Below are 56193 nucleotides of genomic sequence, written 5' to 3'. Positions count from 1 at the left end.
TCTTGACCGCCACCGGTCTGTCCCGTGCCGCTGTCGCCGACCTGAACCGTGTCACCCAAGCGCTGGAGATGCTCGCTCCGCGCTGGAGCGTGTGGACGCTGATGTCCCTGTCCGATCAGCTGCTGCGTTACACAGAGATCAAGCCGCGTTTGGCGCTGCTGGCCGACGGCCAGCTCAGCCCCCGTTTGAAGGCCCTCACCGCGGACGGCCTGGTGGCACGCGAGGCGGTCAGCGCCCGCAATGTCTCCTACCGGCTGACCGATCGGGGCCAGGCCATCGCCCCGGCCCTGCGTGAGCTTGTCGCGTGGGGCGACGCCCGGCTGGAGAAGCGGAAGGTCCCCAGCAAGGCGTTGCCGGGGATGTTCGAGCCGGAGCGGATACCGGCCGCCCAGAACGCCGAGGACACCCTCGCGCTGATCACCACCCGGCACACCGCCGCGGTGATGTGGGGCCTGCGGGCCGCAGGTACCGCGACCGGCTCCGAACTCGCCCAGATTCTGCCGGGATCGCTGACCGCGGGGCGGCTGTACGCGCCGCTGGGCCAGCTGGTCGACGACGAGTTCGCCGAGCGGACCGGCAGCCGCGGCTACCGCCTCACCGACCACGGCCGCTCCCTCGCGCCCGTGTTCCGGGCGCTGTCGGCCTGGGCGGCAGGCCGCCCCGCCTCCTCGGCACGCAAGCACCCCATCTGGACGATGGAGGAACAGCAGGAGGAGGGACTGGTCCGCCCGGCGGCCCCCCGCCGGCCCGTTGCTCTGGCGGGGGTGACGATCCCCGCCCCCGGTCCCGCGCTGTCGACCGCCCCTGGACCCGGCGCTAAGTGGCGGTCAGGAGTCCTGTTCTCCCACGGCGGCCCCTCCGCGCCGCTGGCCGGTGCCGGTGCGACGGGCGGGCGTGGCCGATGAGCAAGCGACCCTCCTCCACCACCGATCTGGTCGTTGCCGCCGCCGAGCTGCTGGGGCGCCAGTGGACCACCCGCCTGACCGCCGAGCTGACCGACCACGGGCCCGTGCCGCTCGGCCTGGTTGCCGGCACCTTCTCGGACCTCACCCACGACCAGTACACGTACGGGTTGCGGGCGCTGCGCGACCGGGGCCTGGTCGCCTACGGCAAGGACTCCGGACGTGACTGCTACGTCCTCACCACTGCGGGCGAGGGGCTCGGCGATGTCCACGACGCGCTGTCCCGCTGGGCCCGCAAGCACCACTTCCCCGCCGAGGAGGGCGACTTCGTCACCCGGGTCGAGGCCGGTCTGCGGCTGCTGCGCGACCGGGACCTGCTCACCGTGCTGGCCACCGCCGGCCCGGACCGTGCCGTTGGCGTGGATGCGGAGGCTGAGCGGAGCCTGACCGAGAACGGCTTCATGTACGTGATGCGCGACGGCGAACCCGCCCTGACCGCCGCCGGGCAGGACCTGCGCGGCCCGCTCACCGCGCTGACATCCTGGGCACGCGCCCACGCCGGCCTGCTCCAGCGCCGCACCGACACCCGGCCAGGGCTGCGCACCACCATCCCCGGCCCCTCCCGGACACCGGCGGCCCGGCGGTCCGCTTGAGCGTTTCGGCTTCCCCGGACGGCCTGTGGCGGGGGGTGTACCTGCCGCGGGCGGCGGACGCCGGAGCGATGGCGACCGCCACGTTCACCCTGCCGCTGCTGGTCCTGGCCACCACCGACTCGGCCACCCTGACCGGCCTGGCGTTCGCGCTGGAATGGGTGCCCCGGCTCGCCTCCTTCCGGCGGGCCGGGGCCCTGGTCGCCCGCCACGGCGCCGGCCAGGTCATGAGGATGGCGGCTGCCATCCGCGCATTGGTCCTCCTGGCGGCGATCCTGGTGCTGGCCGGAGCGGCCAGCGGGGCGGCCACGACGGCGACGGTGATGGCTCTGGCCGTGCTGAACGGGGTGCTCTCGCAGTTCAGTTACGTCGCCGCCGAGACCGCGGGTGCCACCGCCAGCCAGGCAACCACCCGCCCGCACCGGGTGCAGGGCGTGCTGCTGGGCATCGACCAGGGAGCCATGCTCGCCGGACCCGCAGCCGGCGCAGCGCTCCTGCAATGGGCCGGACCCGGCTCGCTCCTCGGCGCGGTCGCCGCGATGTCCGCGACAGCCGCCGCTACCGTTCCGACCGGACTTGCGTCCCGAGGCCCGGGGTTCCGCGACGGCGCTGCGGCGCCCGCCGTGTCGGGCTGGGCGACGTTGAAGGCGCTGCCCGCACTTGCGTGGCTGATCGCCGGCCTCGCTGTCTCCAATCTCGCCACCGGCACGCTGGAGGCCGCCGCTCCGGTGATCGTCGTCAGGAACTGGGGGCATTCCAGTGCCTCGGTGGGCGCGGTGTGGTCAGTGGCCGCCGCCGCGACGCTGCTCGTGGTGGCGGCCAGCCGTCCGGCGATCGACCGTTGGGGGCTGTGGCCGGTCGGCGCGCTGTCCGCGGCCGTGGCGTCCGCCGCCTGCCTCGGTGTCGCCCAAGCCCATGGCTTCCCCGCCTACACGGTGCTGGTCGCGGTCCTGATGGCCTCCGAAGCTGGGATGACCGTGGTGCTGCGGACTCTGCGTTCCCAGCTCGTCCCCGAGCAGGCGTTCGCCCCGACCCTGGCCGTCACGATTCTCATTCTGCTCCTGCCGTTCCCGCTGGCCGGTGTTCTGGTCGCCTGCACCCCGCCCGCTGCCCTCGGCCAGCTCCTGACCGGCTTGGCTGTCCTCCAGGCCATCGCTCTGGCAGCGGCGTTCGCCAAAGCCCGCAAAGCTTTTACACCCCATCGGGCTGCCAGCTCACCGGGCTGACCTCAGCCGTCTTCCACCGCTCCCTCATCAGTTCCCGCCCGTCCTGCCCCTTCGACAGAAAGCATCTGTGACCGCAACTCCCCGTAACACCAGTGGATTCGCGCGGCAGCAGCGCACGGTCCGCGACGCCTCGTACGCCACCCCGCTCCACCTCCCTGCTCCTGTGCCGGAAATGGCGTCGGTGCCGACACCGCTGGAGGTCGCGCGCCGGCAGCGCCGCCAGGCTCCGGCACGGCGCGGTCAGCGTGCCGCGCTGGTCCACCAGCACCACGACCCAGCACCTGCCGCCCGGAGCATCTGCTGCCGCTGGTGTGGGGCCAGCGCCGGAGCCGCGCCGGTGAACCCGTCAACCTCTGGAGGTCTCCCGTAGCGCTGCACGCGACCGACTTTTTCACCCACACCCTTGACCTGCCCCTGGACGCCGCTGTCGTCATCGGTAACACCTTCTACGCCGCCCCTGCCGCGGCAGCTCCGCTGCGGCTGCGGATCCGCTTTTCACCGACCATCCGAGAGCGCGTGTACAGCGGTTTGCACCTGGCCGTGATCCACCCCGACCACGGCCCCATCGACAGCCACCACCTGGCCTTCGCCGACCACGGGACTTTCACCGCCCGCGACGAACGCCTGCGCGCCGAGGGCCACATCAACCTCAGACCCGGCACTATCCGCGACGGCTCATCAGAAGGTCCGCCGTGGGCCGAGGGTGACTTCACCGGCCTGCAGGAGGCGCTCAGCCACTACGTGCAGATGTGGTTCAACACCAGCATCCCGCCCTACACCCCGGGCCCAACCCGGCGAAGCCGGGTCCGCGGCGTGACCGCGCTGCCCACCCCGCCGGCCGGCCGGACACCCCGCCGGCCCCGATGAAGCAGCCGACGACTGCTGCCACCTATGCACCCCTCCGAGCGGTCGCGCTGACCAGCAGTCCGGCAGCCGTTCACACCAAGCTCCTTCGCCTGTTCATCCGACTCCGGGAGACCCCTTCTCCGTGCACCGCCCCCGCCACCTTGTGCTGCGCTCCGGCGCCCTCGCCCTCGCCCTGACCGCCACCGCCCTTTCGCTCCTCACCCAGCCCCCAGCCTCCGCCACCACCCCGGCACCCAGCCCGACCGCCCCACGCACGGCCGTGCCCCGCGTCGTGGTGCCCGGCGGCATCAGCCTGACCGTCACCGCTACCGACGGGACGCCCGTGGCCGGCGCCGCGTTCACCCTGACCGACCTGGCCGGGACGACCTCGGCCACCGGCACCACCGGCGCCGACGGCACCCTCGGCTTCCCCGAACTGCCCGCGGGCGTCTACCACCTGCGGCAGACCGCGACCGGCTCCGCTTCCGTCCAGCCCGGTCCCGACCGCGACGTCGTGGTTCCCGACGGCGTCACCGTGCCGGTCACGGTGACCGACCCGTTCACCCCGGCCGGTCTGAGCGTCCACCTGACCGACCGTGCCCGCAAGCCGGTCCCCGGCGCCTTCATCGCCGTCACCAGCAGCACCGGCAAGGCGTTCACGCTCACCACCGGCCCGTCGGGAAGCGCCCAGGTCAGCCTGCCGGTCACCGCCCGCACCGGCACCATCTACACCGTCACCGAACGCTCCGGCCCGCACGGCGCCCCCGCCCACGGCAAGCCCGTCACCGTCCGCGCCGAACCCGCCGGACTGATCGCCATCACCCTCACCGACACCACCCCGCCGCCCACCACACCACCGGCCACCCCGCCGACCAACGAACCCACAACACCATCGCCCTCCGCCCCGGTTGCCGCCCCCGTCTCCGGCGGCCAGCCCACCGCGAACCCTTCGGGATCCGCGGTCGGACCAGCGCCATCCACTTCCAGCACGCTGGCAGCTTCCGCCCCGCACGCCCAACTCGCCCACACCGGAGCCGACTCCACCACCTGGCTCGCCGGTACCGCCGGCCTGCTCATGATCATCGGAGCCGGGGCCCTGTCCGGCGTCCACTACCGGCGCTCCCACGGCAAGCCCGTAAAGCGAAAGGAATAACCAGGGATTCCGCCAGCGGCCCGGAAACGGCCCCGTAGCGGAAATTCCTTCGCGGATTCAGCGAGCATATATAGGCGGCGCCCATCAGGGCGCCGCCTTTTATTGTATCCGGAAACCCGTGAGTTCGCCGACGGCAGACAGAAAATACCCCACACGGACTGGAATAACACCTCCGGTCATGTCAAAATTGACGCATTCCCGTCAACCGCTACCCGGAGGAGAACAGGCCCGAGACCGCCCCACATAGCGGGAGGTGTACGGGTCGTGCCATGGATATCAGTTTCCCGAAGAAAAGCCTCCCCGCGCTCCTGGCGGAAGCGGGGGCACCAGGTGAATACAGCTACAGCCACGAAGCAGGCGCCATGCGTGTCGTGCTGCCCAGTGGCGAAACGATGATGCCGGGCGAAGCCGCGCAGCGGTTTCTGCCGCCGTGCGGCTCTTGCGGCCGAACATGGCCGTAGTGCCCCCACTGAACAGGACCGCACGCCCCCAACGCCCCCCGCTGAAAGGATCCGCATGAATACTGTCGGCGAACTGATCGAGCTCTTGCGCGCGTTCGACCCGGCCAGCGCCGTACGGCTGGCCATCAACCCCGACTTCCCCTTCTCCCACGGCATCGGCGGCATCACCGCCTCGGACGAGAACGGCCAACCGATGGTCTTCATCGCGGAGAACGGGCACCAGGAGCACCTGCCCGTGCCGGCCGCCCAGGCCCTGGGCTGGCAGCCGCTCACCCAGCCCCCCGCCCGCACCCGGCGCGGCCCGCTGCGCGTGGTCGACGAAGACAACTGAGCACGAACCCCGACACCCCGGAGCCGCCCCTGCCCGCATCCCGGCCGCCGAACGGCCCCGCCCGCTTCCTGGTCTCCCCGCGCTATCTCGCCGGCGACGACGGCACCCTCGCCGACCACGTCACCGACACCCTTACGCGGAACGGCTGGACGGGCTGGACCACTGCTCAGCAGACCCTCCTGCTCGCCGCCCCCGGCCAGCTCGTCAGCGCTGAGTGGGTGCTGCCCGACCAGCCCATGCTGCTGGGCGACCTGCCCGTGGCCTGGCGGGTATCGGCCCGGAGCGCCCCCGACCGGCGGCGGGTGTCCTGGAACGCCTACCTGACGTCCGGCCTGCCCGGGGAGGCCGTCGCCGACCTCGCGCTGGCCGCCGATGCCAGCCCCGACCCCACCGCCCGCTGGCACGCCCACGGCACGGTGGTCGACGAACTGCTGGGTGCCGGCTGGTCACCGGATGTGACCTATCCCGACAGCACCGTGTGGGATCCGCACCTGGTGGCCTGCCTGACCCTGCGCACCCTGCCCGAGGGCATCTGGGACGAGGACCCCACCCCGCACCTGCCGGGCTGGCAAGCCTGGGCCGAACCCCAAAGGGGCGCTGGCTACCTGTGGTGTGCCGCCTTCAGTCACTCCACCCCCCACGACCTCGTCGCCGCCTTCGCCGCCGCCCTCACCGACCCCCGCCCCGTGACCCGGCACGGCCCACCCGACCCGGCCACCCGCCCACTGACCACCGTAACCACCGTGTAAGGCCGAACTCGCAGCGAAACAGGGCGGGCCCCAACCGGAATCCGGTTGGGGCCCGCCCTCCTTCTGTCCTGGCACCCGCTGGGTCAGTTATCGGGTCCCTTGAGGTGGGAGCCCTCCACTGGCAGTTCGCTTTGGCAAGCCTCTTTGCGGAAGACCACGAGGGCCACACACAACGCGGAGCCACCGACCAGCAGGACCAGGACGGCCACCGGCACGGCGAATGCGGCGACCGCGCGGAGCACCGCTGCCACCGGTCCGAAGACGGCCTGGCGGATCGTCCCTTCTCTTCCCGTATGGATGTGATGGTGATCGGCCCACAGGCCGACACCGTAAATCAGCCCCGCGCTGATTCCGCCCGCAGTTGCCCGTCGTGAGGCGGTCGCTATGCGTCGGTCATAGTGATTCATGCGCGGCAGTTCTCCGGGTGAAGTTGGCTTGCGCTGGCATGTCATCTGCCTGAATCATTCGGGGAAAGTGATGCCGGAGAACGTTCCGTCAAAGCCTTCCTTCGTCACCCCTTCGTCCTTGGTCGAGAACGTTCCGCCGATGGGGCCGCAGATTCCGTCGTACCAGGTGCTGTTGAGGGCGGGCTCGTAGGTTTCGTGAGCGCTGCGGCAGCGCAGCCATATGTGCAGTCCCGAGCACAGCACCAGCCAGTCGCGGTCGACCCCGCATTGCGGGCAGGTGCGTACCGTGCCGTCGATTTCCAGTGAGCCGGCGAATCTCATCATCCGGCCCTTGTATTGGCGCTGTCCACGCGCCCGGAGACTGGGGGGAAGGAAGTCCTCACCGGTCTCGGAGGCCGGCTGTGCGGGTGCGGGATCCGGGGTGGCTTCGCGGAGCGGTGCGTCGAAGTCGTACGGGCTGAGGTGCAGGGCGGTGGCGGCGATCTGGTCGAACTTGCGTCGCATGGCTTCTGCTCTGCGGCGGCGGCGGCGGTTGAACATGGCCCTCCCCGGTGCTGTTCATGCGGTGTGAATTTAATTCTCTCGCAGGTCACGGCCGGTTTCTACTCAGGAATTCTTCAGACGGAGCGGCCTGGATCGCGCCCGGAACGCCGTTGCTGTGTAGGCGTGTTGGGGACTGCCGTACGGGTCGTCGTCTGACGTCGGGGTCCGGTGGGGTCGGCGGGAAGGCCCGCGGTACGCCGTATTCGCCAGATGAGGACATCGCTGACGGATTCCGCGCTGCCCAGCTCCCGTCGGGCGGCGGCCTGGGCGAGGAGGCGGGCCGGGTCCTTGCCGGCCTGCTCGGTGTCGGTGAGGGTGGCGGCCAGCGCGTACCAGCCGGGCTCGGCCAGGATCTGCTCGGCCAACTCCGGAAGCGCTTGGCGCACGGCGGCGGCCTGCCGGGCTCGGACCGGGGCGGGCAGTGAACGGCCGCGCCGAGAGGCGGCTTTAAGGGGCGGCCCGGCGGCGTTGCGGTAGGCGGCGCGCAGGTGGTCGGCGGCCTTGCGGGCGGCGGCGGCCTGCTGGGCGTGGCTCTTGCGGCCGTGCCAGTGGGCGGTCGCCATGACCAGGAAGAAGATCATATCGATGGCCATCGCTGTGCCGGCCCCGTCCTCGCCCCGCCCGAGAGCGGGTCCGGAGTAGACCAGCTCACGGGCCGCCCGCCGCAGCGCCCGCCCGTGCCGGCGCTCGGCACGGACATGGGAGCGTGACGCCCGCTCGAACGCTGCTGCTGCTTCGCGCAGTTCACGCCGGGTGTGGGCGGCCGAGGTCGCCGCGAGAGCGTCCAGGACCTCCCCTGCGGCCATGATCTGCGCTGCCGCCGCCCCGTCGCCGCCGTCGTCGATGACGAGGATCGCCGCCCAGGCGGCTTCCGCGGTCCGGCGGCGCGCCGGTGCCGGGCGGCACCCGGAGCGCCCGGTGGCCGATGCCGGCAGCAATTCTTCGGCGTCACCATCGGATGAGGTGCCCAGGCGCTGCCGGAGCCGGGGCAGCGACAGGTCCGGAGCGAGAGTCGAGCCGGAGTAGAACACCGGCTCGCCGTCGGCGTTCACATCGTCAGGCAGCGCGACGCTGTATCCGGCGAGGTCGCCCGAGGGCATTGCCTTGGTGTGGATCAGCAGGCCGGCCCGGCCAAGGCGGTCGAAGAACTCCGCCTCGTCCTGCGCTCCGGCGACCGCGCGGCGGACCGTTTCGCGCAGTTCCTCGCGGGCGGTGCGTTCGCGGCCGGTGCGTTCGGCTTTGTGGTGTTCGGCGCGGGTGGGGTGGCTGGCTGCGGTGCCGTCTCCGGGGTTGAGCTGCCGCAGGCCGTAGGCGACTTCGAGGAGTCGGGCTTCGGCTTGGGCGCGCTTGGCGTCGTTGTGGTGCCGGGCCTGGCGTCCGTCCTCGCGGACGCGGGTGGCGATGATGTGGATGTGGTCCTCGGCGTGTCGGACCGCCGCCCACCGGCAGCCAGCTCCATTGCCGGTGTCGATGCCGGTGGCGGCCACCATTCGGCGGGCGATGTCGGCCCAGTCGCCGTCGGAGAGGATGGGGTCTCCGGGGGCGTTGCGGATGGAGATGTGCCAGACGTGTTCGGCCGGCCGTCTGCTCCTGGGCAGGGCGTTGACGGGCTGGTCGAGGAGTTCCTTCAGTGACCGCAGGGTGGCCTGCGGGTCGCGGCCGGGGTCGCGGACCAGGCTGTCCCAGGCGGCGACCAGGTGCGGGTCGGTGTGCTCCTCGCTGCGGCCGGGCCCGTAGAGGTAGGCCAGCAGGCGGCCGGTGTTGGAGCCGTGGTCGTGTATCTGGGGGATCATTGGGAGACCGCCTTCACCCGGCCTCGGGCAGGAGGCGGCCGGTGGCCGTCTCCACCCGGGCTGCGGCACGCTGCACAGCGTCCAGGACGGCAAGTGCATGGGGGGCGTCGGCACCGGAGTTGAGCACCTTGGCAACCTGGTTCAGGTTGTTGCCGAGGTAGCCGAGCTGGCGCCGGACGGCGAACAGCTCGGCGATGATCTCGCGTTCGGTGGCGATCTCGGCGGCGGTGCGTTCAAGGTCGCGGGCGGCTTTCATCGCGGCGCGGGCGAGGAAGGTCGCGACGCTCATGCGGCACGCGGCGGCGGCTTGGAGCAGGAGCTGGTACTCGTCGTCGTTCATGCGGCAGCTCGGCTGGCGCAGGCGCTTGCGTTCGGCGTACTGGCGCTCACGTTGCTGCACGTGCGCGATGTCGGGGGCGGTGTGCGTGCAGTTCGCGGTGTGGCAGGTGTGCGGCTCCTCCACCACGGGATGCAGGCCGCCCTCGGCCGCATCCCCTCCGGCCGGCGCCCCTCGGTGCCGGCCGGCCCCCGCCCCCGCCCCCGCCCCCGCGTCGGGGGCGGGGTCCGCAAGAGCATTGCTCCCAACGGGAGCAATGCTCTTGCTATATCTTGCTCGCGCAGGGCGTGGCTCTCCGACCTGCGGATTCTCACTGGTCGGCTCGGGTTCTTCGGGGCTGGTCACCGGTTGCGGATCCTTCGGTTCTGGTGCTGGAGGTGGGCGGCCAGGTCGAGGACTGCGGATGGGCCGCTCAGTACCTCGACCGGGCCGTCCGGGTACAGCCGGACCAGCCACTGCCCGCTCGGCGTGGGGAGCGCGGCGTCCAGGAGGCCGTAGCGGACCAGGACGTCCGCCCAGACGCAGGCTTCGGCCCAGCTCGCGGTCCGGGCACGGGGGCGGGGAGGGATCAAGCGGTCAACTCCAGGATGTGGGGGCGGTGGTGGCCCGGCCAGGGGGCGGGCCACCACCGCGGGGAGGGGAATGTCAGGGGTGGTTCAGGCGCATTCGGGGCAGTTCGCGTAGTGCCGGCTCAGTGCGCGGCCCATGCCCTGCCGGGCGAGGGCGGCCATCGTGGCGGACTGCTTGGCCGAGGGCTCGCCGGCGTGCTTGGCGGCGTGCGCCTTGTGCATGCGGATATCGCGTTCGCCGTGGGCCTTGAGGAGGTCGAAGCGGTGGCAGGTCTTCATTCAGTGCCTCCGGCCGGGTCGGGGTAGGTGCGCCAGTGCTGGGTCGGCGTAGAGGCGCTGCTGCAGTTCGGCGAAGCGCCGGTTGCTGATCGGGATGCCGGCCTCGTTGAGATGCGGTCGAAGGAGCCGCCGGGTAAACCGGCCTTCGAACAAGGCCGCTTCCCGCGCGATCGAGAGCAGCTCCTCGAGCCCGGCTTCCTCGCCGGCCTCCTCGGCGCCACCGGTCGGTCCGGTGCCGGTCCGCTCCGTGGTCCGCGGGTGCGGCTGGTCCCCGCCGTCGGTCTCTGGTCCGGTCCGCCTCTCCGGCGCTGGTCCGCGGTCCCCGATGGCATCGTTATCCCCGGGCTCGCGGTCCGCACGGTGGTCCGGTCCGCTGGTCCCCTCGCCCGGTCCGCCGGGATGGTTCCCGCGGTGATCGTGGTCCGCGGGGTGGTCCGGTCCGCCGGCCCCCCGGGGAGGCCGGTCCCCGCTCGCGGTCCCCGGGTGGTCCGCTGGTCCGCGGTCCGCCTCCGCGCTCTGGTCCGCCCGCCCCTCCGTACGGTCCCCGGCCTCCGCAGGCGGTTCCGCGAACAGCGGCTCCCGGGTGGAGGCTTCGAGCTCTTGGTCGGCGACCGGTCCGTAAGAGGGCGGTTGAGCTGCGGAAACCTCTTCCGGATCGGGCGTCTTCGCCTCCGGTTTGCTGCTCAGCGCTGCCTCCGTTGCTGTCTGGTGCTCCGTGGTCGGCGCTTCGGCATGGTCCCGTGGCCGGTCGGCCAGGCCGGGGTCGTGGTCGGCGGGCTCGAAGCTGTGCTCGGCACCGGGAGTCGCGGTGCTGTGCAGGGCCGGTCCCGGATCGTCCGGTCCGCGGTGGTCCCCGCCCGGCTGGTCCGGAGCGTCGTGGTCCGGGGCTTCTTGGCCCGCGGCGTTGTGGTCCGCGCGGTCCCCGCGTGGTCCGCCGCTCCGCTCGAGCGGTCCGGGCTCCGCATGGTCCGCTGGTCCGCGCTGTGGTCCGCCCGTCTGGTCCGGTCCGCTGGTCCTGTGGTCCGGTCGGTCGGTGGGGTCCGGTCCGCGGTCCGCGGTCCGCTCGGCTTCCAGATCGCGGTCGTGGGTGTGGTCCGCGCGCACCGGATGGTGGAAGGAGTCGCGTGGTCCGGTCCGGATGGTGCCGTCGGGGTCTGCCCGGACCGTCACCAGCGTGGTGGGCCGGTCCGGTCCGGGCCGGTCCTTCTTCGTGTCGCGGGCGGGGTGATGGCGCGTGATGAGGATGTACAGGTGGACGGCTCCGGCCAGGGCGAGCGGGGCGATGGTGGACAGGACCGCGACGACGTGGTCGCCCAAGCGCAGTCCGCTCTCCTGTGTTTGCTGGTTGAGTCGGACGGCGTGCAGGGCGTTGGCCCAGATGCTGGCGGTGGTGGCGGTGGCGAACAGGGTCCAGGTATAGAGGCGGGCACGCAGCGGGGCGGTGGACATCACCAGCAGAGCTCGGATGCCGTAGGCGATGAACCCGTCGATGACCAGCGGGAAGAGGTAGGACAGCTGGGGGCGGACGTGGATGGCGACGGCCATCTGCTGCAGGGCGTCGTAGGACAGGGCGCACCCGGCGCCGCCCAGGGCGATGATCGCGGCCCGGTCCCACCAGCCCACCGGCGTCGACTCCGGGCCCGGCAACGGGGAGGGGGTGTGGTGAGGGTTGGTCACGCGGTCTGCCCGAGGTCGTCGGACTGCTCGGCGAGTTCGGCGTCGGTGGGCCCTTCGAGGGCGTCGAACTCCTCGGCACCGGTGGTCATGTCGTCCAGTTCCGTGTCGTCCTGGTCGTGGTGCTCGGGGGCGGACGGCGGGGTGCTGGGGATCATTCCGCCGGTGGCCTGGTGGAGTTCGTGGCGGGCTGTACCCATCAGGTCGCGGCAGTGCTTGACCTTGAAGCCCAGCACGCTGGCCAGGCGCCGAGGACTCCAGCCGCGCAGGACCGCTTCGCGGGCGACAGCGGCGCGCTCCCGGGTGGACAGCGGGATGTCGCGGCCGGCAACGACCGCGCGCACCCGCTTGTACTCCAGGCGGTGGGCGACCCTGGCATGCGAGTCCTCACGCTCGGCTTCGGTCCGGCCGCCCCAGATGCCGTCCTTGGTGCCGGTGTCGATCGCGGCGTTCAGGCAGGTCTCCAGGACGGGGCACCGTGCGCAGATCGTCTTGGCCTGGGCGACAGCGGCGAAGTTGCGGGCGGTGGGGAAGAAGATCCGGTCCGCGACCTTCGGCTTCAGGCCGTTGCAGGCGCCGTGGTGCTGCCAGGTGGTGTCGCCGATCCCCCGAAGGCCGGTGGCGGGGGCGTCGTGGGTGGTGATGTAGCGCAAGGTGAACTCTCCGTCGTGTGTGGCGGTCGGCGGGACGGCAGCGCAGGGGCGCAGGGCAGGCCCGGCCGGCGGGTGGAGCGAAGGGCGCCGTGGCACTGGGGCCGCGGGCGAAGGGATGGGGCCGGTGGTGGTCAGGCGGCGGCGAAGCGGCGGTCGTGCCCGGTGAACTCGACTGGGTCGCACATCCCCGACAGCCGGGACAGGACGCGGTCGCCGACCATGTCGCGCAGCACCCGGGCCTGCCGGTCCATCCATTCCTCGCGGACGGGAGGCAGGTTGGTGGTGATCAGCGTCGGAAGCCGGTTCTGGCAGCGCCAGTTCAGCAGCCGGAACGTCAGCTCCTCGGTCCACTCGCTGCCCTTGGCAGCGCCGAGGTCGTCCAGCAGCAGAAGCGGCACCCGCACGATCCGGCGGAGCTGGTACTCCACGTCGATGCCAGGGCGCGGGCGCATCTGGCCGTAGAGGTCGGCGGCTGTCGTGGCGTCCCACCGCGTCGCGCATCCGGCGGCGGTCAGGGCGCGGATCGCCCCGTACGCCTGGTGCGTCTTGCCGGTGCCGGTCGGGCCCCACAGCAGCAGCGAAGACCCGTGGGAGATCTCCCGCCGGCCCCGGCCGCCGAGGTCCCCGGCCGTGGCGGCTGCAGCGATCCGCTGCACCCAGGCGGTGACCTGCCGGTGATCGGCGACCGCTTGCCGGTAGTCGTAGGGGATACGTTTCTGCGCCGCCTGCTCGGCAGGCGACGGCTCGGGACGCTCAGGCTCGACGGGGCTGCTGGCCAGGGTGAGGCCGCGCTCGGCGAGCTTGGCGGTCATCCAGGCCGCGACGCGGTCACCACCCACGGGGCGGGGGTCTTCCAGGCGGGCGCGGGTCATCGCCGTCCTCCGATGCCGAAGCTGCTGGGCGCGGGCGCGTGGGGGTTCTGGTAGGGGACGTAGGCGGGGGTGGTGGTGCGGGCCCATGGGCCCCCGCCGGAGGCGCCCACCGCCTTCGGATCGGCGTTCACGACGTCGTTGACCAGGCTCGCCAGCACGCTGGGGTGCATGCCCTTGACCCGCATCCGCTCCAGCGCCGACCGGATCGGTCCGGGCTCGAAGCCCTCTCCGAGCAGGATCCGGATCTCCTTGCCCAAGTGCCCGAGCGTCTTGTTCGGAGGGCGGCGGTTGCAGGCGGAGATGTACTCACCCAGCAGGTCCTTGGCCGAGACCTCCACCAGGCAGGGGTCCGGCGCGGGCGCGCTGCGCCCCACAGGTACTGATCCAGGATCCAAGATCCTAGATCCAGGCGACGAGCCCTCGCGAGGATGCATCGAGGCTTCCGCGAATACCGTCTGACCTGCGCAATCTCCCGCACCGCCCGGAACGGTGCCCACGGGGGTGACGCCGCCGTCCTCCGAGTCGGGCAGGGTGTCCGGCCCCGGCGCAGATTCGGTGGAAACCGGGTGATCGAGGACTCGACGAACGTCTTCGGGAGTGCCTTCCGCTGTGTCGACGGGGGCCGGAGCCGCGTCGGCGGAAGCCTCCGCCGGAGCGGGAGCGGGAGCGGGAGCCGGAGCCGGAGCCGGAGCCGGTGCCCCGGTGGTGACCGGGGTGGGGATGCTGGGCTCGAGGTGGGGGCGGGTGCAGACGGTCTGGCCGCAGCCGCCGCATCCGTGCTTGCCGTGGGAGCCGTGGGTGGGGCAGGCGGGCAGGCGGCTGTCGCTGGCCCGGTCGATCTTCTGGTGCTTGGCCCAGGTCACGATGTGCAGGTACCTGCGGCCGTCGCAGCCGGTGTACAGGCAGATCAGCCCGGCGGCGGCGAGCTGCTCCAAGTCGGCGGCCACGTGGACGACGGTGTGCTCGGGGCGAAGGGCCCACAGCCGTCCGTGGATGATCGCCGGATGCGCGCGCAAGCGCCCGGCGTCGTCGGCCAGGGTCAGCAGGCCGAAGAACGTCAGCATCGCGGTGACGGACACCGAGGCGAGATCCTCGGAGTAGAAGGCTTCGGGCTTGATGGTGCGGATGCGGGCCACTAGGCCGCCTCACCGCCCAGGCGGGCACTGCGCACGTCCAAGGTCCGTGGGACCTGCCAACCGGCGTCCGGGTGCGCGCGGATGATCCAGCGGGCCGACACCAGCTGCTGGGTGCGCGAGAGGCCCACCGGCCTTCCGGCGGCGTCGCGGGCGCGGACCTCCAGATGCGGCCAGGGCTTGTCCGGACCCTGCACGACCACCGTCAGCACGGCGGCGCGGGGCATCATCGCGGTCAGACGACGCGCCAGTTCTGCCGGCCGTGGACCGGCCCGGTGATCGGGGCGCGGCGCCACCGCGGTGTGCCGGGGCGCTTTGCGCACGGCTTTGGGCATGCAAGACTCTCCCTGAGTAGGCCGCACCGGGCTGCCCTGTCCAAAGGGCCGGTGCGGAAGTGTGAGGCGGACCCGCGCCCGGCAAGGCGTCGAGTTCACCGCGGCCGGCGTCCAGGGACTCTGTCCCTCGGTCGCCGGTTTCGCATGGTGGTCGTCATGCTGTCGTGTGACGCTGCGGCCGGTCGCTGGCCGCTCCTTTCAGCCGTCCGCCAGGCCCGGTGCCCGGCGGTGGGACCAAGAACATACGCAGGGCCGCCAGCAAGATCTAGACATAGCTAAACAATCCTCGACATTGGCTCTACTTCCCCAAAGGCGGGAAGCGAGCCGCCGCCGCTCCCCACCCCCAGCGTGCCTACCGCCAATTGGCCTGCGAAACTGGGTATTTGGTCATGGTCGGGGCCGTCTCGGCGTAGTGCGGGCCGCTCGCAGCGGGCCCAACGGGCGGTCGGAAAAAAGTCGTCACTTGCTCTTGAATTCCGGTAGAAGACAGCGGGAAACCGCCCGCCCAGCCAGTGAACTTCGCGGCAGAGGTGCGGATGAGCGGGAGTGAGCTGATCTTCAACCCGCTCCCGGGGGCTGTCAACGGACCAGCGAGAACCGCTCTGACCTGCATATTCGTAAAAATGTCCGATAGGTGCGTATCGTCGGTGCTGTCCGCTCTGTGAGACCAGGGGTATTCTAAGGCGCTGACCTGCGCAAATGGCCTGTACTGGCGCGAAGCTGAGGGCTGCTCGGGCTCGTGGCCATCCAACTGTCCGGTTTAGGACATGTCAGAATTTTCTCGGTTGCGACGGGGCTTTCCACCTCCGCGACCCGGGGAACGGGGCCCGCGGTGCTCGACTGATGCGCCCGCTGTGGCTGCTCAAGCTGAGCTCTTATCGGCGACTGCACCGCCCCGAAGTGCGCTTCCAACGGCGGCCAGCGAATGATTTCTGCCGGATTTCCCGCATCACCGTGGGATCCGGCGGCGCGGGAAGAATCAGCCCCAGGGGCACCGCGGGCTCCGCTCCGACCACTACTGTCGACCGTCCTCCACGCCCCGGCGCTGGGTGCGGATCGCATCGTTGTACAGGGCGTAGGCTTCCGCGAACTCCACGAAGGTCAGACGGTGACCTTCGACTTCACCCAGGGCAAAGGGCTCCCGAGCGGAGAACATCACCCCTGCCTGACCCCTGCACGGCGGCCGCCGCCCCCGGCGCGTGCGCGGCGGCGGGCGCCGTGCAGGCGAAGGTGGTCACGCCGTCCATGCAACAGGTGTGATTCTCGGGTGCTCCTCTTTGCACGGTCGCGGAGCCCTTCGCGCACGATCCGGCGCACCCGGCGCAACGCCCCGGTGAGAGCTGTCCGGCCTTCACCAGGTCGCCGCCCGCGGTTGCCCGGGCGCGCTGGCCGGGGAGCAGTACGTCGTGGACGAACGCGGCCCGATATAACAGCCGGGGTCGCGTTGTTGGTGGTCGCCGAGTTGACCACCGACGCTCTCGCGCACGCAGGCAGCGTGACCGCCCTCACCGCTCGCGTACGTCATCGGACCCTGGAGCTGCGCGTCAGCGGCAGGTCGCGCGGCAAAAAGTCGTCCCAGTCCCAGGCAGGGAACAGCTCTTTCGCCAGCTCAAGCAGCCGCTGCGGCTGATAGTGCAGGCCGGTGACCGCAAGCGTCCTCCCCGTGGCCACGCACTCCAGTTGCTGCTGGACGAGCAGGTGAAGGGCGGCGACGTCCATGAACCGCGCCTCCTGCATGTTCCAGATGACGTGGGTGACGCCGGGTGGCAGCTGGTGGGCGGCGGTGAGGAGCTCGGGCAGCACGGCGAAGTCGATCTCCCCGCGCGGGCGTATGACAACGGTGACGCCATCGTTCTGGGTGGTGATGCGCAAGACGGGCGCCCCCTTCGAGGGGGTCATGAGCCCAAAGACGCTGGGGCCCCGACCAAGCGGTCCCGGCAGCGATGGCGGTTTCCGAATGCCCGTGAGGGGGGCGATTCCCGGAACCCGTGAACCGGCACCCGCGAGTTACCGGTCAATCTCTCGTCCTGCCAGTGTCGCACGCCGACAACCAAGCCCCACGATCTACACCACCCCGAACCGGGCACCACCGCGTCCTGTCCGACTCACTCAGCCACGGCACCTCCGGGCCTTTGGATTCCCCGACAGCGTTCGGCACGACCGGCATAAAAGGCCATGTTCTCGGCGTGCGGTTACAGCTTGTACGGCTCATCGCCGACAGCGCCGTTGCCGCTCCCGTGATCATGCTCGGCGCGGCCGCCGTCGCCTCCGCCCGCCTCCACTGGCGGTACTGAACAAGTGGCTTCGTACACGACAAGGAGCAGCGTTTGACAGCAGTTCGGGCGGCAGTGCGACCGGCAGCTGTCCACGAATGTTCACGGCTCCGGACGGCAGCGCAGGCGGCCGGAGGCCACGTCCGCGACACGAGCGTCCGCGGTCCGCGGCCTGCTGAGGGCAAAGGCTCTGGCTGCGGGGGCTGCCGAGCTGGCGCGGGGCCGCGGAATGCACTCGTCTCGGAGAGCCTGACCGGGCGCTTCTCCAGGCTGGTGGAGAACGACCCCACCCCCACCTGTGCGGCGGCGATTTGTCGAATCCGTCCGGGAACGGTTCTCACGAACAGAACCCATTCAGGCGGCGGTCGTGTGCAGGGACATCTGCGCGGTGATCTGCTTGCCTGCGGACGTCGCTGTGATCGTCAGTTCGCCGCACAGCGCGGTGACGATCTCCAGGCCGTGCCTGCCCACCCGGGTCGGGTCCGAGGACATAGCCGCCACCGCATCCGTCGAGGTGTCCCACACGGTGATCTCCACGACGGCGTCGGACGCCAGCAAAGCCACGCCGAACGGGCCGGCGGTGTACTTGACCGCGTTGGTGACCAGCTCGCTGACCACCAATTGGACGTCTGCAACGATCCGGGCGGCGACCTCGACCCCCTTGCCGAGCAGGCGGGCGAACAGATCCTCTACCAGTCGCCGGGCAGCACCGATGTCGACGGTCTCACCACGGAACTCCTGGCTGACTTGCACCACGCGATCCTCACCCAGCCACCTCTGCGACGGCCACTGCCACCGGCCGACCGTACTTGTGGAACGATGCGTCGTCACCGCACACAGTATCGGCCCTCCCCGCGCCTACCCCGCCAGGGCCGCCCCATCGCACCGACTCGCACTTGTACCGACCGGTTGCCGAAACGTTGCCCACGCCGTCGTCACTGCCGGATATCGCTGCCGCCATACTCAGTGCATGGCCACACCCGAGCGGGCCGCACTGTCGGTCCTCACTCCGCACGGCGACATCGACGCCAGCACCATCGAGCCGCTGAGCGCGCAGATGTCAGCGGCCGCCCAGGCGGGGGCGAGCGTGATCCTGGACGCCGCCGCAATCACTTTCGGCGACTCCACCTTCCTGAATCTGCTCCTGAGCACACACCGGCAGACCGACCTGCGCATCGCAGCCGTGCCCGACGGCATCGGACGCTTGCTCTCCCTCACAGGCGCCGACACCGTCCTGCGGCTGTTCCACACCGTCGAGCAGGCACGCGTCGCCACGCCACCACCGCCCGAAGACCGCACAACAGCCATCTGAATGAGACATCTTCTCCGCTGGCTGTGAGGGGAAGGGTTTCGGGGGTGGGCAGATTGCTGGGCGGCTCAGCTGTCGTTTTCCGCGCCGCTGGTGATGTTCGGGTGGGTGTTCGCGATAGGGCTCGTGTCGAGTAGGCCCGCCCTAGCCGCCAGTGTGCCCATCTGGAAGCGGCTGAGGGCGCCCATGCGCTCCATGAGTTCGGCGACGGTGCGTCCGACGGTTCGTGGGGAGATTCCCAGGCGACGTCCGACCTGCTCGTCGGTCAGTCCGTTGGCCAGCAGCCGCAAGACAGCGCGGTGCTTGTCGTCGGGGCTCTCGGCAGTCTCCTCGGGGGGGAGCTCCGGTTTGAAGGGACTTGCCCGCAGCCACACGTCTTCGAACAGGGCGACGTAGGTGGGCATCAGACGGGAGCCGCGCAGGACCAGGGCGGATTCCGCAGGAACGGAGGGGTTCCCTGGGAGCAGGGCGGTGTGTGAATCGAAGATCACCAGATCGAAGGGGAGTTGCGGTGCGAGCCGCACATCCACGCCCGTGGCCGTAAGCGCTGCGAGGTAGCGCTGGCCGCGTTTGCCTGCGGCGGCGCTGAAGCCGTACACGGCTCGTACCTCTACCCCGCGGGCGATCAGGATCCTGTCTTGTGCCAGTGCGGCGTTGAGGACGTCGGCGGAGGGCAGTGGACCGGGATGCATCGACCAGCTTCCTGCCCTGGTGGCCGACACCAGGGCGTGCACGGCGGCCGGCTGCTTGCCCGCAGGCAGGACCTCGATATCGACCTCGACGCTCTGGCGCATGGCCGCGGGCCGATACTGGTGAAGCAGCGTCTCGACGCTGTGCTGAAACCGCTCGAGTTCCTCCATCTGCTCCTCGACGCGGGCCTCGTAGGCTTCGAAGAGCTTGACCAGTGCGCTATCGGTGTCCAGCGGCACGAGCGTTCCGCCGGTCCCGGCCGGCTCCACCAGGTGCAGGCGCCCCAGCTCGCGCAGCGCCCGCGCGCATTCGTGCGGGGGCAAGCTCAGCCGAGAGGCGAGTTCGGCCAGGGTGCTGCCCCCTTCACTGCGCAACGCGCGATACACCAGCGGACCTGGGTCCTTGATCCGAGAGGAGGCGGCGCGGGCTGGAACCGGGGGGCTGGTCAGAGAGGAGGGCGACCGATCTGGGCAGGGGGCGAGTGGGCTGGTCGACATGGTTTCAGGGATCCCTTTCGCTGGGGCGGCCAAAAGAGGGTGCGCCCTGTTGCCGCCGCACACGGCAGGGCATTCGACGAGGGGCGAGGGGGGCTGGGTGGCGCAGTCGGAACCGTCAGCAGGGGGCTGCGGCACGCTGCCAGGTGTCGTGGAAAACCAAGCCCGCAAGGTAGGCCAGAGCGGCGCTGCGAAGAACCACAAGGGCGGCCGAGGGCCGGTCCGGGTCGAGCGGCAGCACTACCGTCTCCCAATCGATGATCATCATGTTGACCGGGGCGTCGTCCACCAGCCTCACCTGGATGCCCGCACCAGTCAGCCGGCGCACACCTCGTGTCTGCTCGGGCCCCAGAGGGCCGACGGCGCAGTAGACCTCGCGCAGGCTCACCCCGCGCTCGACGAGCGAGGACGCCTGCAGCGCCGTCGCGGACTGGTCGGCGGGCAACGGTTCCGCGAGCATCTTCCACCGGCTCGCCGTCGCGGAGCCGCCCACCTCCGCGAGGACTCGCTGGACGTTCACCGATCCGATGATCATCCTCGCAATGCCGCCGGCGCCGGCGGGCACCTCCGGTTCGGCGGCCTCCTGCAGGCGCTCGAGCCTCCACACCGCCGCAGTGAAGTCCAACTCCCTTGACGCCAAGGCCGACCGATAACGAAGCAGAAGACGTCCGAGGACGACTCCGGCATCCAGTGCCGTGAGTTCCTCTAGGGGAGGGCACTTCGTGGCGATCCCCATCCGCCGAATTCTCGCCAAGTCCTCACCGACCAGGGCGAGATCCGCGTCGCTGAACGGAAGATCATCGGATCCCCAGCGAGTTTCCACTTCACGAACGATCATCTTGGCCCCTTCCTTTGAGCTGCCGACTGGCGGCACCCGTTCCCCGCCGCCGGGTCCAATGGTGGCCATATCGGCCGTGATCCGGGACGCCCCACGCCCTCCGGTTTTGGGGGGGTCACGAGATACGCATGCTGGGCCACTGCGCATCGTTGCGACAGCGTCCCGCGCCGCTCCCATGCCAGTGACCTGCGGGATCTGTGGGATTCAAGCGGAGGTCCAGGCGATCCGTCAACGCATGTCCAAAAGCGGAAGGCGGCCAAAATACGACGTGAGCATGCCGAGGGGGGTCACTGGTGCCGATGCAACTCCACTGCTGCATAGCATTGTTGATGGTGTATGCACCGTTCAACGTGATCGGAAGTGCGGCTCCAGGTAGTGCGAAATTCCAGGAAGTGGGCTTGGTAAAAAAAATCTACCACTTGGCAAAGGTGCGTGCTTTCTGCACTAAAGACCTTCGTGTCCTTATTTCGTCTGCTTGTGCTGATCTCCTGCGACGCGGCTCTCTGTGCCACCCGGTCGGAGGGCCGGAAGCCGCCCCGGGCGGACTGCCCGAGGCCCTCAGGGGATGCCGTACCGAAGGCGACGGTGGCTTCGCCTCCCCCTCCTCATACTCCAGCCGTAGTTTGTGATCTTCAGGCCTGAGTGGCTTGTCGTCAGTAGTGAGCGGCCTGAGATCGGGCCTGGTGGCGGCGTCGCCAGCTGGACCAGCCGAGCCGATGAGCGGCATCGTGAACGGGTTGAACGACGAGCGTGATGAACAGGCTGGATCTCGTTGCAGGTGAGCGGTATGAGGCCGTCCGGTGCCGGTTGGCGGGCATGCTCATCGGCTCGGACGACGGCGAGGAAGGCGTGCGCGAGCATGGCCAGGGTGACCCAGCGCGACCAGGACGGGTAGCGGCGGACCTGGTGCTCGAGAGGGCCCCGGGCGCGACGTCATCCGCGGGGGCGGGAGGTGCGGGGCTGGCCACAGCTCCTATATGGCGGCTGCTGTCCACGTAACGTTTCTGCTCGACGCTCGTTTCATGTGATGAGCGTCCCTCGCGTGCCCCCGCACTGCTGGGACGCGTGGTGTGCGTAGCCCGTCCTCGTGCCGGTGGCGGCCTCCCTGCGCGCACCGGGTGGTGGGGGCCGACCGCAGTCCCTGGCCGGTCCCCACCACCCCGGCACCGGATCCGCACAGTCGTGTCACCGCGCTGCGGCCGCGCCATGGGCGCGGAAGGGCGCGGCGCGGTCAGGATGCCAGGGCGACTTCACGGCTGGACTCGGTGGGCAGGGCCTGGGCGTGGCAGGCGGTGAGGACGTTGCTCATGGCGGTCTTCTCGCTGGTGGTGATCCACAGGTGGTATTTGGTTTTCACGGCGATCTGGCGGGCGACGTACTCGCAGTGGAAGGCACGGGACTGCGGGAGCCATTTGGCGGCGTCGTCGTCGCCTTTGCCCTCGTTGGCCGGGCCGTCGGCGGCGATGAGGTTCAGCGGGTCGTTGGCCAACTCCTCCCGCTGTGGCTGGGACAGGCGGCTGGCGCCGGTGGTCCAGGCGTTGCCTAGGGCGACCATGTGGTCGATCTGCACGCTCAGTGATGTGCCGCGGCCGCGGGTGAAGCGGATCGTCTTGCCGGTGTAGGGGTCTTTCAGGGTGCCCGAGACCACCTCGCACCTGCCGTCCAGGCGTGTTCCGGTCAGGTCCCGGCGCAGGATGTCGTCGCGGGTCTGGCAGCCGTTGTGGCCGCCGGGTGCGGACTGGTCGTCCGTCCACGCCTGGCCGAAGTCCTTCACCCGGTCGTAGGTGGAGATCGACCCATCGGGCCGGACCGTCAGCTTCGCCAGCGCCGCAGCAGCCGGACCCCCACCCCCGGAGCCGTCCACGGCCGCCCCGCCCGAAGGCGCCGCCCCGTCCGACAGATCCTTCGGCTGACACCCCGTCACTCCCAGCACCGCGACCGCGAAGGCCGCTGCCACCCACACCCGCCCGTTCATCCGCGCCACCACCACGCCCATCCCTCCTGTTCGTCGAAGTGCACCTGCCCCCACAGGCCGGCTCCAGTACCCGACTGCTCCAGGATCCCCCCCCGTGCTGCCGTGGTGAGTGCACGGCGTCGTCCAGGAGACAGGAGCGTCGCGGCACCGCGGTGGAACCGGCGACGATCGGCATCCACAGCGTGATGGTCTCGCGCCTGACCGAGCCTGTGCTCCTCGCCCTGCTCTTGGCGGTCGTACGCGGCCGCATCACACGCCGGCCCCGCTTTCCCGGACTGGGCCCCGGCGACTGGCGGGTGGACCCATGATCGGACGGTGACGAACGATCCTGGGTTACCCGCCGCCTCTGCCGATCCTGCCCTGCGCCTGGTGCCCCTCATCGAACCCGGCGCCGGCCGACTCGACTTGGTGGTGTCGATGGCGTGGGTGCAGGTCGGGCAGCGCCGTGTGCTGGCCACCGGCAACCACGACGGGACGGTGCGGTTGTGGGAGCTGCACGAGGAGCAGCTCGTGCCCCTGGGCGCGCCCGTCACCGCCCACACCGACTGGGTGCGGTCGGTGGCGTGGGTGCAGGTCGGGCAGCGCCGTGTGCTGGCCACCGGCAGCGACGATCGGACGGTGCGGTTGTGGGAGCTGCACGAGGACCGGCTCGTGCCCCTGGGCGAACCCGTCGCTGGTCACACCGGCTGGGTGTGGTCGGTGGCGTGGGTGCAGGTCGGGCGGCGTCGTGTGCTGGCCACCGGCAGCAGCGACGGGACGGTGCGGTTGTGGGAGCTGCACGAGGACCGGCTCGTGCCCCTGGGCGAACCCGTCACCGGCCACACCGGCTCGGTGGTGTCGGTGGCGTGGGTGCAGGTCGGGCGGCGTCGTGTGCTGGCCACCGGCAGCAGCGACGGGACGGTGCGGTTGTGGGAGCTGCACGAGGAGCAGCTCGTTCCCCTGGGCGAACCCGTCACCGCCCACACCGGCTCGGTGGAGGCTGTGGCGTGGGTGCAGGCCGGGCGGCGTCGTGTGCTGGCCGCCGGCAGCCACGATGGGGCGGTGCGGTTGTGGGAGCTGCACGAGGACCGGCTCGTGCCCCTGGGCGAACCCGTCACCGCCCACACCGGCTGGGTGGTGTCGGTGGCGTGGGTGCAGGTCGGGCAGCGCTGTGTGCTGGCCACCGGCAGCCACGATGCGACGGTGCGGTTGTGGGAGCTGCACGAAGACCGGCTTGTGCCCCTGGGCGGACCCGTCGCTGGTCACACCGGCTGGGTGTGGTCGGTGGCGTGGGTGCAGGTCGGGCAGCGTCTGTTGCTGACCGCCGGCGGGCGCGTTGGGCCGGTGCCGCTGTGGGAGCTGCTGGGGGATCGTGCGGTGGCGCGGTTGCCTTCCTACGGCTCGGATGCGCCGGGCGCGGTGGACGAGCTGGGGCGCAGGGGGGAGGCGGGGGCGCTGGCGGAGCTGGTCACGGCGCGGTCGGCGCGGCCGCCGCTGGCGGTGGGCCTGTTCGGGGACTGGGGTGAGGGCAAGAGCCATTTCCTGGAGCTGCTGCATGCGCAGGTGGCGCAGGTGGTCGGGCGCGGTGATGTGCTGGCGCATCAGGCGGTTCGGCAGGTGCGGTTCAACGCCTGGCACTACGCGGAGAGCGGGCTGTGGGCGAGCCTGGTCGCCGAGCTGTTCGCGCAGCTGGCAGCCCCGCCGGAGGATGCCGGCGATCCTGATCCCGGTGAGGCGCAGCGCAGCATGTCCCGGCTGACGGCCGAGCTGGTGGCCGAGCGCCATCTGGGGGAGCGGCTGAGCGCCGCGCGGGAGCGGCGCGACCAGCTCAACAGGGCCGTGGGGCGGGGGCGGGCGCTGTTCGACGCGCTGCCGGCCGGTCAGCGCCAGCGCGTCAGGGTTCTGCTCGGCGAGGACGGCTCGGCCGAGCGGTTGTACCGGCAGGCCACCGGTGATGCCGCGGTGCTGTGGATGGGCGCGCGCGCCTTGCGCGAGGGCGTGCGGGGCGTCGGGCGTGCGCGGATCGCCGCCTTCCTCGCCGTGTGCGCGGGCGTGGTGGCGGGGGCGGTCGGGGCGGTGTGGCTGTGGGATCGGCTGCCGGGATGGGTCGCTGCCCTTCCCCTCGCCGTGCCGCCGCTGGTGGCAGCGGCGTGGGCACTGACCGGGGCGCGGGGAGCATGGAAGCAGGTGAAGGAGGCGTGGACGACGTTGGACCGGGCATGGAAGACGGTCCGCAAGTTCGCCGATGCGCAGCGGGCCCGGGTGCAGACCGCCGCCGATGTCGCGCAGGCCGAAGTGCAGGCCCTGGAGCGGGAGATGCAGAACCTGACCGCGGCCGGACAGCTCGCCGGCCTGATCAGCGAGCGCGCCGCGGCCGGGGACTACCGAAGCCAGCTGGGGGTGATGACGCAGATCCGCGAGGACTTCCAGCGCATGGCAGCCCTGCTGGCCCGCGCCGCCGACCCGGGCGCCGACCCCCGAACGGCCGAGGGGCCGGCAGGGCAGCGCGCACGTGACGGTCAGGGTGAGCGTGGGGACGAGGCCGGGGACAGGCTGCCCAGCGTGGACCGGATCGTCCTCTACATCGACGACCTCGACCGCTGCCCGCCTGCCCGGGTGGTGGAGATGCTGGAGGCCGTGCACCTGCTGCTGGCCGTACCGCTGTTCGTCGTCGTGGTCGCGATCGACCCGCGGTGGCTGCTTCGCTCGGTGGCCTTGCACTACCGCGACATCCTCGACGTCTCCGATCTCCCCGCGCCGGCCGGCACCCCCACCGGCCCCGGCGGGGAGACGGAGCCGGAGGTGTCCACGCCCGCCCAGTACCTGGAGAAGATCTTCCAGGTCGTCTTCACCCTGCCTGCGCTGGACGCAGCCGGATACCGGCAGATGCTCCGCAGCCTGGTCGGGGCGCGCGCCGACCAGCAACCACCAGCCGACCCCAGCCAGACCACCGCCCCCGCAACGGATGCGGCTCCGGACGGGCAGGTCCCAGGTGGCGCCGAACCGTCCGCAGAGGACCCGAGCCAGCAGGACCGCGCACGCGACGAGTCCAGCGAGGAAGGCGTGCCCTGGGTAGCCGCCGTCAAGGTAATCGAGCGCACCGATCCATTGACGCTGGACCCGGACGAGCTGGCACTGCTGGACCTGCTGGGACCGCCCGGACTGGTCTCCACCCCCCGCGGCGTCAAACGCCTGGCCAACAGCTACGGACTGCTCAGCGCCCTGCGCCGCCCCTCACGCGACGATGACTTGCGGGAAGTACCCGCGGCCACGGCCCCGGACGGCAGCGTGATACCGGCGTACCGGCCCTACCGCGCCGGGATGGTCCTGCTGGCCGCACTGGTCGCCTACCCCGCCCTCGGCCCTGCCCTGTGCCTGTGCCTGCACCGCCAAGCCCTCGACGATCCCGAGGGGACCTGGGCCGACTTCTGCCGCACCCTGAAGCCGCAACGCGATCCGCACACCGGACAGTGGCGCAACGAGGCCGACCCGCACATCCCGTCCGCCCAGGCGCCCCAGTGGGAGGCCCTTCACCAGGCACTGCTCCAGGTCACCCGCTCCGCCGCCCTCGCCCGAGGGGGCCTGGACCTGCCCGCCCGGCTGGCCGCCTGGCGGCAGTGGGTCGTGCCTGCCGCCCGCCTGTCCTTCCCCGCCGGACGCATCGTCACCGCCCTGCACCGACAGCAGCACCAGCACGACAGCAACACCTGAAACCCCCCGAAGCAACCGGCAACAAAGCGGCTGCGGTCGCCGTCCGTGGATCCTGCGGGGAGGCTGGGAGGAGCCGCGCGCTTTCCCCGGTGCAGGCAGCGCTGCTAGCCCGATGTACCCGTGCCCCCCTCGCTCCGTCGCCGCCAAGAGGCGAGGTTGCCGAGGGCGGTGAGGGTGTCGGGGTGGTCGGGGCCCAGCACCCTCAGTTGGTCGGTGAGCAGTTCGGCGAAGGGTGCGGCTCCGCTGACGTGAAGGACCGGCCGGGAGAACGACCGCTGTGCGGGGCTGTGTTCGTGGCTGCTGCTCTCTACCGTGGTGGTGGAGGAGGGGTCGCGGATGGGCTCGTTGTTCGAGGAGTTGGAGGCGCGGGAGGCTGTCGCGCTGCGCCGGGTGGAGGAGCTGGAGACCGAGGCCGTGGCGTTGGCCGGGCGGCTGGAGGCGGCCCGGGAGGGGTTGGTGCGGCTGCGGATCGCGCGGGAGACGGTCGCCGAGGTGCTCGCGGAGATGCCCCCCGAGACGACGACCGTGATCCGCAATGCTGAGCATGCGGCCGAGGCTGAGCCCGTGGTGTCGGCGTATGTGGGAGCCGAGCGGCAGGTCGTCGGGGTTCTGACGGTTCCGCGGTGGCAGCCCGGCATGAGGACGGACGCGTTGCCGCGGGACTACCGCGACATCGTGGAGGTCGTCGCGGACGCGCCGGGGCCGGTCCGGGCGAAGCAGGTGGTGCCCAGGATCGGGCTGCCGGCCGAGGCCGGGAAGATCGAGGGCACGCGGTCGAAGATGAAGCGGCTGGTCGAGCGGGGCTGGCTGGACGAGGACACCCCCGGACTGTTCACGGTGGCCCGCCGACGCGCCGAAGGATCGGCCAACTCCCGGTGACGGCGGGGCTCTTCCACGCCTACATTCGAAGGTGCCACCCTTGCCGGATGCAGGACGAGAAGAGCCCCGGAGATGCCACCATACGAAACCCGCAACCTCGTTGACCTCTTTGCGCGTTCCCTGACCGCCTTCGAGGCGCTGACCGCCACCTTGTCGGGCAGCACCGCGAGCGCGTGGACGCACGCCGAGCTCGAAGAGCACCTCGAAGTGGAGGGTCGGGACCTGCTGCGGCAACTGCTGCAGGACCACCTCGACCAGCTCGCCCGCCTGGAGGAACAGCTCCTGCTTGCCGGCACCGCAACGGTCGTGACCGGTCCGGAGGGGCTGGTCCGGCCGTGGCGGGAGCCAGGCCACGGCCGCTGGCTCGCCACCGTGTTCGGGCTGATCCGCGTCACCCGAGTTGCTCACCGCGGCCCCGGCCTGGGCAACGTCCACCCCGCGGACGCCGCGCTGTCGCTGCCGGCGGGCCGGCACTCGGCCGGACTGCGCCGCCTCGCGGTCGCCGAAGCGGTTCGCGGCTCGTTCGACCATGCCCACGACGCGATCGGGCGCCGCTGCGGGAACGTGCTCGGGAAACGCCGGCTGGAAGAACTCGTGGTCGCCGCCGCGGTCGACGTCGACACCTTCTACCGCACGAGGATCCCGGTCCCGTGCAGCCGGGAGATGCCCCTGGTGATCCAGGTCGACGGCAAGGGCGTCGTCATGAGGCCCGAAGCGCTGCGCGAGCCCACCCGGCGGGCCGCGGAGAAGGCCCAGGCCGCCCACCGGAGTCGGCTCGCGCCGGGCGAGAAGCCGAACCGCAAGAGAATGGCGACGGTGGCCTGCGTCTTCGACACGCACCCGGCTCCCAGGCGTCCGCACGACGTGATCCACCCGCCCGGCGGCCGCAGCGGCGAACGGCCCGCCCGTCCAGGGCCGAAGGCGGTGAACAAGTGGTGCACCGCCTCGCTGGTCAGATCACCTGAACGGGTCATCGCGGACGCGTTCGACCAGGCCGAGGCCCGCGACCCGCGGCACCTGCGGCCGTGGATCGTCCTGGTCGACGGGGCCCGCCACCAGCTCGACCTGATTGCTGCCGAGACCGCCCGCCGCGGCGTCACGGTGCAGGCGCTGCTGGACTTCGTGCACGTCGCGGAATACGCGTGGACGGCCGCGCACGCCTTCCACAAGCCCGGCACCACCGAGGCGGAAGCCTGGGCGGCCGGGCATCTGACCGCGATCCTGGCCGGTCACGCGGCCGAGACGGCCCGGGCCATGACCGCGCAGGCCGAGCGGGAACAGCTTCCCGCCGCTCCGCGCGAGGCCGTCACCGCCTGCTGCCGTTACCTGACCGGGCACCTCGACCAGCTGCACTACGACACCGCCCTCGCCAACGGCTGGCCGATCGCCACGGGCGCGGTGGAGGGCGCCTGCCGGCATCTGATCGCCAACCGCCTCGACATCACCGGCGCCCGCTGGGGCCTGCCCGGCGCCGAAGCGGTCCTCCGGCTCCGCGCCGTCGTCGCCAACGGCGACCTCGACATCTACTGGCGCGATCACCGTCTCCGCGAGCACGAACGTCTCTAACCCGCCCCCGACCAGCGGAGATACGCCCTGACAAGCTGACGGACCCAGCCGAGGAGGATTTCGGAGACGGGCCGGACACCGTGTGATCCTCCGCGTCATAATGCCTGCATGTCGTCACTGCGCCGGCCGGCACCGCGTCCCTGCGAGAGCTGTCCCTACCGGCGTGACGTCCCCTCCGACGTCTGGGCGCACGAGGAGTACGAGAAGCTCCGCCGCTACGACGCCCCGACCGTCGACCAGCCGCCCCGTCTGTTCCAGTGCCACCAGGCCGACGCCGACAGCACGATCGCCCGGATCTGCGCAGGCTGGGCCGGCTGCCACGACAGCGCGCACCTGCTCGCGCTGCGGATCGCCATCCTCGAGCGCAGCATCGACGAGACGACCTATCAGGCTGTGCTCGAGTACGAGTCGCCGGTCCCGCTGTTCGCGTCCGGCAACGAAGCTGCCGACCACGGCCAGGCCGACACCAACGATCCCCGCGACGAAGCCGAACGACTCGTCGCCGAGATCATCCGAACCCGGCGAGACCTCACAACCTGACCCCGATTCACGGCTCCGGCTTCGTCATACCGTCACTCAAGACGAGCCGCACCCAATCGGTATCGGCTGGAATCGCTTCTCGGTCAGGGGGCATGGGGCAGGTCTGGCGGAGCTGAACCTGACGTTACGGCGGGCGGTGGCGGGCAAGCTGGTCTCGGCGGCGGCCGTCACTGCCGAGTCGCGCGGTCGGTTCGAGCGGGGGCGGGACATCGCCTTGGGACTCCAAGGCCTGCACAGGAGGGGTCGTCCACCGCGACATCAAGCCGTCGAACGCGGTCCTGGTGGGGCCGCCGGGAGAGCCCGCGCGAGTCAAAATCCTCGGCTTCGGCATCTCCTTCATGGTGGGCGACGACACCGCCCTCACGCTGACGCGCCAGAGCATCGGCAGCCCGCCCTACCTGGCACCCGAGCTTTGGCAAGGAGGGCCCCCTTCACCCGCGAGCGACCTGTACGCGCTGGGTGCCGTGCTGTTCGAACTGCCCAGCGGCGAGGAGGCGTTCCAGTCGAACCACGTCTACGCATACGCGATCGCGCACGCGCAACACATACCGCCGCGCGTCGACATCATCACCCCGGACGTGCCCGCCTGGTCGGCCGATCTGGTGGAGCGCCTGCTGGCCAAAGAGCCGGCTGACCGTCCCGCGACGGCGGAGACCTTTGCGATCCGGGAGTCCTGCAGTTCCGCTGCCCAGGCCGCCCTCGTGCCGTCGGCATCGGTCCCAAGGATGCCATCGCCGTGTCGCGACGGTGCAGGGCGTCTGTCTGCGGGGTTCAGCGGGCGGGCGGGGTTGCGGACAAGGTGGGTCCGAAGGTTTCGAAGAGTTCGAGCAGGTGGTCCTCGTGGGTATCCACGGGGCAGTGCCGGGTGGCGTTTTGATGTGGCCTGATGGATTCGCTTTCGGCGTTGTGGTGTTGTGTCCAGAGGGTGTGGAAGTAGTTGGTGTCGCCGTCGAGGGCGTGGACGATGCGGGACAGCTGACGCCATGACGGGGTGTGGCCGTTGAGGGCTGCTTCGATCTGACGGGTGTCCAGGCCGGCGTGGCGGGTGGCGAGGTCGTGGGGTGTGGGGCGTCCGGCTTTGATGTGGAGGGTGTGCAGGGCGGTGGGGAGGCGTTCGGCGGGGCAGTCGTCGTCGGGGTCGGCCGGGGGGGCCGGCGGCTGGGGCTCGCGCAGTCTTTCGGCCTCCCATACGGTGCGCAGGACTTGGGGGTCGGCTCCGCAGGCGCGGGCGAAGCGTTCGGTGAGCCACCAGCTGGGGAAGCGTTCGCCGGACAGGATGCGAGATGCCTGGGAGGCGGAGATGCCTAATCGGGCGGCCAGGGTGCGCAGCGGCATCTGCGAGGCGCGGTGCAGGCGCGAGAGGACCGGGGCCAGGTGGGAGCGTGTGTGGTGGGGGATGACTGTCGGGGTGGGAGGAGTGGGGGGAGGTGCGGCGCCGCGGTGGGTGGCCTGCTGGAGGCGCCGGTTGACGGTTTCAGCGCGGTAGATGCGGCGGGCGGTGTCGGGTTGCATGTTGAGTGCGGGGCCGAGATCGTCCCAGGGGGTGCGGCTGCTGCGGGCGCGTCCGACTAGGCCGGCGGTGAGGTTGTCCACGGATCGGGCGAGGGCCGTGGCCTGCTCGATGGGGTCGAGCATGGGGGCGTCGGCTTGGGTGAGGAGGCGCAGCAGGTGGCGTGCTTCTTCTACGACGTCGTGGGCGAGGTCTTGCACTGCGGCGTCGATCGCGGCGGTGTGCTTGTTGGTGGTGGGTTCGGCGCGGCGGCGTTTGCGGTAGGAGGACTGACGGCAGGCGGTGCTGCAGTAGTCGGCGGGCCGTCCGCCGGTGCCCATGCGCGGTGGAAGCGGGGCGTCGCAGTTCCTGCAGGTCATGGGTGCGTGCACGACGGAATACCTCCGTGGGTGCGATGAGGAGTGACGAAACGTCATGGGAGCGGAGGGTTTCGTCCGGCTGGGCGGCCGCGTTGGTGCGTTGCGTCACGGCCTGGTGGGTGCAGTGGTCGGCGGAGGGGCTGCCGGTCGTGGTGATCGGCAGCCCCGCTGCGCTAGTTGCCGGTGCGACCGGTGCGGGCGTTCAGCCAGGCTGCGAGGGCTGAGCCGGCCAGAGCCGCCAGCAGCGCCGCCGGTCCCGGCGGGAGGGGCGGCAGGTGGAAGGTGACCGTGCCGTACACCGGCAGGGCGGCGCAGGCGTTGACAGCCCACGTTTTCCCTGCGCGCAATTGCAGACCGCTGTTAGCCTGGGACCCGCGGCGGCGGCCCTTGTGTTTGCCGCCGGTACGGCCGGGGGAATGGCACATGAGAGTTCCCTTCGGTGCGTAGTGATACGCAGGGCCCTGGCGCCGCGGCGACCAACCTTGGGAGCCAGGGTCCTGCGGCGAACAACCATGGCAGCACATCCGTATGGAACTCGAATGCGTACCGCAGGCCGATCGCAGAACCTCACTCTGCCCTATCCGCGAGGGTGATGCGGCCGTTCGGGCATAGCGTCGCCTTCTCGCGGCACGGTAATGCCGAATTGTCTTCCGCGCCGTCCCGCTGCGAGGGACTTTGTGTTATCCCATCCATCCTCGGCACACTCCCGGGTGATCTTCCCTGGTGACAGCGCATGACAACGTTTTCTTCCCGAGTGCGGCACGAGGAGCGCGTTGATGCTTCCCCGCTGAGCGCCGGGCGCGTTCGGCTGCGCCGGCGGCGCACTGAGGAAGAAGTTGCCTCAGGCGTGCACTTGCAGACCGCTGTGCTTCCGCCGGCGCGACCCGATGCCAGACGGGTGCATGGATGCCTCCTTATGCGGCGATCCTCTAGATGAAGGCGGCCAATCTGCATTTGCAGATTCGGCCCTTGATCATTTTTTCTGACGCTGAGGAGCGGGATCATGGCCGGTCACAGGTTCGGCGAAGCGGACGGGCACCAGCGGATAGAGGAGGGGGGCGCCTCGGTCTTACCTGAGGCATGGCGGAAAAGCTCCTACAGCAACCACCAGAGCGCCTGCGTGGAAGTGAGCAGTTCTGGTCAGGAAACGGTCGGTTTCCGTGATTCGAAGGATCCGAACGGCCCGGTTCTGCAGTTCCCTCGCACTGAAGCCGCAGCGTTCCTCGCCGCCGTGGCCGCAGGGGAGTTCACTGTGGGCCGTTAACCAGCCATCCCGTGAACGCGGGTGCGGTGTCAGCCCGATGGGGCAGGATGGGCGAGTTGTGAAAACCATCTGACTACAGGAGAGCACCGCCCATGTCCGCCCAGCCGGCCCGCAGTCCCCGCACGGTCTTGAACCTCCACCCGGCCGCAGGCCGCGCCCCCACCGCGCAACGCATGATCTTCGGTGCGACGCTGCGAAAACACCGCGAGGCCTGCAGCCTGAAGGAGAAGGACGCCGCCGAGCACCTCAACGGCTGTTCGGCTTCCAAGATCAGCAGGATGGAGGGCGGGGTCCACGACTTCAAGGAAGCCGACGTCCTGCGCCTGTTCGCCCTCTACGGGATCACGGACGACGAAGAGCGTGCGCGACTGCTGGGCATGTGCCGGCTGGCCAACAAGAAAGCGTGGTGGGAGGGCTACCTGGATGTGGCCCCGAAGGAGCTGCAGACCTACACGAGCCTGGAGGAGATCGCCCAGCGGATCCGCTGCTACGAAAGCGGCCAGCTGTTCGGCCTCGTGCAGACCTCCGACTACACCCGGGCCCTGGTCCAGGCGAACATGCCCGACGCCGCCCCGTCGGTGATCGACAAGATAGTGGAGTTCCGCGAGATGCGCGCCCACCGCTTCGCCGAGGAGTCCACCACGGAGCTGGTGTACGTGCTCGACGAGGTCACGCTCTCACGCGGTTTCGGCGGCAGAAAGGTCATGCTCCGTCAGATCATTCGCCTTCTGGAACTGTTCGACCATCCGCGGATCACGTTCCGGCTCATCCCGAGCAGGGGTAACGACATACCCGTTCAGATGGGTACCAGTGCCATCTTCGACTTCGCCGAGGACCAGCTTCCCCCGATCGTCTACGTCGAGGGCCTCATCGGTGGCCTGTACCTCCAGGACGAGGACAGCGTCGACACCTGGGTCAAGAGCTTCGACCGCCTCCAGATCGCGGCGCACCACCGGCAGGCGTGCAAGAAGAAGCTCGCCGAGTACGCGATGACATACCGCTGACCGCAGGTATGGGTGCCGGCGCCGCGAACCACGCGGCGCCGGCCTCCGGTCTCAGGGCTTGACCGCGACCGCCGCATACAGCGACGCATCGGCGTCCGAGACCAAGCTCGGCCCGCTGCCCGGCTCAGGACGCCAGCGGTGCGCCACCACCAGGCCGGGATCGACCAGCTCCAGGCCGTCGAAGAAGCCGAGCACCTCATCGCGGCTGCGAACCCGCAGCGGTGTGCCCGCCCGGGTGTACACCTCGGTGATGGCGGCCCAGCTGTCCGGGTCGAAGTCCGGCGTGCAGTGCGACAGCGTCAGATACGAACCGGCCGCCAGGTCAGCCGTCAGCGTCCGTACGATCTCGTACGCCTCCTCACCCGGGATGAAGTGCAAAACAGCGTTCAGGCTCAGTCCCACTGGCTGGTCGAGATCCACGCACCCTTCGCTCCGCACCACCTCGAGCAGCTGCGCCGGATCTCGCAGGTCCGCTTCGACGTAAGCGGTCAGCCCCTCTTGCGTCCCACGCAGAAGGTTGTCGGCATAGACCAGCACGATCGGATCATTGTCCACATAGGTCACCCGGCACTCAGCCGCCTCGTCCTGCGCCACCTCATGCAGGTTCGGCGCGGTCGGAATGCCCGTTCCCACGTCCAGGAACTGCCGTACTCCGAGCGTGCGGGCCAAAAACCGGGCGGACCGGTGAACGAAGGCCCGGTTCACCCGCGCGACGGTCCGCACCGCGGGGAAGTTCCGGATCACCTCGTCAGCGGCCTGCTGGTCGACCTTGTAGTTCGTGTTCCCCCCGAGGTAGTAGTCGTACATCCTCGCGCTGTGGGGCCGGTCCTGCCGCACGCGGCGACTAGCACCGCCGCCGTCCGCGGTCTGCGGTAAATCGTCGCTCATCCATCGCCCCCATCGATCGTCTTCCGCATCCAGGCACATGGCCCCCCGGAGGACAGCGCCGAAGATCTTGCCTCCGCCACCTTATGCATTTGCAGACGCCCATTCACTACCCATCACCTACCCGGGCCATCCGCTCTGCGCCCCGCGGCACGGGGCGCGCCGCGTACGCACGCTTCGCCTCGGCAACTCCCGAAGACCCGCTCCGCACGGAGGCTGCATACATTCCGTTCGGTTCGCCGAGTGTCACGGTTGAAGGTTCTTGCCGGTGCGTGGTGGACAGCTTGGAGGAACGAGCTCGTCAGCAAGGAGGGACCGCCGCTGGCTATCCGGACTGCGGCAGCGCAGTGACGGATGGCGTGGGGCCGCCCAAACAGGTCCGCGACCAGCCAACTGCCGTCCGTGCGCTCCAGCAGCACCACAGGCCGGCTCAGGTGCCGGAGACCAGGACCCAGCCCGCCCCTCCCGGCGGCGCAGCTCAGAGTCGACCCCGCTGGCGCCGGCGGGCTTCCCCCCGGAGGGGCGACCCGATTCCATCCGCCGCCGTGCGGCCGGGGCTAGGAGGTGCTTGCGACGACCGCCCACCCTGACAGGGACGCATCACCTGGACGAAGGCGAGCGGGGTGCCCGGTGGGTGATGCGGGCCGTAGCCAGTTCCTGGTCGAGGTTCACGGGTGTGACGTGGGTGAGTCGTCGGACCAGTTGGCTGGCTACGACCCATGGGAGCAGTTTGTGGCGGGTGTAGGGGATGGGGAGGTCCCGTCCGTCGAGGCCGGCTACGGCAGGTTCCAGGTGCGGGGAGCCGTCCGGACCGAGCGTGACGATTCCGCCGACGACGCCGTGCAGGCGGGGGACTCGTGATCGCACGAGTTTCCAGCCAGTGCGCAGCAGGTAGGAGCAGTGGTCAATGCCGTAGAGGGCGTGGGGCAGGCACAGCGGTGGCTGGATGGTGAGGCGGCCCTCCAGAGGTGAGTCTTCGGGTTCCAGCAGGAACAGGTAGCCCTCGCGGGTGCGGCTGGGCTGGCCCACGCAGACCGAGCACCGCAGTTCCTGCATGGTCTCCCGCTGGCGGGCCGCGTGCATGAGGGAGAATTTGGGCTTGCCCCACAGCCGCCCGGCATGGTCCCGGTTCTGCTCGGTGCGGACCCATAGCACTCCGCGGTCGTCCCAGTCACGCGGCTGGGGGTCCTGCCACTGGACACGGGTCGCTTTCCCGGCGCGGTCGTATGCGACCTGCAGCGTGGCGAGGTCTGTCTGCTCCTCGCCTTCGCGCAGCGTGACGTAGTGCAGTGGCGGGCCGGCCTTGCCACCCACGCTGGGGTGCACCGGCCGGTCAGAAGAGAGCCGTGGGACTGCCATGCGCTTCGAACTTCCTGTTCAGGGGGTTGATCTTCTCGGGGGCCGGGCCGGGTTGTGCTCGGCGGGAGTTGCGGCGGCCGGTATGGACGAGGTGCGCACGCCGTTCCGCCACGGCCCCGCGGTTGGCGAGCGAAGCGGTCGAGGACTCGGCATGCGCGGGGCCGCCCGTCTACGCGGCGGTGTCGATGTCCGGGACGTCGAGGACGACGGGCCGGTAGTCGCTGAGGGCGCGCAACTGCTGTGCGGGTGCGGGGGAGGGACGTGTTCGGGGCCGGCGGCGCAGGCAGATGCCGCTCGCAGCCGGCGCCGGCACGAGGTGGGGCACGGCCGGCGGCTCAGCCACGGGGCCGGATCATCAGCGCGCCATCACGGGGACGAACATCACCGCGCAGGCCACCACGAACGTCGCTACGCGCAGTGCGTTCACAGGCATCACGTCAGATCCTCCGTGCTGGGTGGGTGGTGGGGGTTGGTTGGGGTGTGGAGGCGGGCCAGGGTGCGGTGGCCGCGGGCGATGACGTCGTCGTCGCCGGCCGTGACGCCGTAGGCGATGCCGCTGATCGCGTCGAGGGCCGCCATGGCCTGGAGGTGCTGGGTCTCGTGCTGGGTGAGGGCCTGCCCGAACCCGGTGAAGAACGCTGTCTTGAGGTCGGGGCGTTTGTCCCAGGGGCCGTATTGGAGGCGGATGAGGTCACGGACAGCCGGGGCGTATGCGGCGCGCTCGTAGTCGATCAGGGCCAGCGTGCGGGTCTCGGGGTTCCACACGGTGTTGCGGAGCTGTGCGTCGCCGTGGGTGGGGACGTGGGGCAGTGGTGCGAGGGTGGCCAGGCGTACGGCCATCCGTCCGGCCAGGACGCCGTCGCCCGCGGTGAGGTATGGGGAGGCTGCGGCCAGGTGCCGTTGGAGGCTGCCGAGGTCGGGGTGGTCCTGGGTCGGTGGGCGGCGTGGCTGGCTGTGGTGGAAGGCGGCCAGCAGCAGGCCGAGTTGGCGGTGGATCTCCTGCTCGTCCTCGATCGGGAGGCTGTGCTGGTCCGGGGTGATCCCGGGCAGCGCGGTGAGCAGCATCGCGGACAGGGCGGGGTCGGCGGCGAGCAACTGCGGGGCCTGGTCGTGGGGGAGGGCAGGGGTCCAGTGGGCGTATGCCTGGACCTCGCGGGCGTGGAAGGTGGGCGAGGGGTGTTGTTTGAGGTAGGAGGTCCGGTGGTGGCGTCCGGCGGTGATCCGCCACACCCGGGAGTTCTCCCGCGGCCCCGAGCAGTCCTCGACGTTGTGGATCTGGCCGACCTGCTGCTCGGCGAACACCCACAGCTCCCGCGAGAGACCGTCGACAGACTCCGAGGAAGGGGTCATCGCGGAGAGCCCTTCTCGCAGACTGCGGGGGCCGATCCGCTGGTCACGGCGGCGTCGGGGGTACGGCCTGCGGTGATGCCGATGTGTGCGTACAGGCGGGTCAGGCGGTGACTGCGGGCGAGGGCGGTGGTGTGGTCGAGCCAGTAGCGTGCCGGCGGGGTGCCCCAGGCGGCGGTGTAGGCGTCGTGGGCCAGGCAGCCGGGCCGGTAGGGGAGCGGCTGGGCGGGGGTGCGGTGGAGGATGCGCACCCCGGCCCGGTCGCAGATGGCGCGCAGCAGGTCGCTCTGCACGGTCAGGGCGTGCACGGCTTCGTCGACCGGCACGGCGACGGGGAGCAAATCCGGGCGGTCATTGCTGCCGTGGATGTAGGCGGCGGCCTTGATCGCCAGCGCACGGGCGGCCTCCTCCAGCAGCCCGGCACCGTCACGGGACTGGTGGAGCCCCTCCACCAGATTGGCGCCCAGCAGCGCGGGCCAGCGGGCGAGGTGGATGCCGCCGTGCTCCAGCCACGCCGCCCAGGAGCCGTCGTTCTTCCACTCGGTGAGGGTCTGGTGTGTGTCGTCGGCCAGCCGCTCGGCCATCGGCCGGCTCACCGAGCGGCCCTGCTGAGCTGGGTGGTCAGGGTGTGGGCGTGCTCGGGTTCCAGGCTGCCGAGGATGAGGGTGGGCTCGCAGCGGCAGCGGCGGCAGAATCCCGCGTAAAGGGCCTCGAAGCCGGGGCTGCCGCTGGCGGCGCGGATCGCGGTGGTGAGGGAATCGGCCAGGTATTGCCCTGTGGCCGGGTCGTCGGGATCGATGTCGTCGGGGGCTGCGTCGGGCGCCAGCCGGCGCAGCAGGGCCAGGCCGTCGGTGACCGCGAGGTCGCCCACGGCCACCACCCCGCCGCTCGCGCGTGCCCGGGTGTCGATCCCCGCGGCGCGCACCGCGTTCTGCAGGAGGTGGGCGCAGTGCAGCAGGCCCGCCATGCTCGATTCGATCCGGTCCGCGAGAGCGGTGGCGGTGGCGCGGTCGACCTCGCCCAGCGGCAGCCAGCGCTCCCCGCCCGGCCCGGTATGGGCGCTCCCCACCTCAAGGCCGATGCCGGCCGCACGGGCAGCCGCTTCCAGTTCGGCTGCTACGCCGTCGGCCCCGGCTCCGGCGAGGCCAGCTTCGGCGAGGCCGGGGGGCTGTTGATGGTCCGTGGTCAGGCAGGCGGCCAGGTCCCGGGCGGTGGCCTCGCTGATTGCGGTGAGCGGGAGTCTCTCCCCGGCGGCATCATCGTCGTGGCGGGGGGAGCCGACGATCAGGCGCAGCCCCGCGGTCCGCGCGAGGATGGTCAAGCGGTGCGCGACGGGGTGGATGCTGTTCGCGTAGGCCGAGTCGGTGACGAGATCGGCTGACAGGTCGCTTGCGGGAAGGGCGTTCATGGGGTCCTCGATCGCGTGCGGTCGTGCAGTGGTGGGGGTCGGGCCGCCGCCGGTGATGCGTGCGGTGGCGGCCGGTGGCGTGCTGCCCGTGCCGAAGGGGTGTGCCGGCGGGCGCTCGCGGTAGTGAGCCGCTCAGCGGGCCCGCACGCTGGCGCACGTGCGGGCGTTCTGGCGTGTGCTCTGGCGGGTCCGCAGAGGTTCAAGGGGGGTTGAGCGGGTACAGACCGACCGTCGCGGGAACTCTTGCGGCGCGGGCGTATGCGGTGGGCGCAGCCGCGGCTGGCGTGGTGGCGGCCTCGCCGTCGGGGTTTGTACCGGTGTTGGTGGTGCGAGCTTGGCCGGGCCTGTCGGGTGGTGCTTGTCCGGGGTGGAGGTATCCGCGTTGCCATCCCAGGTGCAGGGCGTGGGCGGTCGTGAAGGCGCGCAGTACCCCACGCAGGTCCCGGACGCGGGTCTCGGCGACGTGCGGCGACACACGGAGTTCGAAGGCGATCTCGCCCGCCGTCGCGCCCGCGGCCATCAGGAGCAGGATGTGGCGCTGTGCTGGGTCGAGTTCGGTGCCCGGCAGCGGGGGGCGGACCGCGGGGGCGGGGAGGTGGCCGCCGCGGTAGACCCGGTCGACCATGCCATGCTGGCCAGTCCCGCCGACTTTGTGCCTGATGCGGTCGAGGACCGCGCGCACGGTGCTCGGGGAGATATGGAGCCGCTGTCCGATGCCGGCGGTGCGCAGACCGTCCGCCAGCAGGACGAACACGGCGATCTCCCCGGAGGACAGGCGGCGCACAGCGGAAGTAGCTGCTGGGGCCACAGCGGCGTTGTGGTGCCTGGCGGTGTCAGGCACGGGCGAACCCCCTGATGCGTTCGGCGTCGGTCACCGTCGCAGCGAGGACGTCGGCTTCGTGGCGGGCGGCGCGGGTGTAGTGGGCGACGACGTCCGGGGTCAGGAGCTGCCCGGCGCGGTCGCTGCCCGCGAACACGCTCAGGGCGTGCGGGAGGTCGCGCGGCAGCCGGGGGGCCTGGCCGAAGTCGACGCCGGTGACGCCCTCGGGCAGCGGCAGGCTGCGCTCCAGACCGGACCGGATGGCCGCCAGGGCCGCGGCAAGGGCGAGGTAGGGGTTGGCGTCCGCTCCGGGGATGCGGATTTCCAGGTGCAGGCTCTGCCCGTGTCCGACCACGCGGACCGCGGCCGCGCGGTTGTCGTGGCCCCAGCACATCCGCGACGGCGCGAAGCTCCCCGGGGCAAGGCGCTTGTAGGAGTTGGTATACGGCAGCATCAGCGGCATCAGCTGCGGGAGGACGTCGACCAGTCCGCCGAGCGCGTGCTGTGCGGTGCGCGAGAGCGCGTCGCGCCCGTCGTCGATGAGCGCCGACTCCTGCCCGCACCACAGCGACAGGTGCAGGTGCAGGCCGTTGCTGGTGCCGGTGGTCGGCGCCGCCATGAACGTGGCCGCATTCTGCGTCCACTGGGCTGCCTGCCGGGTGAGGTGCTTGAAGATCACATGCTGGTCCGCCGCCGCCAGCGCGGGCCCATAGCGGAAGGTGACCTCGACCTGCCCGGGGTCGGCCTCGGTCTTCACCGCCTCCAACGGCATCCCGGCCCCGGCCAGGGTGTCCTCCAGCTCCCGCAGGAACTGCCCCAGGGCCAAGGGGTGGTGCAGGGCGTAGTCGCTGTTGTGGCTGCCCAGCGGCCGCAGCGACCGGAGAGCTACGTCCTGCGCGCCCTGGAACAGCGTGAACTCCGTCTCCAGACCAGCCTTGACGGTCAGGCCGAAGTCGGCTTCCAGGCGCCGGAGCTGGCGGCGCAGCACCTGACGGGGGGAGACCTCGACCGGACCGGCCTTCAGGTGGCGGGCGTCGGCCAGCACGATCACCTCGCGGATCTTCTGCGGTTCCTCGCTGCGGTGGGCGCGGTCGGCGGGCCACCAGGCGGTCAGGTCGGGCTGGAGGTAGATGTCGCCGTATCCGGTCTGCCACGAGGCCAGGCCGTAGCCGTCCAGCGGCCGCATGTCGAGATCGGTGGCCAGCAGGTAGGAGCAGACCTCCGTGCCCTCGGCCGCGACGTGCTCCAGGAAGTACCGCGCGTCGAAGCGTTTGCCGACCAGGCGGCCCTGCATGTCCGGCAGCCCCAGCAGCACCGTCGCCAACTGCCCGCCCGCCACCAGCTGGTGCAGCTCGTCGAAGGTCTTCAACTCGTGGTCGGCGCGGCCGCGGTGTCGGTCGGCGTAGGCGCGCAACTCCGGATGCACCTCAGGTGAGTCGTCGTGGGTCATCAGACGACCTCGTCGACGAAGTCGGCGCTGCGGCCGGCGGCGACCACCGGCGTGCGGAACGTGCGCCGGGCGAAACCGAACCAGCACCCGGCGGCGATCAGCAGCGCGGCCGCCAGGGCCAGGGGCGCGTAGTTGAAGGTCTGGACCGACAGCAGACCTTGCGCGGGCTTGGTCTGGGGCAGGCAGAACAGCACCGTCACCACGGCGACCCAGACCACCGCGATCCAGCCGATCGGCTTGCCCAGCCGGCCCAGACTCCACGGCCCGGGGGTGAACCGGGAGCCGGCGCGCAGCCTCAGGTAGATCGGCACCGCATACGCCGGGGTAATCCCGATCACATTGATCGCGGTGACCGCCCCGTAGGCGACGGTGCTCCACAAAGCGGGCAGCGCCAGCAGGCCGCCGACGACCACCGACAAGCCCACCGCCGCCATCGGGGTCCCGGTGCGGGCACTGACCCGCACCCACCAGCGGGAGCCGGGCAGCGCGCCGTTGCGGGAGAACGCGAACACCATCCGCGAGCAGGCGGCCACCTCGGCATTGCCGCAGAACAACTGGGCGACGATCACGATCAGCAGCAGGATCTTCGCACCGGTCACCCCGAGCGCGTCCAGGAAGATCTGCGCGGGCGGCACACCGGTGGCCGTGTTCAGGGTGCCCGGGTAGTCCTGGATGGCGTAGGTCAAGGCGGCGATCAGCACGAACCCGGCCGCCCACGACCAGCCGATCGCGTGCATGATGCCCCGCGGCGCACTGATCTGCGCCTGCGTGGTCTCCTCGCTCAAGTGTGCGGAGGCGTCGTATCCGCAGAAGGTGTACTGCGCCAAGAGCAGGCCGATCCCGACGACATACCAGTGCGAGCCCCACCCGGTGCGATTCACGAACGTCGTGAACACGAAATGGGTCGACTGGTGCTCGGAAGGCACGACCCATAGCGCGCCGGCGATCACCACGACGCCGATCACAAGCCACCACACCGATATCGAGTTCAGCACGGACACCAGCCGCACCCCGAAAAGGTTCAGCACCCCGTGCAGGACCAGGATCCCGGCGAAGATCAGCATCGTCTTTCCGGACGTGGGCGTGTAGTCCCATTGCAGGCTGGCGAAGGCTGAAGAGAAGCCGGCGGCGCCGTAGTCGATGCCCGCGATGCCGCCCAGCAGCCCCAGCAGGTTCAGCCACCCGGTGGTGTAGCCCCAGCGCGGGCCACCCAGCCGGTTGGCCATGTCGAACAGCGCGCCGGAGGTCGGGTAGGCGCTCGTCACCTCGGCGAGCGCGGCGCCGACCGCCATCACCATCGCGCCGACCATGACCCAGCCCCACAGCATCACCGTCGGACCGCCGGTGTTCATCCCGAACCCGTACAGCGTCATGCATCCGCTGAGCACACTGATCACCGAAAAGGAGATAGCGAAGTTCCCGAAGCGCGACATCTTCCGGGACAGCTGCGGTTTGTAACCCAGCCCTTGCAGAAACGCGTCGTCATCGAGATCTGGACCCGAGTGGAACCCGGCATGCGACATCGTTATTGGCCTTTGCGTTGAAGTGGAAAAGGGGTGCTGACGGAGGGGAAATGGATGGTCACCTGGGCAGTGGTACGGAATGTGCCGGCCCGGCCTGCGGCGCTCCGGCGTTGCCCGCGATGCTCAGGCACTGCGCACGGGCTTTGGCGAACTCCGCCGCGCCCGAGTCCCGGTCGCCGGCGGTGTTGGCGACGTGCATCCACGGCGCGCTCGTGGCGTGCGGGCCGATGACTTCGAAGACCCGGGCCGCCTCGTCGAATCGCCGGTCGGCCCACAACGCGTGAGCGAGGTGGTTGAGGTCGACCGCGGACAACTCCACCCGTTCGGAGTGCTCGAACCAGCAGCGCAGCGCCCGGTCGGCGTAAGCCCGTACGGGGTCGGTGCGCCAGTGCATCGCACCCACCCCGGCATCGGCGACACCGTGCTGGCGCTTGGCCCGGTAGTGCTCGGCGTGCGAGTGCAACGGCAGCACCAGCAGCGAACAGCACGACTCGGCCGGCACCCGCGACCAGACCCACTGCGCGAAGCCCAGCGCCGCTGCCTGGCCTCCGCTGCGGGAGCGCAGGAGCACCTGCATCATCCGGTGATGACCCTCACGGTTGAACCCGTCGCGCTCGACTAACGCGCCCAAGAGTCGCCAGGGGCCGGTAGGCAGGAACTCGTTCGCGGGCGGGGGCATCCGGTGGGCCTGATGAGCCTGGCTCGGGTCGGTGGCCGCCAGCGCCAGCAAGCAGACCAGCGGCACCGGATCAGCCGCATGCACCCTGTGAGCGGCCATCGCCGCTTCCCGTGCCTGAGCTGCCAGACCATCGACTCCGCTGTGGCCCTGCCGGTAGGCACGCAACACCAGCTCGGCGCTGACACGCGCCTGCATCACCAGGGCGTCGACACTGCCGGGCTCCTCCTCCAACCACTGCCGCACCACATGCCCGCCGGCAGCAGCCGACCCAAGGACCTGGGAGCGCGACGTACGCAGCCCCCAGTGGGCACCGGTCTCGGCCAGCAGATCCCGCATCGGCTTCCAATGCCCGACCCGGATCGCCTCCACCGCCCACTGCAGCGCGGTGTCCAGTCCGGCAGGATGAAACGCCGGCACGAACTCCGCCACCGGATCGGAGCCGGAAGCGCCTTGCGGCGGATCATCGGCTGCTCTCCTTGGCCAGCGCGCCCTGTTCCTGAGCCGCCTGCAGTTCCTCCAGGTGCTCGGCCACACGGCCGACCGCCTGGTCGGCGGTCTCCCACGCCTGCGACGGTCCTTCGGGATGCCGGGGTGTCTGGGTCAGCTGCGCCAGCAGGGCGATGTCGGCGCAGGCCCGGATTTCCGTGGCCGGCAGGTAGGGGTGGCAGTTCTGGTAGGCGTCGACCACCGCGAGCGCCACGTCGATCCAGTCCTCGCGTCCTGCCACGGTCAGCGGGTCGAAAGCCAGGCGCGCCAGTTCCAGGGCGGGATACCCGGTGGGCGCGCGGAAACCGGTCAGCCCGGTGATCGCGTCACCGGTAAACCACAGGTTGTCGGCGGTGAAGGCGCCGTGCACGGCGTGCAGCGTCAGGCCGGCAGGCACCCGGCTGCGTGCCCGCGCCAGGTGGAGGCGGATGCGCTCGCAGTGCCGCGCGCCCATGGCGTCCAGCCGCCGGGCATCGCCCGGCAAACCCGTACCCGCCTGTTTTTGGGCGGTGTGGACGGCGAGTCGTACCTCGTTCAGCGGGGCGGTCAGGAAGGCCGCCTGGTCGTCTTGGGGCCGGGGGGCGGGCAGCCCGTTTCCGCTCAGGACGTGGTGAAGGCGGCCCAGAAGCGCCGCCGCGGCACGGGCGCGGGTGATGGTCAGCGGGGTCGTGGCCTGCACGCCGGGCACCGGCACCGTCACGGTGTACCCGGTGCCGTCGGCGGCCGCAGAGACCAGGCTCCCGTGATGGTCGGGCACGGCCGTAGCGGTGGGCAGTTGATGCGCCCGGCAGTGCTCGCTGACGTTCACGGCGCTCTGGGCGCGGGTCACCTCCCGGACGCTGCGGTGGAGTTGGACCTCGAAGGTCCGCCCGTCGGTCGTCTCGACGATCCACTGTACGGACCTCCTGGGCCCGTCGGCCGGGGGCGTCACGCGGTCCGCGGTGTCCACGTGGATGTCGTAGGCGGTCAGGAGCGCCGTGCGCATGGCGCTGTCGCAGGTGTCATCGAGCCCGTCCACCGTGGCCTCCCCCTGCTGGGAACGAAGAGGCGCCTGGTGCACCACTCGCTTAGGGGATGAGCCTCGGTGAACCCGGTCACGAAACCAATACGCCTAGTAATATCGGCCCATTGCGTTTTGAATGGGCCTGTGACTTGCGTAGACGATGGGCCGAATCCCGGAGGGAAACCGTGGAGAACCGGTGCCCGGACTGCGCCGCGCGCCTGAGCCGCTACAGCGACCAGCCGCGGTGCGCCGCCTGTACCCGGGGCAGCGCGCTTCCCGCCGGAATCTGGGAGCACCCCGCACTGGCCGCGGCCCTGGCGGAATGGGATTTCGGCGCTCTGTTCCGGCAGGTGCGGGCGGCCACCGGGATCAGCCAGGGGACGCTGGCGGAGCTGACAGGTCTGAGTCAGGGCGCGATCAGCCAACTGGAGGCCGGCACCCGGCGCCTGACCCATATCGACCGGGTCCGCGACGTGCTCCGCGCCCTGCAGGTCCCGGACCGCATCTCACCCCTGACTCGCAGAGCGGTGCAGGCAGAGGATGTGTGGGAGTCTCCGGCCGACGTGGCGATACGGCTCACCGACACGCTGGCGACCAACACCGACCCCAGTGTGCTGGGCGTGTTTTCCACTGCGGTCCAGGACGTCGTCTCCCGCTACGACACGCTCGGCCCGGCTGCTCTCGTCCCGGATCTGGTCCGGCTGCGCCGCCAGCTCCAGCGGCTGCTGGAAGGACGCCAACCACCCATCCTGCACACCGGGTTGTTCCGGCTCGCCGGGCAGATCGCCGCACTGCTGGCCTACATGGCCGTCAACGCCGACCGTCCGCTGCTCTCGGACGCCTACAGCGCCGAGGCGCTGGCGCTGGCCACCGAGACCGGTGACCTGGATCTGATCATGTGGATCCACGGCACCCGCTCCCTGCGCCACTACTACGCCGGAAATTACGCGGAAGCCCTGGGGGCGGCCCGCACCGGAGTCGACCTCGCCCCCGACAGCGCTCAGGCCATCCGCCTGCTGGCCAACGGACAAGCCCGTGCGCTGGCCCGGCTCGGCGACCGCGCTGGGGCACACCGTGCGCTCGGCCGAGCCGAAGACCTCTCCGGCCGCCACAATGTTCCCGCCGCCCTGACGCCGTGTATCTCGCTCGACCCGTACGGTCTGGCCCGTACCCGCGCCAACGCCGCCACCGCCCACCTCGCCCTGGGCGAGACCGCCCAAGTCCTACTGCTCGCAGGCCAGATCACCCAAGACTCGGCCGACCCATGGAGCCGCGCCCTGGTCACCCTGGACGCCGCGACCGCCCACCTGGATACGCCCGAGGTGGAACAGGCCATGGCACTGGGGGCCGCCGCCATCACGCAGGCGGCCGGGCCGCCGATCCTGTCCGTAGTCAAGCGCGCCCACGAACTCGCCGACCGTGCCGCCGCGACCTGGGCGAGCCTGCCCGCGGTGGCGGCCTACTCCGAGATCCTGCGGAACTGGTCGGCGACCCCGGCGGTCGCCGGCCTCGGATCACCTGCCACCATGATCGCAACGACGGACCGGGGAAAGGCACCAGCACGTGCGGATCGACCCAGCAGCCGACCCGACGGCGTTCCCCGCCAACCCGCCGCCCGACCCCGATAGCCCGGCATCGGTCGCCGACCACGACTGGGCCGCGTTCCAGAACATCGACTCGATGACGAATCACTGGGACCGGCCCGGCTGGACGGATGCGACACGCGCCTACTACTGGCTCATCCCCTTCGCCACGAGCGCGGACCTGATAGCCCAGGCGCAGCAGTGCCAGCAGGTCTTGGCCGGAATGGGATTCGACGCGATCGACCGCACCGGCCTGCACCTCACCTTGGGCCGCGTCGGTCTGGCTGAAGACGTGGATCAGCAGCAACTCGACCGTCTGATCGACCTGGCCGAACAGAACCCGCCGCCGGCGGCCACCGCGCACGCCATCCCGATGGCCGGCTCCCGCGGCGCCATCCGCTACAGCATCGCCCCCTGGACGCCCGTCCTGCGGCTCCACCACCACCTCGACACCGCAGCTCGCGCCACGGGATTGCTCGGCATCGGCCCGACGCCAAGCCTGCGCCCCCATGTCGGTATTGCGTACTCACATCGCAAGCAGCCCGCCGGCCCCATCCAGGCAGCTGTGGCAACGCTGCGGGATCTGTGGGCCGTGACGGTACGCATCGACCGGGCCGCCCTGGTCCTGCAACGTCGCGAAGCGGGAGCCTACCGCTGGGAAACCCTCCACGAACTGCTGCTGCCCGACACCTGATCCACCTGCAGCCTTCACCTCTGTGGTGGTGAAGGCCGCGCGGAGGTGCCGGCCGCGAACGGCGAGGCCCAGGCGGGTACGCCCAGGGCGTGAATCGCCGCCTGGATGCGGTCGATATTCAAAAGGCGGCGGGTGCCGGCTTCGATCTGGCTGATCGCGCCCTGGCTCAGGCCCGTCAGCGCGCTCAGATCGTTCTGGCTCATGCCGGTAGCGGACCGCAGGAGCCGGAAGACCACGCCGAAATCCCATCGTGCCAAAGTCGCAGCGACGGCTGGATCCGCCCAGACCGCGTCCGGAATGGGGCCGGAGCGGGCACAGGCCGAACACCTCGCGTCGTCGCTGTAGCGGCTTAGGTACGCGCCGCAGCCTACACAGGAATGGTGAGAGCGATGGGAATGTCCAGGCTCGGAAGGTGCCTTTGCGGCCCCGACAGCACGTGTCCCGGGCACGGTGGTGGTGTAGTCCCTCATTCGGCTCTTCCTCGTGTGTATGGCCGGTCATCGCGCAGTGCGCCCGTGAGCGCAAAGTTCAACCGATAAGCAGAGTTGGGCGAGGACTGCGGGCCCTGGCCCAAGGCGGCGGCGTCCCTGACATGCCGCGCCCGCCGGAGCGTCGTGGCCGGGGCCGGTTCATCCGTACCCGCCCGGCCGACCCGGCCCGGCGACGTGCTGCGGACGGGGCCCGGGCGCCGGACCGCGCGGAGGCCGCGGCTTCCGGCTTGGCCTGCCGGCTGGAGCGAGAGACACGGCAGGCCACCTTGCGGCCGGGAGCGACATCACCGGCCTGCGCTTAAGGATCACCCGCCGGGCCCAGGCCGTCATGCGGTGCAGGCTGGACGGATGACGGCCCAGCCCATCGCGCACGGTGGCGGCGCGGGCCATCCCGGAGATGCCTACTGCTCGCGCATGCTGGCCCAGGTCCGCACCTGCTGGATGCCGGCCAGCAGGCTCAGGACGCTCGTCTCGGGTCTTCGAGGGTGGCCATCGTCTTCGCGTGGTCGCCGGCCTGCACGTCCTGCAGGGCGCTCAGGACGCGGATGGCGACGTGGACTGCGGTCCAGGCCGTCACCCGCCCCACCTCGGTCTGCTTCATCACCGCGATCTGCGAGGACGTGATCTGCAGGCGGCTGAGCACCACCTCCAGCACCGACGCAGGATCAGGGCCGGCCTGCTCCCTCCAGCCCACCACCACCTCGTTCAGGCTGCCGCGGCCCTCAGCCGCCGCGGAGACCGCGTCCACCTCCGCCGTGGCGATCAGGATGCCGAGCAGGCGCAGACGGTCGGCCTCGGTCGGGCCGTCCGGCCAGTGCTCCGGGTCGAAGACCGGTGCGGCCCGCATCGCGACCAGGGTCTGTTAGACCGCATCGACGTCCCGCCCCTTGTTGCTGCCGTTCATGGCCACAGCATCGATGGCCTGCACACGGGCGCTGCACACCGCCCGCAGGTGTCGAGTCGGCTGGTCTTGCCCGACGGCACGGCCGACGGAGCTGGCTTGAGTGGCTCAGGCCGGCCGGCCTGGCATGGCACATGAACCGTCCCGCGTGTCGGGGGCTGCTGCCGGCGTGTGGTCAGTGGTCGGCAGGTACAAGTGCCGGGTGCTCGTCTCGCAGGCGTTCCAGGGTGGCGGCGACGTCGCCGCGGTCGTCCTGGTCGGTCAGCAGTCGGGTGATGAAGCGCAGGAGGCTGCGGGCCAGGCCGGTGCACCCGGTAGTGGGGGAGTCGCGCTGCTAGGCCGTCTCTTTCGGATCTTGTCTGGGGTCGGGGCTCTCTACCCGGCTCGTTCCACGCGGCCGAGGACCGCGCGCAGTGCACGGGAGCGGTCGCTGCCCTGCCGGAGCTGGGGCAGGTAGGAGCTCAGTCTGCGGATCGTTCCGAGCTGCACGTTGTCCGCCCCGAGGGCGTCGATCACCGCGCCGACCGCGTGGAAGGCCCAGTACTGGTTGAAGGCCATGCTCTCCTGGATGGCCGCATTCACCAGGGCCGGCAGGTGGCGCGGTTCGGGGCGGGCGTACAGGCGCGCGTAGGCGGTGAGCCGCGTCCCCCCGTCGGGGGAGGTGAGGACGGCCTCCGTATCGAATTCGGTCAGCTGCGGCGTGAGCCTGATCAACTCGGTGAAGATCCGCTCCTGTCGGTAGGTCCGTGCCGAGCTCGGGGCCTCGTTCCGGCGCAGGCTGGTGAACTCGTGGACCAGTTGCTCGACGAGTTCGGTCGCCTCACCGGTGAGGCCGTCGCTTCCGGAGGTCACGAGGGCGACCCGCGCCTGGCGGCTTGCGTCGTCCACGGCCAGCCGGACCTCTTGAGCCTGCTGCTCGGCGGCCTCCACGCGCTCCTCCAGATGCCGGTACTGGAGTTTGGTTCCGCCGGGGAGTTCGATGCTCTCGAACAGGTGGTCGAGCCACGGGATCACCGCGATCGCGGCCAGCGCGAGGGTGGCACCGTCGATCTTCAGCTCCGGTTTGACGACGTGGACGACACCGACCCCGACCGCCCCGAGCGAGATGGCGGAGGCTATCAGCCGCTTCCACCGTCCTTCGGACGCACTCATCCGGCCCCCATCCCCTGATTCCGTCACGTGCCCAGCATTTCAGAGGCCCGCGGCCGGGCGGCGCGTGCCCGGTAAGGCCCGAAAGAGACGGCCTAGCCCGATCGGGGGGCGGTGGCTGGGGGCCTTGCGGCAGGCACGGGCAAAGGACTTGGGACCGTGAATGCCGGCCGGGCGAGGTTCCGGTCCCGGGTCAGTGCTCGTCCGGTCCCGCGAGGGCGCGGCGGAGCAGTTCGTACAGTGTGATCTCGTTCTCGGCCGAGGTACAGATCTTCGCCGATCCTCCCGACATCATGACGAGTTGGCCGTCATGGGTGAGGCCGGTCTCCATCCGGGTTGGCACCAACGGGTGCCCGGCGGTGTCGAGATCCGGCAGCATCCAGGCCATGTTCCCGGGAGGCAGGGCGTCCGGCTTGACCCGGACGGTCCGGAACCTGCGCTGCGGCTTCAAGAAGTACGGGGTGCCCTCTTCCGTGCGGTGACGGCGGACAGCCCCGGGCAGACCGGTGGCGAGGAGTTGGGCCATGAGCAGCGGCGTCTGCTCCGCCGCCTCCGCGCGCAGAAGCCGGTACGCGTCCTGCCTGGCGGCCCGCTCCGTCGCGGCCCGCTCCTCGGCCTCGCGTCTGCCACGGGCGAGACAAGGGGCGCACAGGCCGGGATGTCCCCACCCGTTGAGCTCATGTGCTTGGTGGGTCAGGCAGAAGGCCTGCCGGCACGTTCCGCACCGGCCGATGGCCGTGACGCCACAGGGTTTGTCGTCGTCGAGCACCGCACAGTCGACCGCCATGCCCGTAGTGTCGCAGGAGAGGAACCGGCCCGCCGCCCCTTCGCCGCGACTCCCTCCCGGCCGCTCCGCCACGGCGGGCACCCACCGGACGGGGTACCGCGATCCCCTGCTAGGACCGCTACTCAGGCCCCGGCCGCTCCCCCGATCGGCAGATGTCCTCGCCGGAGCGGTCGTCCGGCGCCCCGCCGACCGCATGACCCCGCCACTTGCGACGCCCCCCACCAAGATCCACAAGACACGCCCTAGTCCCGCAGCGCGGACAGCAGAAGGTCCCCGACCTGCTCCAGGATGAACGAGTCCGCGGTCGGGTTTTCTTCGCTGGGCAGGGTGGTGACGGGCAGGACCAGGTCCTCGGTGAGCCGCAGCATGAGGAACGGCAGCTCGGGGTCGGCTTGCTCGCGGCCGGCGACGCCTCAGCCGCCGCCGGCCTCCAGCGCCATCAGGTAGGCGAAGGCGCGCTCTACCTGCTCGGCAGTCAGCGGCGTGCGGGGCGGCACCAGGTACGGCATCAGCCTCTATTCGGGCGAGGTCCCCTACGACCGGCGGGGGAGACATCGCGTCTGGCCTACGGCAGCAACGTTCTGCCCGATCATGTCGACACGGGCGCGTGCTACCGCGCATCCCAGTCCGGTGAGCAGGATGCCCGAGTAGGTGCTGTCGATGTGACCCATGCGCCAGAGCATCTCGGTGTGCTCGGCAGGTCGGTCAGCTTCGATGGTGGTGGCGCCGACGGTAGTGTCGTTCGGGTCCGGATTGAGTCCCGGGGTCGGATAGAAGCGCGCCCATGCGCCGCAGCAACGAGGTGAGTGCACCAGGCTGATCTCTCCGACGTCTGTTCCGGCCGGTAAGATCCGGCCTCGCAGCCGAGCCTCATGCTGCAGGAGGACGTGCGCGCTTTGCAGGGTGACCTTGTCCTTGAAGCAGTCCACCTGACCGGGGTCGGTGCCGTCCGGCACCTGCCCTGACACTGCCGGTACCGCCGATGCTGAGGCGCGGGCAGAGGCCGGATGCCTTGAGTGGCCGGAGCCACGAACGAGCCACGTGACGCCGCCCGCTATCAGAGCGGCGGTCACCAGGTCGGCAAGAGTCATCCGCACCCACTGACCCTTCGTCCGGCCGACCGCCGACACCGGGCGCCCTGGGCTGATCGCCCTCGTGGACCCCTTCGGCCGCGAACGGCAGATGTGAACGTAGAACGCTGAGCAGGTACTGCGGCCGCACTACTACAGCGCCGCTGTGCGCCCTTCCGCTGCGGTCTGCCGCGACCTCTTCGGCTGCACGGGCCCAACGCTCGCTCCACCAATCCCAGTCTCCGTCGCACGCCCGAACGAATTCCCGGGTCACTTTCTGTGAAGGCAACTGCCGTCCTGAGGCGGCCGCAGCCAAAGCACTCTTGGATGCCCCACAGTGCCGGGCCATCTTCCAGAACGGCTTATCCCCCGCAAGAGCACGCAAAGCACGTAATTCACTGGCTAGCTGCTCCACAGGCCCCGCCGAAGGATCCAACGGCCCCAGATGCCGCCCATCAGCTACTCCCCTCGCTTGGACAAACCCCGTCCGAACAATTGTCCAGATCGCTTCATTCTGGACAACCCCAGCCCTAGACAGAAGCCAGCGACCACTCAACTCTTCGAGGAGCAACATGAAGAAGACATCGGCACTCGCCGGCGCAGGCCTCGCCGCGGCGGCCCTGCTCTTCGGCTTCGCCGTTCCCGCCTCGGCGAACTCGAGCGCCATCGTGCCGGCATCGCAGCCCTCGGCGCTGCTGCAGGAGGTGCTGCGAACCCATCCAGACGCCAAGCAGGTGGGTGCGAACGAGATCAGCTTCGACCACGGACACGCGAACCTGACCGTCTCGAACTCCCCGGCAGTGCTGAGCGACTGCAAGGCGGGTTGGTACTGCTTCTGGCAGGACACCAACTTCAGCGGGCGAAGGGTGTCGTACAACCTGTGCAGCGGAAGCAGCGGCAACGGCAACTACTACAACCTGACCACCGACAACTTCAACGACCAGACCACCGCCTTCGCCAACAACACCAACTACAGCATCCGGGTGTTCGACGACATCAACGCAGGTGGGGCCCAGTTGTGGACCGAAGGGGCCCACAGCACGTCAGCAGACGTCGGCTTCGGGAACAACGACAGGGCCAGCAGCTTCGCCTGCTAGACCCCCTCCGCTCTTGAGCTCGGGAACACTCCGAGATCAACAGCCATCGCGACGGAGCCCCAAGCTTCGCACCAAGCAGAGGATCCTCCGGACACAGATGGTGCTCCGGCCGGTGAGGTCCACCTGTTCGCGGCGACCAGTAACACAACTCGCAGCGTTGTCTGAACCGCCCCGGGTCCGGTGGAGAGAGGCGATTCTCCGCTTTGCGATGCACCGCACCGGACGCCGCCAACCGGCAAACCCTCCGGCCAGAGCACCAGATGGAGCACGGGCCGCCATGCGCAAGTCCATTCTCAGCCCCGCCTGCCGGTGGGGCGTTGCGCCCCGTTTGGGGGGAGAGCGGTCGGGGCGGGCCGGTGTGGGCTCGCCGACGACCACTACCGCGGCGCACTTTACCGCGTAACAGGCCAGGGGCGGTGCGGAGAGTCCCGCCACCACCCGCCGGGGACATCTGTCGGGAACACGTGCTGCCCACGCCGTGTGACGGCGCAGCCAGGGCGCGGCCCGGTGCACGGGGCCTGTCTGGGCTATCCGCGCAATCTGATTGTCCAGAAAGCGGCTCCTCTCGCCCTCTAGACAGCTTCCCGGAACTTCCTGTCCTCAAAGCTTTCCCCTGGACAATCCTCCCGGCAGACCTGCCGGAGCACCGGTGACAAACCATTCGTCCACGGAAGAGCAGCCCGCAGACGAACAAGCACCACACAGCCTCCGACGGAAGGAAACCTTACCCATGGCACGCGTCTCCCGCCGCGGCCGCGTCGTCCGCCCCACCGTCATCGCCCTGACGCTCCTGGCGTCCGCTCTTCTGTCCATACCCGGCACCGCTGCCGCCTCTCCCGGCAATGCCACCGGCGTGGCCAGGCCCTCTGCCACCTACCTGTACACCCTGCAGAACCGGCACACCCACAACTGCGTCGACGACAGCTACAACTCCGGCCTGCGGAGCTACCCCTGCAACCACCTGGACTACCAGAAATTCTCCATGCCCGGCTACGACGCGGGCATCGGCACGACGACGATCCAGAACCAGCACACCGGCTACTGCCTGGACGACAGCGCCGGCTACGGGCTCCGGGCCATCGCCTGCAACGGACAGTCCTACCAAGCCTGGAACTACATCTACGACAGCAGCGGATACGCGGTCATCTGGAACAACGCCACCCTCCGCGTCCTGGACGACAGCTACAACTCGGGCCTGCGCACCTATCCCAACAATCCCTCCGACTACCAGGAGTTCGACATCTACTGATCGACGGCGCACCGGACCGTCGACAGGCGCAGCAACCGAGTCACACCGGCCCGCACGCCGGAACCAGCCGGAGCTGTACAGCGGCGCAGCCGTCAGCCGCCCACGTGAAGGAAACGAGCGTTCGGCGCAAAAAAAGTCTTGTGGGCAGGAAAATGCGGAATCGACAATAAATCTTGAGAGGACAGACATGCCTGCGAAAAAAGGAATAGCAGTTTGCGGAGTGGGCCTTGCAGCGGCCCTGGTCACGTTGAGCGCCGCTACGGCAGCGACGGCGAGCGGGGCTCCGACCTCCCCGGGCGGAGTGACAGACGCCCGGCTGTGCGGCCAGACGAACTTCACGGTGAACAAGGGAAACAACGTGGTCGCCAGCTTCACCGCCACAGGCTCCCAGTACGTGAACGGTGGTATCCGGTACTACTGGAGCGAAGACGACTGGTGGCTGGGCGTTCTCGAGATCTCGGGCTACACCTTCAGCGTCGTCTGCGGCTGACGAGGGGGAGCACAGGCGCCAGTCATCTGGCCGGAGCAGAACCGTTCGAAGGTGATCTCCCGCAAGGCCCGGCAGGATCCGTACGCGGACGGCTCGCGGATCAGGACCGTGTCCGCCGTCGGGCGATCGCGACACCTCGCTGCGCCTGGCCGCATTCATCAACCGGCGGGCGCACAACGGGTGACCGCGAGTTGCGCGGGCTGGTGGCAGTCCCCTTCAGCTGTCGCCGCCCAGCGGGGCCCCGGGCTGCGTGCGGGCTGGTTCGGCGGGGAGACCGGGTGGGTGAGCGATAAGGACGCCCGGGTGAGAACAGCCGGCCCATCGACAGCACGACCGGACTCCGGACCTGAGCAGGCCCGGGGTCCGGTCGTGCGGGGGAGCGGGGCACTGGTCAGCGGCTGTGGTTGCGCTGCCGCCACGAAGGCCACCAACTCTGGACCCCGACCTACAACGTGTCCATCACCGGATCGTCCGAGGCTGCTCCTCACTGAGCCACTGACCACAAACAGCGCCCGATCAGCGCAGCGGTCCTTCACCCCTCTTCCGGCAGCACCCCCGCGCCCCGCCAACCTCAGCCGCCGACAGGGGCCAGTGCCGCGTGCTCGTCTCGCAGGCGTTTCAGGGTGGCGGCGACATCGCCGCGGTCGTCCTGGTCGGCCAGGAGACCGGTGATAAAGCGCAGGAGGCTGCGGGCCAGCCCGATGCACCCGATGGCGGGGGAGTCGCGCTGCCAGTCCCGCAGCACGGACAGCAGGACGTCCCCGACGCGGTCCAGGATGAACGAGTCCGCCGTGGGGTCTTCGTCATCGGGCACGGTGGTCACGGGCAGGACCAGGTCCTCGGTCAGCCGCAGCATCAGGAACGGCAACTCCGGGTCAGTCTCCTCGCCCCGGCGACGTTCGCGCCACCGCCGGCCTCCAGCGCCATCAGGTAGGTGAAGGCGCGGTCGACCTGCTCGGGCGTCAGCGGCGTGCGGAGCGGGACCAGGTACGGCATCAGCGTCTCCTGCTCTTCGGCGGCCGCCGTGCCGTTCACGGCGACCTCCCGGACAGGTTGAGGTCGTCGGCCTGTGGACAACGGTCGCATAAGGGGTTGGTGCCGCAGAGGCCGGGCCGGTGGCTGCTTTCGGCCCGCCCCAGCGGGAGCCGACGTATCACCTCATACCGCGTAGGCGGGGGCGCCGTGCGGGGGTGGCTTCCTATCGAGTGGGGTCGGTGCGGGCGCGGTGCCAGGCGCTGTTGGCGAGCAGGCGCAGGCCGTTGAGGCCGACGATGACGGTGGAGCCCTCGTGTCCGGCGACACCCAGCGGCAGTTGTCGCCGGTCAGCAGCAGCGGGCTGGTGCCGGTCAGTCGGCCCAGGGCCATGACGGTGCCGGCGGCGTCGGGCCGCAGCCGGTCGGCAATCCCGAGGACACCGACCGGCGCCCCGTTGCGCTGGACGAGGACGGTGGTGTGGCCGCTGCCCTCCAGTTCGCGGGCGAGGACCGCTGCCCGGGCCGCCGTTGCATTGTCCTGGCCGGAGTCCTTCAGCAGGCGGGCCGGGGCGCCAGCAGTGATGGTGGAGCCGTCCGGGTGGCGGTGACACCGACGCCGGGGGTGGAGGCGAAGCCGGTCACGACCGGCAGGGCGAGGCTGCGGGCGCGGGTGGCGTCAACGATCGCGCGGGCCAGCGGGTGCTCGCTGGGATGCTCCGCCGCCGCGGCCAGGGTCAGCAGACCGTCGTCGTCCAGGCCGGAGCCGGTCAGGGGCCGGATCGCGGTGACGCGGGGAGTGCCCTTGGTCAGGGTGCCGGTCTTGTCCAGGGCGATGGCGTCGACCTGGCCAAGGCGTTCCATCACCACCGCGGATTTGATCAGCACGCCGTGCCGTCCGGCGGTGGCAATTGCGGACAGCAACGGCGGCATGGTTGCCAGTACCACCGCGCACGGCGAAGCGACGATCATGGAGGTCATCGCGCGCAGCAGCGACCCGGTCAGCGCCGCGCCGAGAGCCAGCGGGATCGCGAACACCGCGAGGGTCGCGGCGATCATGCTGAGGCTGTAGCGCTGCTCGACCTTCTCGATGAACAACTGCGTCGGTGCCTTGGTCTCGGAGGCCCTCCCCGACCATGGCCACGATCCGGGCGATCACCGAGTCCGCCGGGTCGCGCTCGACCTTGACCCGCAGCGCGCCGGTGCCGTTCAACGTGACTGCGAACACCTCGTCACCGGTCTGCTTGACCACCGGCAGCGGCTCACCGGTGATCGTGGCCTGGTCCACGTCACTCGCACCGTCCAGCACCCGGCCGTCGGCGCCGCCGCGGCAGCTGCAGCGCATTGCCGCCGAAGGCCTCCAGGAGATCTACTTCAAGGACCGCGGCCGCCGCGCCCAAGACCTCGAGGTGGAGTTCACCGACATCGACTACATCGAGCTGGACTT

General features: G+C 70.4%; 56 protein-coding genes and 4 pseudogenes. 21 read left to right on the top strand and 39 right to left on the bottom strand.

Annotated elements, in window-relative coordinates:
* Nucleotides 1-2 precede the first annotated feature (2 nt).
* The 7 genes from V2S66_RS18710 (at nucleotide 3) to V2S66_RS18680 (ending at nucleotide 6318) form a co-directional block, all read left to right on the top strand.
* The gene (locus V2S66_RS18710; protein ID WP_330796896.1) at nucleotides 3-905 is read left to right on the top strand and encodes a winged helix-turn-helix transcriptional regulator; all 903 of its coding nucleotides are present in this window, start codon (nucleotides 3-5) and stop codon (nucleotides 903-905) included.
* A complete protein-coding gene (locus V2S66_RS18705) occupies nucleotides 902-1555 on the top strand; it encodes a hypothetical protein (RefSeq protein WP_330796894.1) in 654 nt (217 codons plus the stop codon). The genes V2S66_RS18710 and V2S66_RS18705 overlap by 4 nt, the downstream gene beginning before the upstream one ends.
* A 68-nt stretch (nucleotides 1556-1623) precedes the next feature.
* Entirely contained in the window at nucleotides 1624-2778 is a 1155-nt protein-coding gene (locus tag V2S66_RS18700) for an MFS transporter (RefSeq protein ID WP_330796892.1), read from the top strand.
* Nucleotides 2779-3294: 516 nt separating this feature from the next.
* Entirely contained in the window at nucleotides 3295-3645 is a 351-nt protein-coding gene (locus V2S66_RS18695; protein WP_330796890.1) for a hypothetical protein, read from the top strand.
* A 121-nt stretch (nucleotides 3646-3766) separates the two neighbouring features.
* Nucleotides 3767-4777 (top strand): MSCRAMM family protein, encoded by a 1011-nt coding sequence (locus V2S66_RS18690; RefSeq protein ID WP_330796888.1) that lies wholly within the window; start codon nucleotides 3767-3769, stop codon nucleotides 4775-4777.
* Between the two features lie 516 nt (nucleotides 4778-5293).
* Nucleotides 5294-5569: a hypothetical protein gene (locus V2S66_RS18685; protein WP_330796886.1), complete on the top strand. Its 276-nt coding sequence runs from the start codon at nucleotides 5294-5296 to the stop codon at nucleotides 5567-5569.
* Nucleotides 5497-6318, top strand: coding sequence for an SPDY domain-containing protein (locus tag V2S66_RS18680; RefSeq protein ID WP_330797090.1), 822 nt, complete (start codon nucleotides 5497-5499; stop codon nucleotides 6316-6318). Before V2S66_RS18685 ends, V2S66_RS18680 begins: the two co-directional genes overlap by 73 nt.
* Nucleotides 6319-6401: 83 nt before the next feature.
* Here V2S66_RS18680 and V2S66_RS18675 read toward each other — a convergent pair whose 3' ends face one another.
* The 13 genes and pseudogenes from V2S66_RS18675 to V2S66_RS18610 form a co-directional block, all read right to left on the bottom strand.
* Nucleotides 6402-6725: a hypothetical protein gene (locus V2S66_RS18675; protein ID WP_330796884.1), complete on the bottom strand. Its 324-nt coding sequence runs from the start codon at nucleotides 6723-6725 to the stop codon at nucleotides 6402-6404.
* A gap of 54 nt (nucleotides 6726-6779) precedes the next feature.
* Nucleotides 6780-7229 carry a hypothetical protein gene (locus tag V2S66_RS18670; protein ID WP_330796882.1) on the bottom strand — a complete coding sequence of 150 codons (450 nt, stop codon included), beginning with the start codon at nucleotides 7227-7229 and terminating at the stop codon, nucleotides 6780-6782.
* 113 nt (nucleotides 7230-7342) lie between these two features.
* Complete coding sequence (locus tag V2S66_RS18665; RefSeq protein WP_330796880.1) at nucleotides 7343-9061, bottom strand: relaxase/mobilization nuclease domain-containing protein; 1719 nt, start codon at nucleotides 9059-9061, stop codon at nucleotides 7343-7345.
* 13 nt (nucleotides 9062-9074) lie between these two features.
* Nucleotides 9075-9524 (bottom strand): plasmid mobilization protein, encoded by a 450-nt coding sequence (locus V2S66_RS18660; RefSeq protein WP_330796878.1) that lies wholly within the window; start codon nucleotides 9522-9524, stop codon nucleotides 9075-9077.
* A 215-nt stretch (nucleotides 9525-9739) separates the two neighbouring features.
* Entirely contained in the window at nucleotides 9740-9970 is a 231-nt protein-coding gene (locus V2S66_RS18655; RefSeq protein ID WP_330796875.1) for a hypothetical protein, read from the bottom strand.
* Nucleotides 9971-10054: 84 nt separating this feature from the next.
* The gene (locus V2S66_RS18650) at nucleotides 10055-10246 is read right to left on the bottom strand and encodes a hypothetical protein (protein WP_330796873.1); all 192 of its coding nucleotides are present in this window, start codon (nucleotides 10244-10246) and stop codon (nucleotides 10055-10057) included.
* A gap of 1226 nt (nucleotides 10247-11472) precedes the next feature.
* Nucleotides 11473-11791: pseudogene (locus V2S66_RS18645) on the bottom strand (DUF2637 domain-containing protein); the annotation flags it as partial.
* A 128-nt stretch (nucleotides 11792-11919) separates the two neighbouring features.
* Nucleotides 11920-12573, bottom strand: coding sequence for a WhiB family transcriptional regulator (locus tag V2S66_RS18640; protein WP_330796871.1), 654 nt, complete (start codon nucleotides 12571-12573; stop codon nucleotides 11920-11922).
* 131 nt (nucleotides 12574-12704) lie between these two features.
* The gene (locus V2S66_RS18635) at nucleotides 12705-13445 is read right to left on the bottom strand and encodes an ATP-binding protein (RefSeq protein WP_330796869.1); all 741 of its coding nucleotides are present in this window, start codon (nucleotides 13443-13445) and stop codon (nucleotides 12705-12707) included.
* On the bottom strand, nucleotides 13442-14581 hold the full coding sequence (locus V2S66_RS18630) for a hypothetical protein (RefSeq protein WP_330796868.1): 1140 nt from the start codon (nucleotides 14579-14581) through the stop codon (nucleotides 13442-13444). The genes V2S66_RS18635 and V2S66_RS18630 overlap by 4 nt, the downstream gene beginning before the upstream one ends.
* A complete protein-coding gene (locus V2S66_RS18625; protein WP_330796866.1) occupies nucleotides 14581-14913 on the bottom strand; it encodes a transcriptional regulator in 333 nt (110 codons plus the stop codon). Before V2S66_RS18625 ends, V2S66_RS18630 begins: the two co-directional genes overlap by 1 nt.
* A 1521-nt stretch (nucleotides 14914-16434) precedes the next feature.
* Entirely contained in the window at nucleotides 16435-16785 is a 351-nt protein-coding gene (locus V2S66_RS18615; protein WP_330796864.1) for an STAS domain-containing protein, read from the bottom strand.
* Nucleotides 16786-17540: 755 nt separating this feature from the next.
* Nucleotides 17541-18017: an ATP-binding protein gene (locus V2S66_RS18610; protein ID WP_330796863.1), complete on the bottom strand. Its 477-nt coding sequence runs from the start codon at nucleotides 18015-18017 to the stop codon at nucleotides 17541-17543.
* A gap of 139 nt (nucleotides 18018-18156) precedes the next feature.
* Between V2S66_RS18610 and V2S66_RS18605 the strand changes: the two genes are divergently transcribed.
* Nucleotides 18157-18498, top strand: a complete 342-nt coding sequence (locus V2S66_RS18605; protein ID WP_330796861.1) for an STAS domain-containing protein — start codon at nucleotides 18157-18159, stop codon at nucleotides 18496-18498.
* 65 nt (nucleotides 18499-18563) lie between these two features.
* Here the strand turns inward: V2S66_RS18605 and V2S66_RS18600 are convergent, their stop codons facing one another.
* The 4 genes and pseudogenes from V2S66_RS18600 to V2S66_RS18585 form a co-directional block, all read right to left on the bottom strand.
* Nucleotides 18564-19571 (bottom strand): helix-turn-helix transcriptional regulator, encoded by a 1008-nt coding sequence (locus V2S66_RS18600; RefSeq protein WP_330796860.1) that lies wholly within the window; start codon nucleotides 19569-19571, stop codon nucleotides 18564-18566.
* 226 nt (nucleotides 19572-19797) lie between these two features.
* Complete coding sequence (locus tag V2S66_RS18595) at nucleotides 19798-20517, bottom strand: hypothetical protein (protein ID WP_330796858.1); 720 nt, start codon at nucleotides 20515-20517, stop codon at nucleotides 19798-19800.
* A gap of 653 nt (nucleotides 20518-21170) precedes the next feature.
* Nucleotides 21171-21429: pseudogene (locus V2S66_RS18590) on the bottom strand (IS701 family transposase); the annotation flags it as partial.
* A gap of 319 nt (nucleotides 21430-21748) precedes the next feature.
* A complete protein-coding gene (locus V2S66_RS18585; RefSeq protein ID WP_330796856.1) occupies nucleotides 21749-22513 on the bottom strand; it encodes an HNH endonuclease family protein in 765 nt (254 codons plus the stop codon).
* A gap of 348 nt (nucleotides 22514-22861) precedes the next feature.
* Here V2S66_RS18585 and V2S66_RS18580 point away from each other — a divergent pair, with 348 nt between their 5' ends.
* The 5 genes from V2S66_RS18580 to V2S66_RS34545 all read left to right on the top strand — a co-directional run bounded on the left by V2S66_RS18580 (nucleotide 22862) and on the right by V2S66_RS34545 (nucleotide 30054).
* Nucleotides 22862-26182 carry a P-loop NTPase fold protein gene (locus tag V2S66_RS18580; protein ID WP_330796855.1) on the top strand — a complete coding sequence of 1107 codons (3321 nt, stop codon included), beginning with the start codon at nucleotides 22862-22864 and terminating at the stop codon, nucleotides 26180-26182.
* 336 nt (nucleotides 26183-26518) lie between these two features.
* Nucleotides 26519-27061, top strand: a complete 543-nt coding sequence (locus V2S66_RS18575) for a hypothetical protein (protein ID WP_330796853.1) — start codon at nucleotides 26519-26521, stop codon at nucleotides 27059-27061.
* A 72-nt stretch (nucleotides 27062-27133) separates the two neighbouring features.
* On the top strand, nucleotides 27134-28627 hold the full coding sequence (locus tag V2S66_RS18570; RefSeq protein ID WP_330796851.1) for an ISKra4 family transposase: 1494 nt from the start codon (nucleotides 27134-27136) through the stop codon (nucleotides 28625-28627).
* 108 nt (nucleotides 28628-28735) lie between these two features.
* On the top strand, nucleotides 28736-29167 hold the full coding sequence (locus V2S66_RS18565; RefSeq protein ID WP_330796849.1) for a DUF6283 family protein: 432 nt from the start codon (nucleotides 28736-28738) through the stop codon (nucleotides 29165-29167).
* Between the two features lie 170 nt (nucleotides 29168-29337).
* Nucleotides 29338-30054: a serine/threonine-protein kinase gene (locus V2S66_RS34545; RefSeq protein ID WP_413966427.1), complete on the top strand. Its 717-nt coding sequence runs from the start codon at nucleotides 29338-29340 to the stop codon at nucleotides 30052-30054.
* On the opposite strand, the gene V2S66_RS18560 is transcribed toward V2S66_RS34545, so the two are convergent.
* Both V2S66_RS18560 and V2S66_RS18555 read right to left on the bottom strand, forming a co-directional pair.
* Nucleotides 29939-31048, bottom strand: a complete 1110-nt coding sequence (locus V2S66_RS18560) for a helix-turn-helix domain-containing protein (RefSeq protein ID WP_330796847.1) — start codon at nucleotides 31046-31048, stop codon at nucleotides 29939-29941. The two genes, V2S66_RS34545 and V2S66_RS18560, sit on opposite strands and share 116 nt — an antisense overlap.
* 161 nt (nucleotides 31049-31209) lie before the next feature.
* Entirely contained in the window at nucleotides 31210-31383 is a 174-nt protein-coding gene (locus V2S66_RS18555) for a hypothetical protein (RefSeq protein ID WP_330796845.1), read from the bottom strand.
* 656 nt (nucleotides 31384-32039) lie between these two features.
* Here V2S66_RS18555 and V2S66_RS18550 point away from each other — a divergent pair.
* Both V2S66_RS18550 and V2S66_RS18545 read left to right on the top strand, forming a co-directional pair.
* The gene (locus V2S66_RS18550; protein ID WP_330796843.1) at nucleotides 32040-32300 is read left to right on the top strand and encodes a DUF397 domain-containing protein; all 261 of its coding nucleotides are present in this window, start codon (nucleotides 32040-32042) and stop codon (nucleotides 32298-32300) included.
* Nucleotides 32301-32392: 92 nt separating this feature from the next.
* The gene (locus V2S66_RS18545) at nucleotides 32393-33304 is read left to right on the top strand and encodes a helix-turn-helix domain-containing protein (RefSeq protein ID WP_330796841.1); all 912 of its coding nucleotides are present in this window, start codon (nucleotides 32393-32395) and stop codon (nucleotides 33302-33304) included.
* Nucleotides 33305-33355: 51 nt separating this feature from the next.
* Here the strand turns inward: V2S66_RS18545 and V2S66_RS18540 are convergent, their stop codons facing one another.
* The 11 genes from V2S66_RS18540 to V2S66_RS18490 form a co-directional block, all read right to left on the bottom strand.
* Nucleotides 33356-34192: an SAM-dependent methyltransferase gene (locus tag V2S66_RS18540; RefSeq protein ID WP_330796840.1), complete on the bottom strand. Its 837-nt coding sequence runs from the start codon at nucleotides 34190-34192 to the stop codon at nucleotides 33356-33358.
* Between the two features lie 597 nt (nucleotides 34193-34789).
* On the bottom strand, nucleotides 34790-35548 hold the full coding sequence (locus V2S66_RS18535) for a hypothetical protein (RefSeq protein ID WP_330796838.1): 759 nt from the start codon (nucleotides 35546-35548) through the stop codon (nucleotides 34790-34792).
* Between the two features lie 169 nt (nucleotides 35549-35717).
* Nucleotides 35718-35891 carry a hypothetical protein gene (locus tag V2S66_RS18530; protein ID WP_330796836.1) on the bottom strand — a complete coding sequence of 58 codons (174 nt, stop codon included), beginning with the start codon at nucleotides 35889-35891 and terminating at the stop codon, nucleotides 35718-35720.
* An 89-nt stretch (nucleotides 35892-35980) separates the two neighbouring features.
* On the bottom strand, nucleotides 35981-36898 hold the full coding sequence (locus V2S66_RS18525; protein ID WP_330796834.1) for an aminoglycoside phosphotransferase family protein: 918 nt from the start codon (nucleotides 36896-36898) through the stop codon (nucleotides 35981-35983).
* Complete coding sequence (locus V2S66_RS18520; RefSeq protein WP_330796832.1) at nucleotides 36895-37479, bottom strand: hypothetical protein; 585 nt, start codon at nucleotides 37477-37479, stop codon at nucleotides 36895-36897. Before V2S66_RS18520 ends, V2S66_RS18525 begins: the two co-directional genes overlap by 4 nt.
* 8 nt (nucleotides 37480-37487) lie before the next feature.
* Nucleotides 37488-38303 carry a hypothetical protein gene (locus V2S66_RS18515; RefSeq protein ID WP_330796830.1) on the bottom strand — a complete coding sequence of 272 codons (816 nt, stop codon included), beginning with the start codon at nucleotides 38301-38303 and terminating at the stop codon, nucleotides 37488-37490.
* Nucleotides 38304-38502: 199 nt separating this feature from the next.
* The gene (locus V2S66_RS18510; protein ID WP_330796829.1) at nucleotides 38503-39087 is read right to left on the bottom strand and encodes a LuxR C-terminal-related transcriptional regulator; all 585 of its coding nucleotides are present in this window, start codon (nucleotides 39085-39087) and stop codon (nucleotides 38503-38505) included.
* Between the two features lie 49 nt (nucleotides 39088-39136).
* Nucleotides 39137-40573: a glutamine synthetase family protein gene (locus tag V2S66_RS18505; RefSeq protein WP_330796827.1), complete on the bottom strand. Its 1437-nt coding sequence runs from the start codon at nucleotides 40571-40573 to the stop codon at nucleotides 39137-39139.
* Nucleotides 40573-42096 (bottom strand): amino acid permease, encoded by a 1524-nt coding sequence (locus V2S66_RS18500; protein ID WP_330796825.1) that lies wholly within the window; start codon nucleotides 42094-42096, stop codon nucleotides 40573-40575. Before V2S66_RS18500 ends, V2S66_RS18505 begins: the two co-directional genes overlap by 1 nt.
* A 58-nt stretch (nucleotides 42097-42154) precedes the next feature.
* Nucleotides 42155-43204 (bottom strand): hypothetical protein, encoded by a 1050-nt coding sequence (locus V2S66_RS18495; RefSeq protein WP_330796823.1) that lies wholly within the window; start codon nucleotides 43202-43204, stop codon nucleotides 42155-42157.
* 31 nt (nucleotides 43205-43235) lie between these two features.
* Nucleotides 43236-44279 carry an aminoglycoside phosphotransferase/kinase family protein gene (locus V2S66_RS18490; RefSeq protein WP_330796822.1) on the bottom strand — a complete coding sequence of 348 codons (1044 nt, stop codon included), beginning with the start codon at nucleotides 44277-44279 and terminating at the stop codon, nucleotides 43236-43238.
* A gap of 56 nt (nucleotides 44280-44335) precedes the next feature.
* On the opposite strand from V2S66_RS18490, the gene V2S66_RS18485 reads away from it, so the two are divergent.
* Both V2S66_RS18485 and V2S66_RS18480 read left to right on the top strand, forming a co-directional pair.
* A complete protein-coding gene (locus tag V2S66_RS18485; RefSeq protein ID WP_330796820.1) occupies nucleotides 44336-45892 on the top strand; it encodes a helix-turn-helix transcriptional regulator in 1557 nt (518 codons plus the stop codon).
* Entirely contained in the window at nucleotides 45828-46541 is a 714-nt protein-coding gene (locus V2S66_RS18480; RefSeq protein ID WP_330796818.1) for a 2'-5' RNA ligase family protein, read from the top strand. The genes V2S66_RS18485 and V2S66_RS18480 overlap by 65 nt, the downstream gene beginning before the upstream one ends.
* A 14-nt stretch (nucleotides 46542-46555) precedes the next feature.
* Here V2S66_RS18480 and V2S66_RS18475 read toward each other — a convergent pair whose 3' ends face one another.
* From V2S66_RS18475 to V2S66_RS18450, 6 genes are all read right to left on the bottom strand, one after another.
* On the bottom strand, nucleotides 46556-47011 hold the full coding sequence (locus tag V2S66_RS18475) for a helix-turn-helix domain-containing protein (RefSeq protein WP_330796816.1): 456 nt from the start codon (nucleotides 47009-47011) through the stop codon (nucleotides 46556-46558).
* 478 nt (nucleotides 47012-47489) lie between these two features.
* Nucleotides 47490-47879 carry a hypothetical protein gene (locus tag V2S66_RS18470; protein ID WP_330796814.1) on the bottom strand — a complete coding sequence of 130 codons (390 nt, stop codon included), beginning with the start codon at nucleotides 47877-47879 and terminating at the stop codon, nucleotides 47490-47492.
* Nucleotides 47880-48308: 429 nt separating this feature from the next.
* Nucleotides 48309-49085 (bottom strand): hypothetical protein, encoded by a 777-nt coding sequence (locus V2S66_RS18465; protein WP_330796812.1) that lies wholly within the window; start codon nucleotides 49083-49085, stop codon nucleotides 48309-48311.
* Between the two features lie 190 nt (nucleotides 49086-49275).
* Complete coding sequence (locus V2S66_RS18460; protein ID WP_330796810.1) at nucleotides 49276-49851, bottom strand: hypothetical protein; 576 nt, start codon at nucleotides 49849-49851, stop codon at nucleotides 49276-49278.
* Nucleotides 49852-50111: 260 nt separating this feature from the next.
* Entirely contained in the window at nucleotides 50112-50237 is a 126-nt protein-coding gene (locus V2S66_RS18455; RefSeq protein ID WP_330796808.1) for a hypothetical protein, read from the bottom strand.
* 165 nt (nucleotides 50238-50402) lie between these two features.
* A complete protein-coding gene (locus V2S66_RS18450) occupies nucleotides 50403-50825 on the bottom strand; it encodes a hypothetical protein (RefSeq protein WP_330796807.1) in 423 nt (140 codons plus the stop codon).
* 686 nt (nucleotides 50826-51511) lie between these two features.
* On the opposite strand from V2S66_RS18450, the gene V2S66_RS18445 reads away from it, so the two are divergent.
* From V2S66_RS18445 to V2S66_RS18435, 3 genes are all read left to right on the top strand, one after another.
* A complete protein-coding gene (locus V2S66_RS18445) occupies nucleotides 51512-52036 on the top strand; it encodes a peptidase inhibitor family I36 protein (protein WP_330796805.1) in 525 nt (174 codons plus the stop codon).
* Between the two features lie 730 nt (nucleotides 52037-52766).
* A complete protein-coding gene (locus tag V2S66_RS18440) occupies nucleotides 52767-53285 on the top strand; it encodes an RICIN domain-containing protein (RefSeq protein ID WP_330796803.1) in 519 nt (172 codons plus the stop codon).
* Between the two features lie 220 nt (nucleotides 53286-53505).
* Nucleotides 53506-53775 (top strand): hypothetical protein, encoded by a 270-nt coding sequence (locus tag V2S66_RS18435; protein ID WP_330796801.1) that lies wholly within the window; start codon nucleotides 53506-53508, stop codon nucleotides 53773-53775.
* Nucleotides 53776-54346: 571 nt separating this feature from the next.
* Here V2S66_RS18435 and V2S66_RS18430 read toward each other — a convergent pair.
* From V2S66_RS18430 to V2S66_RS18420, 3 genes and pseudogenes are all read right to left on the bottom strand, one after another.
* Complete coding sequence (locus V2S66_RS18430; protein ID WP_330796800.1) at nucleotides 54347-54643, bottom strand: hypothetical protein; 297 nt, start codon at nucleotides 54641-54643, stop codon at nucleotides 54347-54349.
* Nucleotides 54631-54810 carry a hypothetical protein gene (locus tag V2S66_RS18425; protein WP_330796799.1) on the bottom strand — a complete coding sequence of 60 codons (180 nt, stop codon included), beginning with the start codon at nucleotides 54808-54810 and terminating at the stop codon, nucleotides 54631-54633. The genes V2S66_RS18430 and V2S66_RS18425 overlap by 13 nt, the downstream gene beginning before the upstream one ends.
* Before the next feature lie 270 nt (nucleotides 54811-55080).
* Nucleotides 55081-56076 (bottom strand): annotated as a pseudogene (locus tag V2S66_RS18420) (HAD-IC family P-type ATPase); the annotation flags it as partial.
* A gap of 1 nt (nucleotide 56077) precedes the next feature.
* Here V2S66_RS18420 and V2S66_RS18415 point away from each other — a divergent pair.
* A pseudogene (locus V2S66_RS18415) lies at nucleotides 56078-56193 on the top strand (telomere-protecting terminal protein Tpg); the annotation flags it as partial.

Origin of the sequence: Actinacidiphila polyblastidii (genome assembly GCF_036353415.1) — a bacterium.
In the GTDB taxonomy this organism is placed as follows: domain Bacteria; phylum Actinomycetota; class Actinomycetes; order Streptomycetales; family Streptomycetaceae; genus Actinacidiphila; species Actinacidiphila polyblastidii.
This window is presented reverse-complemented; position numbering and strand designations above follow the sequence as displayed.

Coding starts and splice junctions, on each gene's coding strand:
- V2S66_RS18705 (WP_330796894.1), top strand. CDS start 902: ATGAGCAAGCGACCCTCCTCCACCACCGATCTGGTCGTTGCCGCCGCC.
- V2S66_RS18700 (WP_330796892.1), top strand. CDS start 1,624: ATGGCGACCGCCACGTTCACCCTGCCGCTGCTGGTCCTGGCCACCACC.
- V2S66_RS18685 (WP_330796886.1), top strand. CDS start 5,294: ATGAATACTGTCGGCGAACTGATCGAGCTCTTGCGCGCGTTCGACCCG.
- V2S66_RS18675 (WP_330796884.1), bottom strand. CDS start 6,725: ATGAATCACTATGACCGACGCATAGCGACCGCCTCACGACGGGCAACT.
- V2S66_RS18670 (WP_330796882.1), bottom strand. CDS start 7,229: ATGCGACGCAAGTTCGACCAGATCGCCGCCACCGCCCTGCACCTCAGC.
- V2S66_RS18665 (WP_330796880.1), bottom strand. CDS start 9,061: ATGATCCCCCAGATACACGACCACGGCTCCAACACCGGCCGCCTGCTG.
- V2S66_RS18650 (WP_330796873.1), bottom strand. CDS start 10,246: ATGAAGACCTGCCACCGCTTCGACCTCCTCAAGGCCCACGGCGAACGC.
- V2S66_RS18635 (WP_330796869.1), bottom strand. CDS start 13,445: ATGACCCGCGCCCGCCTGGAAGACCCCCGCCCCGTGGGTGGTGACCGC.
- V2S66_RS18625 (WP_330796866.1), bottom strand. CDS start 14,913: ATGCCCAAAGCCGTGCGCAAAGCGCCCCGGCACACCGCGGTGGCGCCG.
- V2S66_RS18605 (WP_330796861.1), top strand. CDS start 18,157: ATGGCCACACCCGAGCGGGCCGCACTGTCGGTCCTCACTCCGCACGGC.
- V2S66_RS18595 (WP_330796858.1), bottom strand. CDS start 20,517: ATGATCGTTCGTGAAGTGGAAACTCGCTGGGGATCCGATGATCTTCCG.
- V2S66_RS18585 (WP_330796856.1), bottom strand. CDS start 22,513: ATGGGCGTGGTGGTGGCGCGGATGAACGGGCGGGTGTGGGTGGCAGCG.
- V2S66_RS18575 (WP_330796853.1), top strand. CDS start 26,519: ATGGGCTCGTTGTTCGAGGAGTTGGAGGCGCGGGAGGCTGTCGCGCTG.
- V2S66_RS18570 (WP_330796851.1), top strand. CDS start 27,134: ATGCCACCATACGAAACCCGCAACCTCGTTGACCTCTTTGCGCGTTCC.
- V2S66_RS18565 (WP_330796849.1), top strand. CDS start 28,736: ATGTCGTCACTGCGCCGGCCGGCACCGCGTCCCTGCGAGAGCTGTCCC.
- V2S66_RS18550 (WP_330796843.1), top strand. CDS start 32,040: ATGGCCGGTCACAGGTTCGGCGAAGCGGACGGGCACCAGCGGATAGAG.
- V2S66_RS18545 (WP_330796841.1), top strand. CDS start 32,393: ATGTCCGCCCAGCCGGCCCGCAGTCCCCGCACGGTCTTGAACCTCCAC.
- V2S66_RS18540 (WP_330796840.1), bottom strand. CDS start 34,192: ATGAGCGACGATTTACCGCAGACCGCGGACGGCGGCGGTGCTAGTCGC.
- V2S66_RS18535 (WP_330796838.1), bottom strand. CDS start 35,548: ATGGCAGTCCCACGGCTCTCTTCTGACCGGCCGGTGCACCCCAGCGTG.
- V2S66_RS18525 (WP_330796834.1), bottom strand. CDS start 36,898: ATGACCCCTTCCTCGGAGTCTGTCGACGGTCTCTCGCGGGAGCTGTGG.
- V2S66_RS18520 (WP_330796832.1), bottom strand. CDS start 37,479: ATGGCCGAGCGGCTGGCCGACGACACACACCAGACCCTCACCGAGTGG.
- V2S66_RS18515 (WP_330796830.1), bottom strand. CDS start 38,303: ATGAACGCCCTTCCCGCAAGCGACCTGTCAGCCGATCTCGTCACCGAC.
- V2S66_RS18505 (WP_330796827.1), bottom strand. CDS start 40,573: ATGACCCACGACGACTCACCTGAGGTGCATCCGGAGTTGCGCGCCTAC.
- V2S66_RS18500 (WP_330796825.1), bottom strand. CDS start 42,096: ATGTCGCATGCCGGGTTCCACTCGGGTCCAGATCTCGATGACGACGCG.
- V2S66_RS18485 (WP_330796820.1), top strand. CDS start 44,336: ATGAGCCTCGGTGAACCCGGTCACGAAACCAATACGCCTAGTAATATC.
- V2S66_RS18475 (WP_330796816.1), bottom strand. CDS start 47,011: ATGAGGGACTACACCACCACCGTGCCCGGGACACGTGCTGTCGGGGCC.
- V2S66_RS18470 (WP_330796814.1), bottom strand. CDS start 47,879: ATGCGGGCCGCACCGGTCTTCGACCCGGAGCACTGGCCGGACGGCCCG.
- V2S66_RS18465 (WP_330796812.1), bottom strand. CDS start 49,085: ATGAGTGCGTCCGAAGGACGGTGGAAGCGGCTGATAGCCTCCGCCATC.
- V2S66_RS18455 (WP_330796808.1), bottom strand. CDS start 50,237: ATGCTGCGGCTCACCGAGGACCTGGTCCTGCCCGTCACCACCCTGCCC.
- V2S66_RS18445 (WP_330796805.1), top strand. CDS start 51,512: ATGAAGAAGACATCGGCACTCGCCGGCGCAGGCCTCGCCGCGGCGGCC.
- V2S66_RS18440 (WP_330796803.1), top strand. CDS start 52,767: ATGGCACGCGTCTCCCGCCGCGGCCGCGTCGTCCGCCCCACCGTCATC.